Source organism: Bacillus sp. PS196 (genome assembly GCF_037963555.1).
GTDB classification, from domain to species: Bacteria; Bacillota; Bacilli; order Bacillales; family Bacillaceae; genus Bacillus; species Bacillus subtilis.
This window is the reverse complement of record NZ_CP150159.1, coordinates 3,566,811-3,624,481: the sequence shown is the minus strand read 5'-3', so window position 1 is coordinate 3,624,481 and position 57,671 is coordinate 3,566,811. Positions and strand designations below refer to the sequence as shown.

The 57,671-nt window shown below is 39.9% G+C and carries 45 protein-coding genes (2 of these 45 cut by a window edge); 26 read left to right on the top strand and 19 right to left on the bottom strand.

Going from position 1 to position 57,671, the window contains the following annotated elements:
* The 6 genes in view from rbsB to NST79_RS18730 are tightly spaced (at most 15 nt apart) and all read right to left on the bottom strand, a layout consistent with a single transcriptional unit that may run on beyond the window.
* A protein-coding gene (rbsB, locus tag NST79_RS18755) for a ribose ABC transporter substrate-binding protein RbsB (RefSeq protein WP_032727000.1) crosses the window boundary here: on the bottom strand, nt 1–576 show its 5' portion. Its footprint begins 342 nt before the window's first position; 576 of the gene's 918 nt are visible here — the first part of the coding sequence; it begins with the start codon at nt 574–576; its stop codon lies beyond the left edge, outside the window.
* A 12-nt stretch (nt 577–588) separates the two neighbouring features.
* Nucleotides 589–1,557, bottom strand: a complete 969-nt coding sequence (gene rbsC / locus NST79_RS18750) for a ribose ABC transporter permease RbsC (protein WP_017696600.1) — start codon at nt 1,555–1,557, stop codon at nt 589–591.
* A gap of 1 nt (nt 1,558) precedes the next feature.
* The gene (gene rbsA / locus NST79_RS18745) at nt 1,559–3,040 is read right to left on the bottom strand and encodes a ribose ABC transporter ATP-binding protein RbsA (protein ID WP_014478164.1); all 1,482 of its coding nucleotides are present in this window, start codon (nt 3,038–3,040) and stop codon (nt 1,559–1,561) included.
* Between the two features lie 15 nt (nt 3,041–3,055).
* Nucleotides 3,056–3,451 (bottom strand): D-ribose pyranase, encoded by a 396-nt coding sequence (rbsD, locus tag NST79_RS18740; RefSeq protein ID WP_029318753.1) that lies wholly within the window; start codon nt 3,449–3,451, stop codon nt 3,056–3,058.
* Nucleotides 3,448–4,329 carry a ribokinase gene (rbsK, locus tag NST79_RS18735; RefSeq protein WP_029318754.1) on the bottom strand — a complete coding sequence of 294 codons (882 nt, stop codon included), beginning with the start codon at nt 4,327–4,329 and terminating at the stop codon, nt 3,448–3,450. The genes rbsD and rbsK overlap by 4 nt, the downstream gene beginning before the upstream one ends.
* Before the next feature lies 1 nt (nt 4,330).
* A complete protein-coding gene (locus NST79_RS18730; RefSeq protein WP_015714821.1) occupies nt 4,331–5,311 on the bottom strand; it encodes a LacI family DNA-binding transcriptional regulator in 981 nt (326 codons plus the stop codon).
* 783 nt (nt 5,312–6,094) lie between these two features.
* Here NST79_RS18730 and pgsB point away from each other — a divergent pair.
* The 5 genes from pgsB (at nt 6,095) to pgdS (ending at nt 10,465) form a co-directional block, all read left to right on the top strand.
* Nucleotides 6,095–7,276 carry a poly-gamma-glutamate synthase PgsB gene (pgsB, locus tag NST79_RS18725; RefSeq protein WP_003227883.1) on the top strand — a complete coding sequence of 394 codons (1,182 nt, stop codon included), beginning with the start codon at nt 6,095–6,097 and terminating at the stop codon, nt 7,274–7,276.
* Between the two features lie 14 nt (nt 7,277–7,290).
* A complete protein-coding gene (gene pgsC / locus NST79_RS18720) occupies nt 7,291–7,740 on the top strand; it encodes a poly-gamma-glutamate biosynthesis protein PgsC (protein ID WP_003227889.1) in 450 nt (149 codons plus the stop codon).
* 18 nt (nt 7,741–7,758) lie between these two features.
* Entirely contained in the window at nt 7,759–8,901 is a 1,143-nt protein-coding gene (gene pgsA / locus NST79_RS18715; protein WP_003243306.1) for a capsular polyglutamate synthetase PgsA, read from the top strand.
* A gap of 14 nt (nt 8,902–8,915) precedes the next feature.
* A complete protein-coding gene (gene edmS / locus NST79_RS18710) occupies nt 8,916–9,083 on the top strand; it encodes an extrachromosomal elements maintenance protein EdmS (protein WP_212060634.1) in 168 nt (55 codons plus the stop codon).
* Between the two features lie 140 nt (nt 9,084–9,223).
* The gene (gene pgdS, locus NST79_RS18705) at nt 9,224–10,465 is read left to right on the top strand and encodes a gamma-DL-glutamyl hydrolase (RefSeq protein WP_212060640.1); all 1,242 of its coding nucleotides are present in this window, start codon (nt 9,224–9,226) and stop codon (nt 10,463–10,465) included.
* 33 nt (nt 10,466–10,498) lie between these two features.
* Here the strand turns inward: pgdS and ywtE are convergent, their stop codons facing one another.
* Both ywtE and tagT read right to left on the bottom strand, forming a co-directional pair.
* A complete protein-coding gene (ywtE, locus tag NST79_RS18700) occupies nt 10,499–11,359 on the bottom strand; it encodes a Cof-type HAD-IIB family hydrolase (protein WP_212060642.1) in 861 nt (286 codons plus the stop codon).
* Between the two features lie 155 nt (nt 11,360–11,514).
* Entirely contained in the window at nt 11,515–12,483 is a 969-nt protein-coding gene (gene tagT, locus NST79_RS18695; RefSeq protein ID WP_032722634.1) for a polyisoprenyl-teichoic acid--peptidoglycan teichoic acid transferase TagT, read from the bottom strand.
* A 332-nt stretch (nt 12,484–12,815) separates the two neighbouring features.
* On the opposite strand from tagT, the gene NST79_RS18690 reads away from it, so the two are divergent.
* On the top strand, nt 12,816–14,189 hold the full coding sequence (locus NST79_RS18690) for a sugar porter family MFS transporter (RefSeq protein ID WP_029318758.1): 1,374 nt from the start codon (nt 12,816–12,818) through the stop codon (nt 14,187–14,189).
* A gap of 36 nt (nt 14,190–14,225) precedes the next feature.
* On the opposite strand, the gene gerBC is transcribed toward NST79_RS18690, so the two are convergent.
* Genes gerBC through gerBA form a run of 3 tightly spaced genes read right to left on the bottom strand, consistent with a single transcriptional unit; the run spans nt 14,226 to nt 17,910 of the window.
* Nucleotides 14,226–15,350, bottom strand: a complete 1,125-nt coding sequence (gene gerBC / locus NST79_RS18685) for a Ger(x)C family spore germination protein (protein WP_212060644.1) — start codon at nt 15,348–15,350, stop codon at nt 14,226–14,228.
* Nucleotides 15,347–16,453 (bottom strand): spore germination protein GerBB, encoded by a 1,107-nt coding sequence (gene gerBB, locus NST79_RS18680; RefSeq protein WP_003244581.1) that lies wholly within the window; start codon nt 16,451–16,453, stop codon nt 15,347–15,349. The genes gerBC and gerBB overlap by 4 nt, the downstream gene beginning before the upstream one ends.
* Before the next feature lie 5 nt (nt 16,454–16,458).
* On the bottom strand, nt 16,459–17,910 hold the full coding sequence (gene gerBA / locus NST79_RS18675) for a spore germination protein GerBA (RefSeq protein WP_003243291.1): 1,452 nt from the start codon (nt 17,908–17,910) through the stop codon (nt 16,459–16,461).
* Nucleotides 17,911–18,174: 264 nt separating this feature from the next.
* Here gerBA and manA point away from each other — a divergent pair, with 264 nt between their 5' ends.
* Both manA and lytD read left to right on the top strand, forming a co-directional pair.
* Complete coding sequence (gene manA, locus NST79_RS18670; protein ID WP_167560538.1) at nt 18,175–19,125, top strand: mannose-6-phosphate isomerase, class I; 951 nt, start codon at nt 18,175–18,177, stop codon at nt 19,123–19,125.
* Nucleotides 19,126–19,253: 128 nt separating this feature from the next.
* Nucleotides 19,254–21,896 (top strand): SPOR domain-containing protein, encoded by a 2,643-nt coding sequence (gene lytD, locus NST79_RS18665; protein ID WP_212060646.1) that lies wholly within the window; start codon nt 19,254–19,256, stop codon nt 21,894–21,896.
* Between the two features lie 38 nt (nt 21,897–21,934).
* On the opposite strand, the gene NST79_RS18660 is transcribed toward lytD, so the two are convergent.
* The 6 genes from NST79_RS18660 to NST79_RS18635 form a co-directional block, all read right to left on the bottom strand.
* Nucleotides 21,935–23,794: a CDP-glycerol glycerophosphotransferase family protein gene (locus tag NST79_RS18660; protein WP_015384814.1), complete on the bottom strand. Its 1,860-nt coding sequence runs from the start codon at nt 23,792–23,794 to the stop codon at nt 21,935–21,937.
* 18 nt (nt 23,795–23,812) lie between these two features.
* The gene (locus NST79_RS18655) at nt 23,813–24,982 is read right to left on the bottom strand and encodes a CDP-glycerol glycerophosphotransferase family protein (RefSeq protein ID WP_024571914.1); all 1,170 of its coding nucleotides are present in this window, start codon (nt 24,980–24,982) and stop codon (nt 23,813–23,815) included.
* Nucleotides 24,983–24,985: 3 nt separating this feature from the next.
* On the bottom strand, nt 24,986–26,011 hold the full coding sequence (locus NST79_RS18650; RefSeq protein WP_003235523.1) for a ribitol-5-phosphate dehydrogenase: 1,026 nt from the start codon (nt 26,009–26,011) through the stop codon (nt 24,986–24,988).
* The gene (locus NST79_RS18645) at nt 26,008–26,721 is read right to left on the bottom strand and encodes a 2-C-methyl-D-erythritol 4-phosphate cytidylyltransferase (protein ID WP_003235520.1); all 714 of its coding nucleotides are present in this window, start codon (nt 26,719–26,721) and stop codon (nt 26,008–26,010) included. Before NST79_RS18645 ends, NST79_RS18650 begins: the two co-directional genes overlap by 4 nt.
* Before the next feature lie 88 nt (nt 26,722–26,809).
* The gene (locus tag NST79_RS18640) at nt 26,810–27,961 is read right to left on the bottom strand and encodes a CDP-glycerol glycerophosphotransferase family protein (RefSeq protein ID WP_212060648.1); all 1,152 of its coding nucleotides are present in this window, start codon (nt 27,959–27,961) and stop codon (nt 26,810–26,812) included.
* A gap of 95 nt (nt 27,962–28,056) precedes the next feature.
* On the bottom strand, nt 28,057–28,830 hold the full coding sequence (locus tag NST79_RS18635) for a WecB/TagA/CpsF family glycosyltransferase (RefSeq protein ID WP_029318765.1): 774 nt from the start codon (nt 28,828–28,830) through the stop codon (nt 28,057–28,059).
* A gap of 507 nt (nt 28,831–29,337) precedes the next feature.
* Between NST79_RS18635 and tagD the strand changes: the two genes are divergently transcribed.
* From tagD to tagH, 8 genes are all read left to right on the top strand, one after another.
* Nucleotides 29,338–29,727: a glycerol-3-phosphate cytidylyltransferase gene (tagD, locus tag NST79_RS18630; RefSeq protein WP_029318766.1), complete on the top strand. Its 390-nt coding sequence runs from the start codon at nt 29,338–29,340 to the stop codon at nt 29,725–29,727.
* A 98-nt stretch (nt 29,728–29,825) separates the two neighbouring features.
* Complete coding sequence (locus tag NST79_RS18625; protein WP_029726008.1) at nt 29,826–31,010, top strand: CDP-glycerol glycerophosphotransferase family protein; 1,185 nt, start codon at nt 29,826–29,828, stop codon at nt 31,008–31,010.
* Nucleotides 31,011–31,039: 29 nt separating this feature from the next.
* A complete protein-coding gene (locus tag NST79_RS18620) occupies nt 31,040–32,383 on the top strand; it encodes a glycosyltransferase family A protein (RefSeq protein ID WP_029726007.1) in 1,344 nt (447 codons plus the stop codon).
* 40 nt (nt 32,384–32,423) lie between these two features.
* The gene (locus NST79_RS18615; RefSeq protein ID WP_029726006.1) at nt 32,424–35,108 is read left to right on the top strand and encodes a CDP-glycerol glycerophosphotransferase family protein; all 2,685 of its coding nucleotides are present in this window, start codon (nt 32,424–32,426) and stop codon (nt 35,106–35,108) included.
* Nucleotides 35,105–35,884, top strand: a complete 780-nt coding sequence (locus NST79_RS18610; protein WP_029726005.1) for a DUF6270 domain-containing protein — start codon at nt 35,105–35,107, stop codon at nt 35,882–35,884. The genes NST79_RS18615 and NST79_RS18610 overlap by 4 nt, the downstream gene beginning before the upstream one ends.
* A 21-nt stretch (nt 35,885–35,905) precedes the next feature.
* On the top strand, nt 35,906–37,936 hold the full coding sequence (locus NST79_RS18605; protein ID WP_029726004.1) for a DUF6270 domain-containing protein: 2,031 nt from the start codon (nt 35,906–35,908) through the stop codon (nt 37,934–37,936).
* 217 nt (nt 37,937–38,153) lie between these two features.
* Nucleotides 38,154–38,981 (top strand): teichoic acids export ABC transporter permease subunit TagG, encoded by an 828-nt coding sequence (tagG, locus tag NST79_RS18600; RefSeq protein ID WP_014665585.1) that lies wholly within the window; start codon nt 38,154–38,156, stop codon nt 38,979–38,981.
* Between the two features lie 19 nt (nt 38,982–39,000).
* Nucleotides 39,001–40,584: a teichoic acids export ABC transporter ATP-binding subunit TagH gene (tagH, locus tag NST79_RS18595; protein WP_212059534.1), complete on the top strand. Its 1,584-nt coding sequence runs from the start codon at nt 39,001–39,003 to the stop codon at nt 40,582–40,584.
* Between the two features lie 38 nt (nt 40,585–40,622).
* Here tagH and galU read toward each other — a convergent pair whose 3' ends face one another.
* Complete coding sequence (gene galU, locus NST79_RS18590; RefSeq protein WP_003227944.1) at nt 40,623–41,501, bottom strand: UTP--glucose-1-phosphate uridylyltransferase GalU; 879 nt, start codon at nt 41,499–41,501, stop codon at nt 40,623–40,625.
* A 340-nt stretch (nt 41,502–41,841) separates the two neighbouring features.
* On the opposite strand from galU, the gene NST79_RS18585 reads away from it, so the two are divergent.
* The 4 genes from NST79_RS18585 to wecB all read left to right on the top strand — a co-directional run bounded on the left by NST79_RS18585 (nt 41,842) and on the right by wecB (nt 47,915).
* Nucleotides 41,842–43,209, top strand: a complete 1,368-nt coding sequence (locus NST79_RS18585) for an alpha-glucosyltransferase N-terminal domain-containing protein (RefSeq protein ID WP_212059530.1) — start codon at nt 41,842–41,844, stop codon at nt 43,207–43,209.
* A gap of 34 nt (nt 43,210–43,243) precedes the next feature.
* A complete protein-coding gene (locus NST79_RS18580) occupies nt 43,244–44,764 on the top strand; it encodes a glycosyltransferase (protein ID WP_029318774.1) in 1,521 nt (506 codons plus the stop codon).
* Between the two features lie 75 nt (nt 44,765–44,839).
* Entirely contained in the window at nt 44,840–46,750 is a 1,911-nt protein-coding gene (locus NST79_RS18575) for a glycosyltransferase (RefSeq protein WP_015251102.1), read from the top strand.
* A 22-nt stretch (nt 46,751–46,772) separates the two neighbouring features.
* Nucleotides 46,773–47,915: a UDP-N-acetylglucosamine 2-epimerase (non-hydrolyzing) gene (gene wecB / locus NST79_RS18570; protein WP_021480729.1), complete on the top strand. Its 1,143-nt coding sequence runs from the start codon at nt 46,773–46,775 to the stop codon at nt 47,913–47,915.
* Nucleotides 47,916–47,955: 40 nt separating this feature from the next.
* Here wecB and lytR read toward each other — a convergent pair whose 3' ends face one another.
* Nucleotides 47,956–48,876 carry a LytR family transcriptional regulator gene (gene lytR / locus NST79_RS18565; RefSeq protein WP_212059528.1) on the bottom strand — a complete coding sequence of 307 codons (921 nt, stop codon included), beginning with the start codon at nt 48,874–48,876 and terminating at the stop codon, nt 47,956–47,958.
* A gap of 212 nt (nt 48,877–49,088) precedes the next feature.
* Here lytR and NST79_RS18560 point away from each other — a divergent pair, with 212 nt between their 5' ends.
* The 6 genes from NST79_RS18560 to NST79_RS18535 form a co-directional block, all read left to right on the top strand.
* A complete protein-coding gene (locus NST79_RS18560) occupies nt 49,089–49,412 on the top strand; it encodes a hypothetical protein (protein ID WP_015384797.1) in 324 nt (107 codons plus the stop codon).
* Nucleotides 49,413–49,439: 27 nt separating this feature from the next.
* Nucleotides 49,440–51,593, top strand: coding sequence for a SpoIID/LytB domain-containing protein (locus NST79_RS18555; RefSeq protein WP_212059526.1), 2,154 nt, complete (start codon nt 49,440–49,442; stop codon nt 51,591–51,593).
* Nucleotides 51,594–51,680: 87 nt separating this feature from the next.
* The gene (locus NST79_RS18550) at nt 51,681–53,168 is read left to right on the top strand and encodes an N-acetylmuramoyl-L-alanine amidase (RefSeq protein ID WP_029318779.1); all 1,488 of its coding nucleotides are present in this window, start codon (nt 51,681–51,683) and stop codon (nt 53,166–53,168) included.
* Between the two features lie 219 nt (nt 53,169–53,387).
* Nucleotides 53,388–55,292, top strand: coding sequence for a (poly)ribitol-phosphate teichoic acid beta-D-glucosyltransferase TarQ (gene tarQ, locus NST79_RS18545; RefSeq protein ID WP_024573117.1), 1,905 nt, complete (start codon nt 53,388–53,390; stop codon nt 55,290–55,292).
* 234 nt (nt 55,293–55,526) lie between these two features.
* The gene (locus tag NST79_RS18540) at nt 55,527–56,186 is read left to right on the top strand and encodes a sugar transferase (RefSeq protein ID WP_003242561.1); all 660 of its coding nucleotides are present in this window, start codon (nt 55,527–55,529) and stop codon (nt 56,184–56,186) included.
* Between the two features lie 55 nt (nt 56,187–56,241).
* Nucleotides 56,242–57,671: the 5' portion of an MOP flippase family protein gene (locus tag NST79_RS18535; RefSeq protein WP_151262540.1), read on the top strand. The gene runs 22 nt beyond the window's last position; only the first 1,430 of its 1,452 coding nucleotides appear in the window; the start codon lies at nt 56,242–56,244; its stop codon lies off the right edge, out of view.

Below are 57,671 nucleotides of genomic sequence, written 5' to 3'. Positions count from 1 at the left end.
GACAACTTGGAGTTTTTGGTCTGCGATGTTATGGAATCCTGAGCCGCGTTCCCGTGTGGCAGATGCGCCGGGGACGCCTTCAAGCTCTGCCACCTTTGCTCCTTTTCCAAGTTTGTCGGCAATAAACGCCGCGGCCATTTCACCACCTTTTACATTATCGGAAGCAACGAGGGTTTCAACTTTTCCTTGTTCGGCAGATCGATCGATTGTTACGACGGGCACACCGACTGCGTTTGCAGATTCTACTGCCGTTGAGATCGCCGAAGAATCAGTCGGGTTGATTAATAATGCATCAACACCTTGCTGAATTAAATCTTCCACGTCACTCGTCTGTTTCGATGAATCATTTTGTGCATCAACAATGATGACTTTCATTCCCCGTTTTTTAGCTTCTTTTTCGATACCCTTTTTTAATGAGACAAAAAAAGGATTATTAAGTGTTGAGACGGACAAGCCAATGGTGAATTCCTTTTTGTTCCCCGAGTTTGACGGCTTTGCCCATTGGGGAGGCTCAAGCGAACAGGCGGTTAACAAAAATAATGATAACGTTAAAATGACGGATACAGCCTTTTTCATGTGAAAACCCTCCTAAGCTGACTTCTTGCGGTCTAATAATACCGCAATTAAGATAACAATCCCTTTGACAACCAGCTGATAAAATGATGAAACGCCAAGCAGATTAAGCCCGTTATTAAGTGTGCCGATGATCAGGACCCCGATCAAAGTGCCGACAATGCGTCCGCGGCCGCCAGAAAGACTTGTCCCTCCTAAGACGACTGCCGCGATAGCATCAAGTTCGTACGATTCTCCCGCAGTCGGCTGGGCCGAATGCAGGCGGGAAGTCAATATGGCACCTCCAAGAGCGGATAAAAGCCCGGCTAAAGAATAGATCATCACTTTCACGCGCGTCACTTTGATGCCTGAAATGAGCGCGGCTTTTTCGTTGCCGCCGATAGCGTACGTTCGGCGTCCGAATGGTGTTTTATGAAGAAGCACCCAAAGGATGACAAAGGCAAGAACCATCGTAATTGCCGGTACAGGAATGCCTAAAAAGTAACCGCGTCCGAACATCTGAAAAGCGTAGTTTGTGCCAAGTCCGGTAATCGGATTTCCATCTGTATACACTAGCGTCAGTCCGCGAAACACAGTCATGGTCGCAAGCGTGGCGATAAAGGGCGCCATTTTTCCTTTAGTAATCAATAATCCGTTGATCATGCCTAGTACGGCACCAATGATACAGCCAAGGATGATCGCGAGAACCGGATCGACACCGGACACAATCATCCCCGCAACTAAAGCACTGGACAGGGCAAGAATAGCGCCAACAGAAAGATCAATGCCGCCTGTCAAAATGACAAAGGTCATCCCGAACGCGATTAATCCGTTAATGGCGACCTGGCGAAGCAGGTTTAAAATATTCAGCGGTTCAAGAAAGCTGGGATTTAAAATAGATACAATGATAACGAGAATAAATAAACCAAGAAACGGGCCGAGTTTTTGCATGACTCCGTCGAAGTGAATCCGTTTTTGTTCTGTTTGCAGTTGTTCCGTTTTCATATTACCGCCCTCCCGTGGCAAGTGTCATAATTCGTTCTTGTGTTGCTTCTCGCGCATGGATTTCTCCGCTGATTCTGCCTTCATGGACAACGATAATCCGATCGCTCATTCCCAGAATTTCAGGCAGCTCTGATGACACCATGATGATAGCGACGCCGCGTTCGGTCAGCTCATTCATCAGCGTATAAATCTCTCGTTTGGCGCCAACATCCACACCTCTGGTTGGCTCATCCAAGATAAGCACTTTCGGTCCGATGCCGATCCACTTGGCTATCACCACTTTTTGCTGGTTTCCTCCTGATAAATGGCGTGCGTGCGTTTCCGGTGATGCTGTTTTGATAGTGAGGCGTTTGATTAACAGATCGACAAATTCAGCCTCCCGCTTATGATCAATGAGACCCTTTGGTGAGAAGCTGGACAGATTGGGCAGGGCAATATTTTCGCGGATCGAGGTGTCGAGCAGGAGCCCTTCATCCTTGCGATTCTCTGTAATAAAGCCGAGACCTTTTTTCACGGCTTCCTGCGGGTTCTTAATAGCCGTTTTTTTCCCAGCGATCCATATCTCACCCGTGTCCAGCCTGTCAACGCCGAACAGCGCTCTCATCATTTCTGTCCGGCCGGCTCCCATCAATCCTGAAACACCGACGATTTCACCGGAACGAACATAAAAGCTGACGTCCTCAAAACTCCCTTTTACGGAAGCATTTTTCACCTCGAATACTTTGTCACCGAGAGAAGGAGTGCGTTTTGGATATCGTTCAGTCAGCTCCCGGCCGACCATTTTTTTGACGACTTCATCAAAATCAGTTTCTGAGATGTTTGTTGTATCTACCGTTTTTCCGTCACGCATGATGGTAATTCTGTCGCAAATCGCAAAAATTTCTTCCATGCGATGCGAAATATAGACAATGGAGACGCCGTTCTTTTTTAACGCTGTAATGACCTCGAAGAGCTTGCTGATTTCACGTTCAGTCAACGCTGCGGTCGGTTCATCCATAATGATGACCTCGGCATTTGTCATAAGCGCTTTTGCGATTTCGATCATTTGCTGCTGTCCGACGGAACATTCGCCGGCTTCTTGATCAAGAGAAAGAGAGACGGAGAGTTTGTCAAATTGCTCTTTTGCTAGCGCTTTCATTTTTCTTGTTTGTAAGACGCCCAGCTTGGAGGATATCTCTTTACCGATAAATAGATTCTCAAGAACGGTCATTTCCGGCCAGATATTCAATTCCTGATGGATAAAGGCTATTCCATGCTGTTCCGCTTCTTTTGGATTGGAAAAATACGTTTCGTTTCCGTTTATGCTGATTTGACCTTTATCTGCTTTGTGCAGGCCTGTCAAAATGTTCATAAGCGTGGACTTGCCGGCGCCGTTTTCTCCCATTAATGCGTGAACCTCGCCAGGCATGAGCTGAAAGGAAACACCTGACAGCACCTGGTTTTTTCCAAATGCTTTATGAATGTCTTTCATTTCAATCTGCATGTTTCATCCTCCTTTCTAGAAAAGCACACCCGCCTGCAGAATGCAGTTGGCATATGGTGTGAATTCTCCTGTTCTTATGACTGCCTTTGCTTCTTTTGTCAGCAGCTTAAACTCCTCGTGAGAAAGGTATTCAATCTCTTGTTCAGAGAAAAGATTTTCTAGAAATTTCGCATTCTCCTGATTGGATGCTTTTATGTCAGCTGCAGCAATGACTTTTTCGACCGCCATTTCCTCAGCCAGTACTGCCGCTGTATCTTGGAAAGCCGGAAGGCCCGGCTTCAGTGAAAGATCAATTTTCAAAACGCCGTCGGGAACCGGCAGTCCGGCATCCGCGATGACAATTTTATCAGTGTGGCCAAGGTCTGCTAAAATCTTGGCAAGATGGCTGTTCAGTATACCGTGTTTTTTCATGACAGCAGCTCCTCTACTTCATTTCTTGTCGGCATTCCGCCTTGGGCCCCGAAGGAACAGACAGAAAGGGAAGCGGCACGATTGGCAAACCGCAATGCGGCTTCAATATCTTTTCCCTCAGCCAGGGCCACGGCAAAGGCTGCGTTAAACGTATCACCGGCTCCGGTTGTATCAACGGGCTCTACAGGGAAGGACGGGATGAGCACTTCTTTGCTGCCAGCCGAATAGCGGACGCCTTGTTTTCCTTCCGTAATAAAGAGCTTTGCCGGATAAAGCGCCAAAGCTTCAGAAATGGTAAGCTCAGGGAATAAAATCGAAGCCTCGTGTTCATTCGGCGTCAGATAGGTGGCGTGATCAATTGTTTCCTGCTTGAGCGGGCGGGCCGGTGCCGGGTTTAGCATGATCGGAATATCGTGAGAATGGCAGTATTTGCACACCTCATCAACCGTTTCTTCTGGGATTTCCTGCTGAATCAGCACCATATCGACCTTTTCAATCTGTTCGAGCGCGTTTAACGCATACGCTGGGGTGATGTCATCGTTCGCGCCTTTGACAACGACAATGCTGTTGTCGCCTTCAGCAAGCACAATATGAGCGGTTCCGCTTTCTGTATGTGTAACCGGTTCCATATAGTTAGTGCAAACGCCGTTAGCTTTGAGATTATTCAAAATAGCTGTTCCATAATGATCGTCTCCGACCTTGCCGACCATAAACACTTGAGCCCCAAGTCTGGCTGCGGCAACGGCCTGATTTGCTCCTTTGCCGCCCGGCACAGTCTGAAATGACGTGCCAAGAACCGTTTCACCGGCTTTTGGGCGTTTGTCCGAGGTGACCACTAAATCCATAGAACAGCTACCAATCACACAAATATTACGCATCTTAATCTTCCTTTCTTGTCGTCTTTCTTCCTATATAGGTGACAGGCATTTGAATTGCCGTTTCTGCCAGAGGCTGTTTTTTGATGATACCCAAAAGCAGTTTGGCAGCTTCTCTCCCCATATCATATGCGGGCTGTTTAATTGTAGAAAGTGGCGGGAACAGAAGTCCGCTTTGCGGAATGTCATCATAGCCGATAATTTGAATGTCCTCCGGTACGTTTTTTCCGCGCCGCAATGCTTCATGTAAAACGGCAGCGGCTTGAATATCATTACTCGCGATCACACCATCTGTCGCTGGATAAGCGGCAAACAGCTCCTTCGCCATTGATTGTGCATCTTTAATTGAAAATGAAGCCGTCTCAATGACCTGAAAATCAACTTCAGCCTGCTTTAAGATTTCCAAAGCGCCGTTAAAGCGGTCTTGAGCGGTCGGCAGGTGAGCGGGTCCTCTCAAGAGCGTAATGCGCTGGCTTTTTCCGTGAATGATAGCCTGGGCGGCTAACTTTCCTCCTGTATAGCCGTCACTGGACACAGAAGGAGCCCCTTCAAGTGTTCTGTCCAGAAAAACAACTGGATAATTCATGCCGCTGTATTCCTCGAGATCCGGGTAATTCGTTGCGGCAATAATGCCTGCGACATGATTTTGCTTAAAGGTTTGAAGGTATTCAAGTTCTTTTTTCAATTCCTCGTCACTGTTGCCGAAAATAAGGCGATAGCCTTCCCGGTTCAATTCATCCTCCGCACCGCGGGCAAGCTGAGGGAAGAAAGGGTTTGTGATATCCGGGAGCAAAAGTCCGATCAGTCGGGATTCTCTTTTATAAAGAGATCTGGCGACTTCATTCGGGTAATAGTTCAGCTTCGCCATCGCCGCTATGACACGCGTTCGCGTTTCTTCGTGTACATAGCCGTTATCATTCAGGACGCGGGAAACCGTCGCAACTGAAACGCCCGCCGCTCCGGCGACATCTTTAATTGTAGCCAAAACAGCTCCTCCTTGTTTATGTAACCGTTTACATAGATAGATTATCATGAACAATCCGAAGTTAGCAATAAAAATATCAAAAGAAATCTAATTGTAAATTGTATATATAATTGAAAAATTTAAGGTTTTCACTCTTTTTTTGACAAAGTCTTCACAAATATGGATGAAGATTTCTTGAACAAATATTAAGTTTTATTAAAATTGTTTCAAAGTCATGCGTTTAGACCTGTAAATGGTGAGAAACAGAAAAGACTATCATCCCAGAAAATGTTTAATTATGTTAGAGAATTCGGACTCATATGTTTAGCGTTTTCATCTCGAACCTCCTTAGTCATTTTGGAATGGGCCTCATATTGCTTATTCCATGCAGAAAGGATGACATTATGACCTTGTCCTTAAGAAACAGGATAAAACTATTTTGTGTTCATAAGAACCGGAAACACGCATGATCGCAGGAGATGCTTGATAACACAGGCTGAAAAAAAGATTGATTTGAAATGCATATTAAACACAAACAGCAAGGTGTGACTATACGTCCAGAAGGATATCAGGGGAGAAATGAAAGCGCATTCTCTTCGATTTTTTAAAAAAGTGATAAGGTATAAGTCCTGCTGTTTTCCAAAAATAGAAAACAGTTTGTAGGTATAAAATCTCTTTCAAAAGAGAAGTTTGGCTTAGTCGATTAGGGAAGATTATGTTACATAATGCCGATTGAGAATTCATAGTGATTCTATATACTGATGAATGAATTTACAACAATATAGAAGGAGATGTCGAAAAGCAATGTGGTTACTCATTATAGCCTGTGCTGTCATACTGGTCATCGGAATATTAGAAAAACGACGACATCAGAAAAACATTGATGCCCTCCCTGTTCGGGTGAATATTAACGGCATCCGCGGAAAATCGACTGTGACAAGGCTGACAACCGGAATATTAATAGAAGCCGGTTACAAGACTGTTGGAAAAACAACAGGAACAGATGCAAGAATGATTTACTGGGACACACCGGAGGAAAAGCCGATTAAACGGAAACCTCAGGGGCCGAATATCGGAGAGCAAAAAGAAGTCATGAGAGAAACAGTAGAAAGAGGGGCTAACGCGATTGTCAGTGAATGCATGGCTGTTAACCCAGATTATCAAATCATCTTTCAGGAAGAACTTCTGCAGGCCAATATCGGCGTCATTGTGAATGTTTTAGAAGACCATATGGATGTCATGGGGCCGACGCTTGATGAAATTGCAGAAGCGTTTACCGCTACAATTCCTTATAATGGCCATCTTGTCATTACAGATAGTGAATATACCGAGTTCTTTAAACAAAAAGCAAAAGAACGAAACACAAAAGTCATCATTGCTGATAACTCAAAAATTACAGATGAGTATTTACGTAAATTTGAATACATGGTATTCCCTGATAACGCTTCTCTGGCGCTGGGTGTGGCTCAAGCACTCGGCATTGACGAAGAAACAGCATTTAAGGGAATGCTGAATGCGCCGCCAGATCCGGGAGCAATGAGAATTCTTCCGCTGATCAGTCCGAGCGAGCCTGGGCACTTTGTTAATGGGTTTGCCGCAAACGACGCTTCTTCTACTTTGAATATATGGAAACGTGTAAAAGAAATCGGTTACCCGACCGATGATCCGATCATCATCATGAACTGCCGCGCAGACCGTGTCGATCGGACACAGCAATTCGCAAATGACGTATTGCCTTATATTGAAGCAAGTGAACTGATCTTAATCGGTGAAACAACAGAACCGATCGTAAAAGCCTACGAAGAAGGCAAAATTCCTGCAGACAAACTGCATGATCTAGAGTATAAGTCAACAGATGAAATTATGGAGTTGTTAAAGAAAAGAATGCACAACCGTGTCATATATGGCGTCGGCAATATTCATGGTGCCGCAGAGCCTTTAATTGAAAAAATCCACGAATACAAGGTTAAGCAGCTCGTAAGCTAGGGGGAAATGCAAACATGTTCGGATCAGATTTATACATCGCACTAATTTTAGGTGTACTACTCAGTTTAATTTTTGCGGAAAAAACAGGGATCGTGCCGGCAGGACTTGTTGTACCGGGATATTTAGGACTTGTGTTTAATCAGCCGGTCTTTATTTTACTTGTTTTGCTAGTGAGCTTGCTCACTTATGTTATTGTGAAATACGGTTTATCCAAATTTATGATTTTGTACGGACGCAGAAAATTCGCTGCCATGCTGATAACAGGGATCGTCCTAAAAATCGCGTTTGATTTTCTATACCCGATTGTACCATTTGAAATCGCAGAATTTCGAGGAATCGGCATCATCGTGCCAGGTTTAATTGCCAATACCATTCAGAAACAAGGTTTAACCATTACGTTCGGAAGCACGCTGCTATTGAGCGGAGCGACCTTTGCTATCATGTTTGTTTACTACTTAATTTAATGTAAGGTGTGTCAAACGATGAAAAAAGAACTGAGCTTTCATGAAAAGCTGCTAAAGCTGACAAAACAGCAAAAAAAGAAAACCAATAAGCACGTATTTATTGCCATTCCGATCGTTTTTGTCCTTATGTTCGCTTTCATGTGGGCGGGAAAAGCGGAAACGCCGAAGGTCAAAACGTATTCTGATGACGTACTCTCAGCCTCATTTGTAGGCGATATTATGATGGGACGCTATGTTGAAAAAGTAACGGAGCAAAAAGGGGCAGACAGTATTTTTCAATATGTTGAACCGATCTTTAGAGCCTCGGATTATGTAGCAGGAAACTTTGAAAACCCGGTAACCTATCAAAAGAATTATAAACAAGCAGATAAAGAGATTCATCTGCAGACGAATAAGGAATCAGTAAAAGTCTTGAAGGACATGAATTTCACAGTTCTCAACAGCGCCAACAACCACGCAATGGATTACGGCGTTCAGGGCATGAAAGATACGCTTGGAGAATTTGCGAAGCAAAATCTTGATATCGTTGGAGCGGGATACAGCTTAAGTGATGCGAAAAAGAAAATTTCGTACCAGAAAGTCAACGGGGTAACGATTGCGACGCTTGGCTTTACCGATGTGTCCGGGAAAGGTTTCGCGGCTAAAAAGAATACGCCGGGCGTGCTGCCCGCAGATCCTGAAATCTTCATCCCTATGATTTCAGAAGCGAAAAAACATGCGGACATCGTTGTTGTACAGTCACACTGGGGCCAAGAGTATGACAATGATCCAAACGACCGCCAGCGCCAGCTTGCAAGAGCCATGTCTGATGCGGGAGCTGACATCATCGTCGGCCATCACCCGCACGTCTTAGAACCGATTGAAGTATATAACGGAACCGTCATTTTCTACAGCCTCGGCAACTTTGTCTTTGACCAAGGCTGGACGAGAACAAGAGACAGTGCACTGGTTCAGTATCACCTGAAGAAAAATGGAACAGGACGCTTTGAAGTGACACCGATCGATATCCATGAAGCGACACCTGCGCCTGTGAAAAAAGACAGCCTTAAACAGAAAACCATTATTCGCGAACTGACGAAAGACTCTAATTTCGCTTGGAAAGTAGAAGACGGAAAACTGACGTTTGATATTGATCATAGTGACAAACTAAAATCTAAATAAACGGAGTGATAAAGATGAAATTTGTCAAAGCCTTCTGGCCGTTTGTTGCCGTAGCTATCGTGTTCATGTTTATGTCAGCTTTTAAATTCAATGATCAGCTGACAGATCAGGAAAAACAGAAGATTGATATGGAAATGAATAAAATCCAGCAGCAGGAAGAACCGGTAAACGCCAATAAATAATTCAAAAAAGAGAGTGTCTGATGAGACACTCTCTTTTTATTTGCCCAGCATATTCATTCTGTAAAAATATTAAAAAGTCTCTTAACATATTCAAAAAAATACCGATGTTAAAACTGCAAAAAGAGGAGGAGATAATAAAAGTGAACACACTGGCAAACTGGAAGAAGTTTTTGCTTGTGGCGGTTATCATTTGTTTTTTGGTTCCAATTATGACAAAAGCGGAGATTGCGGAAGCTGATACATCATCAGAATTGATTGTCAGCGAAGCAAAAAACCTGCTTGGATATCAGTATAAATATGGCGGGGAAACGCCGAAAGAGGGTTTCGATCCATCAGGATTGATACAATATGTGTTCAGTAAGGCTGATATTCATCTGCCGAGATCTGTAAACGACCAGTATAAAATCGGAACAGCTGTAAAGCCGGAAAACCTGAAGCCGGGTGATATTTTGTTTTTCAAGAAAGAGGGAAGCACCGGCACTGTTCCGACACATGACGCCCTTTATATCGGAGACGGCCAAATGGTTCACAGTACACAGTCAAAAGGGGTTATCATCACCAATTACAAACAAAGCAGCTATTGGAGCGGAACTTATATCGGGGCGAGACGAATCGCTGCCGATCCGGCAACGGCTGATGTTCCTGTCGTTCAGGAGGCCGAAAAATATATCGGTGTCCCATATGTGTTTGGCGGAAGCACGCCGTCAGAGGGCTTTGATTGCTCGGGGCTTGTGCAATATGTGTTTCAACAGGCACTTGGCATTTATCTGCCGCGATCAGCCGAACAGCAGTGGGCAGTGGGCGAGAAGGTAGCCCCTCAGAACATAAAGCCTGGTGATGTCGTCTATTTCAGCAATACGTATAAAACGGGAATTTCACATGCAGGCATTTATGCAGGCGCAGGCAGGTTCATTCAGGCAAGCCGGTCAGAAAAAGTAACCATTTCCTATTTGTCAGAGGATTACTGGAAATCGAAGATGACGGGTATTCGCCGATTTGACAACCTGACAATCCCGAAAGAAAATCCGATTGTTTCCGAAGCGACGCTTTATGTCGGAGAAGTGCCTTACAAACAGGGCGGAGTAACACCTGAGACAGGATTTGATACAGCTGGATTTGTCCAATATGTCTACCAGAAAGCAGCTGGTATTTCACTGCCTCGATACGCAACAAGCCAGTACAATGCCGGAACTAAGATTGAGAAGGCGGACCTGAAGCCGGGAGACATTGTGTTCTTTCAATCAACAAGCTTAAATCCCTCCATCTATATCGGAAACGGACAAGTTGTTCATGTCACATTATCAAACGGCGTGACCGTCACCAATATGAACACGAGCACATATTGGAAGGATAAATACGCAGGAAGTATACGGGTGCAATAAAAGAAAAAGACTCCAATCTCTGGAGTCTTTTCTTTATGTATATTGTCCTGAAAGAAGCTGGTCTATAAAGTAGGCCACACCATTTTCATCATTGCTTTTTGTGACAAAGGTGCTTTTTTCTTTTAATTCATCAATCGCATTTTCCATGGCGATACGGTGCCCGGCGACTTCAAACATGGACAAATCGTTTGGACTATCGCCGATCGCATAGATATCCTGTGTTTCAATTCCGTATATGTCAGCGAGCTTTGTTAACGCGCGTCCTTTTCCTGACGAGGCCGGCAGGATTTCGATAATATGTTTTCCTGAAGAGGTTTGCGCCAGTTTTTTATGATGCTTCAGTTCTTCCTTCGCTTGTTTCAGCTTGTCCATATCAAAGGAGAAGCAAAGAAGCTTATAAATGTTTTCACCGCCGTCAAAAACCGATTCGATATGAGGGATTGGTTTAATGCCAAACTGTTTGAATTGAGTCATGGCTCCTTGCCACAAGTCATCCGTCTGCTCGTTTGGGTTTGCGCTCTTTAGAATGTCAAGCTCCGCGTGCAGCTTAGCTTCGCCGTCAAAAGGAGAAAGCAGATGGTCATCTGTATATACCTCAAAGTAAATGTTTTTTGAAAGTAAGTAATCAGCAATCGCTTTACCGGCTTCCTGATCCATTAATGTCCGGCTGATCAAACGGTAACCCGTGTCATGGATCGTGCCGCCATTAGCTGCAATGATAGGGATGTCCAAGTCATCCAGCAGCGCTTTTACATCAAATGTCGCTCTTCCCGTGCAAATGGTGACGAGGATGCCGGCATCAACGGCCCGCTTGATCGCCTCTCTGTTTTCCGCAGAAATGACGCTTTCTTTATTCAGTAATGTTCCGTCTAGATCAATCGCAATACATTTCATATGTAGGGGAACCTCCTTAAAAATGAAGCTGCTTCGTGTAGTATGTTCAGCTTGCCTGTGAAACATAATCCATATAAATTAAGGCTAAACGTTACTTTGATAATTTTCAACAAGGAAATATGTAAAACGGGATGGCGTAATCGCCATCCCGTTCATTATACACCTAAATCGTTTTGCAGCTCTTTTTTAACTTCCTGCAGCTTTTGCTGATTCAATTTGAAATAATAGACTCCGGCAGGTTCATAATCATAACCCGTCAGCTGAATAGACTCAACTGATTTCAATGAAGTGATGAACGGGAACAGGCCGATGGCATCTTTAAGAGATAAGTTCATTTTTAAATTTTGCCCCATCGTATCCACAATATCATCATAAGCCGGAATTGAGCTCAATGATTTTGATTTATCTATAATGGCGCTCAGCACTTCCATTTGTCTTTGCCCGCGTAAAAGGTCACTGTCCGCTTTACGTGTTCTTACGTAAGCGAGCGCTTCTTCCCCATCAAGCGTATGTGTTCCTTTTTGAAGAACGACTTTACCTTTTGTATCTTTTTTGATTTGCTGAATGACTTTATCGCTTTTTACAGTTACTTTGACGCCATTTAACTCGTTTACGACGTCTTCAAAAGCCGTGAAATTGCTTTCTACGACATAATCGACGGGAATATCCAGCATTTCTTCAACTGTTTTCACAGTCAAGTCAACGCCGCCGTAAGCGTGAGCATGTGTGAATTTATCATACCCGTGGCCTGGGATGTTTACATAGGCGTCACGCGGAATGCTCAGCATTTTAGCTGTTTTTTCTTTCCGATTAAATGTAACCAGCACATTCGCGTCACTTCTTGCCTGATCGACGGTCTCGCCGTTTTTCTCCCTGGCATCAATTCCTAAGAGCAATACAGAAAAAGAATCTTTTCCAGGATCAAATTCTTTGATCCGTTTTACAGATTGTTCTCCGCGTGCAAGGCTGACGTGAGCTTCCTTAGAAGCATTGTTCAGCTTTACAAAAGCATAGGCGCCGACAGAGCCTGCCGCAATGATTAAAAAAGCCATTAATCCGGCAACAACTTTCACCCATTTTTTTAGTTTTCTTTTTTTCTTTCTGCGCTGTGATCGTTCTTCCATATATCAATACCTCACGTTTCTTTAATATTTGAAGCGTACCATTCTATTTGCCATGGGGCAACTACTCGAAAGACATTTTTCGATAAATATTCCTATATTTATAAGTTCTTGTTTTTGAAAATTGATAACGATGATGTAATGAATCACCTTATATTGGACGCCGCAGCAGGTAAAATGTTTCGGCGACATTGAAAAAAATACAAGTAAATGATTGGAAAACTTATGATCAGCAAAATAAAAAGGTTTAATGGCCGGAAAAAGAGGCTAAAAGATTTCTAAAAAAATCCCACAGACAATGTCATTGCAGCTGATGGAGAAAGGGAGTCATCTTTATGAAAAAGCAGTCAAATATATGGCTTTATTTTTTCGGAGCTCTTGGAGGCGCGTTATATGGCTATGATACCGGAGTGATTTCCGGAGCTATTTTATTTATGAAAAAGGAGTTAGGCTTAAACGCGTTTACAGAAGGTCTTGTTGTCAGCTCCTTGCTGGTTGGGGCGATATTGGGCTCAGGAGCGGCCGGCAAGCTGACTGACCGTTTCGGAAGAAAAAAAGCAATTATGGCAGCCGCGCTGCTGTTTTGTATAGGCGGTCTTGGTGTGGCACTGGCCCCAAATACAGGAGTCATGGTGCTGTTTCGCATCATTTTGGGACTTGCAGTCGGAACATCGACGACAATCGTGCCCCTTTATTTATCTGAACTGGCGCCAAAACATAAACGCGGGGCGCTGTCATCACTGAATCAGCTGATGATCACGGTCGGCATCCTTCTTTCTTACATTGTCAATTACATATTTGCCGATGCCGAAGCGTGGCGCTGGATGCTTGGATTGGCTGCTGTGCCGTCATTGCTCTTGCTTATTGGCATTTTGTTTATGCCGGAGAGCCCGCGCTGGCTGTTCACGAATGGCGAAGAAAGCAAAGCGAAGAAAATTCTTGAAAAATTGCGTGGCACAAAAGATATTGATCAGGAAATACATGATATAAAAGAAGCGGAAAAGCAGGATGAAGGCGGTCTGAAGGAGCTGTTCGATCCATGGGTGCGCCCAGCGCTTATTGCAGGTTTGGGACTCGCTTTTTTGCAGCAATTTATCGGAACGAATACGATCATCTACTATGCGCCAAAGACCTTTACAAACGTCGGATTCGGAAACTCCGCTTCGATTTTAGGCACGGTCGGAATCGGCACAGTCAATGTTCTCATGACATTAGTAGCGATTAAAATTATCGACAAGATTGGAAGAAAGCCGTTACTGCTATTCGGGAATGCGGGCATGGTGATCAGCTTGATCGTTCTCGCTTTAGTAAATCTCTTTTTCGATAACACTCCGGCTGCCTCATGGACGACCGTCATTTGTTTAGGCGTGTTTATCGTTGTCTTTGCGGTCAGCTGGGGACCGGTTGTGTGGGTGATGCTTCCTGAATTGTTCCCGCTTCACGTCAGAGGAATCGGGACCGGTGTTTCGACCTTAATGTTGCACGTTGGGACACTGATTGTTTCATTAACCTATCCAATATTAATGGAAGCGATCGGAATCAGTTATTTATTCCTGATTTATGCCGCGATCGGTATCATGGCGTTCTTATTTGTCCGATTTAAAGTGACAGAGACAAAGGGAAAAAGCCTTGAAGAAATTGAGCAGGATTTACGGGACAAAAACGGACAGGGAGGAGCGGCCGGAAAACAGCAGACTGTCGGAACATAAAAAAGGGTGCGCGATCATGCGCACCCTTTTGATTGCTTACTTTCCCACCGTGCCAAAGTTAATGATTTTAAAAGAAATATCGTACTTAAAATCAGCCTCAGAAAATATTTCATCCCAATGCCCTTTTACTTTATTCCAGTAGTCAGGGTGTTGAATCCTTATGTGGTCTGATAAAAAGACCGGATCGGTTTTATACTCGTGCTGCAGTTTATCCATCACCTGCTTTACATCTCGTTCAAGCTTTTTTTCAAAAATGTTTTCCAGCCTGTGCAAATAACTTTTGCTAAAGGAGTTTTCATTCGGGTTTTGGTCTTCTGTCAGGATGCCCTTCGTTTTAACAGAAATATGAAAGACAGGCTTTCCGTTTTCAATGATAGGCTTAATTTTGGTTTTCGACTTTTTGATTTCAAACGTAATCGGATGTCCTTTATCTGTCGTCGGCATGACACCGCCTTGGATCGTCCCCATGACCCATGACAGTGTTTGGGTTTCATCAGCTGAAAGAAACCCAACGAGTTTATTGCTGCCCCTTTTGATAATGCCTGCTCCGTCATACTTGGCTTTTCCCTTTTCGTTTTTCACGGCTTGAATAAGATAACTGTACCCGTTCTGAGAGTAGACAGAAGCTCTTCCGATGCGCAGCGGTATCATAATCTTACCGTTATATCCGCTGTGAGTTGTCAAATCAATCAGTTTTTCGGAGGGCATCGGCTGCTGCTGATTGGGGTTTCCTTTTGTGAAAACATCAGCTGCATTCCCTCTGGCTGCCATCAAATAGCTGCTTCGCCGCAGCTCATCATCCCGGATAAAGTGGTTGAGGACTTGGTCTACATTTTGATTCCTCATCAGTTTTTCTCCCAGAAGGATCACTTTTAAATGATCGCTATAAACAGGAGGGTCCTTGATGGATACATCACTGACTGCTTCCAGAATCGTTTTCCCGTGGGACGTTACATTAACAAATTCGGGTTTTCCGGATGCTTGGCTGTCTTCGCTTTGGGGAAGAAGGTTTTGATACGTCAGTTTGTACTGGTGATCATTTGTCTCATCGATCGCCAGCCCTCTGGCGAAGGATAGTTGCTCGATATCTTTGACATCCCAGCAGCCGCAGAGGGCCAGCAGCATAAAAAACATGACGGAGAATTTTGATGCTGTTTTCATTGCAGCTGCCCCCTCCCTATTTTTTTCTGTATCCAGCTTAAAAACCAGACGAAGAATGGAATTGTAATCACAATTAAGAAAGCATATCCAAGAAGCGTCCCGTAATAAAACACGTCATTCAAGTCCTTGGGATACATCGTTATGAAAAACGTCGCAGCCAGCATTGCAGTCAGCAGCCATGCATTGTTTTTATTTTTTAGATGAAAGATTTCCGTTAACCCGATATGGGCGCCTTTAAAGGATCCGAGCATACAGGCAAATTGCTGGGCTGTCCAGGTCAGCTGTAAGAACAAATCAAATCGTTCAATAAAAATACCCGGAACCTCTAATGCGTGAATAAGGGAAATGGTCGGCCATGTCACCGTTTTTGCCTCAGCCACAGTCATACAGCCAATCACAATGAGCAAAGTAATGCTGTAGAACAATGTGGAAGTCGCGATGCCCAGAGCAACAGCCTTTTTCACTTGCTTTGGATCTCTCATAAAGGGGACCAGGTAAAAAATGATTTCAAATCCGGAGAAATATAATAATGTTTTTGGGAATAAAGAGAAAAAGCTTTGATAGCCTCCTTCAAATACCGGCCGGATAAAATCAAGCTGGAACAAGCGAAAGCTGAACATCAGAAGCATCATAAAAATAATAAGGGTTATAGGAAAAATATAAGCGTATACTTTTGCAATTGAATAAACGCCTCCGCCTACATGATAGATGGCAACTGCAAGAAATATAAACACCACAACTGCCATTGGCGTATTTTTCAACAAAAAGAATCCGACAACCTCTCCCAAAATCCGAGCTTGAAAGCAAACAATCCCAATGAAATATAGACAGATATATAAATTCAATAGAAAGCCGATGAATTTTCCAGCTACAATGCTGTTGAGCTTAAAAAGAGTTTTTCCGCTGTTTTTTTGAAGAAAAGGCAAAAAAAGCAGAACGATGATAATAAAAATAACGCCCTGGAGCAGTATCATTAGCCATCCGCTCGGACTGCCGGTTTCGGCGGCTGAGCGGGGAAGGGTCAGCACCCCGGCACCAATCAATGTGCTGCTGATCATAATGAGCGTCTGCATAAATGTCAGTTTATGCTCTGATTTCCTCATAGCCATCACCTTTGTCTGATGTTATCTTCGGGATCGTTTCGTGTCGGTCTTCTTTTTAAAAACATCGTGGGAATACGGATGACTGTGTCTTTCAAATCCTGTCCAGGCTGCGCCATGATCGGGATAATGTAATCCTGTCCAAAGCTTTTCAGGCGCATGAGATGGCCGATCACAAACAGATAAACCATTATAACGCCATACATGCCAAGCGCTGTTGCACTTATCATAACCCCGATCCGAATGATCCGCAGCGGAAAGTTATAGGCGTATGAAGGAACGGTAAAGGATGCCAGTGCTGTGACAGAAACGACAATGACCATAAGCGCACTGACAATTTGCGCCTGAACAGCTGCCTGTCCGATGACAACGCCGCCGATAAGGCCAATTGTCTGTCCAATCGGCTTAGGCAGCCTTAATCCGGCTTCTCGAATCAATTCGATCGTAAAGATCATGATAAAGGCCTCTACAAAAGGCGGGAATGGTACGTTAAGCCTGCTGCCTGCAATGGAAATGGCCATTCTAGTCGGCAATAGCCCGGTGTGAAAAGAAACGAGAGAAATATACAGACCGGGCAAATAAATGGTGATCAGGATGCTGGAATAACGAAGAAGGCGTACAAGTGACATTGGGATCCAGCGCTGGCTGTAATCATCGGGCGAATGAATAAATTCGTCAACCGTAGCCGGTACAATCAAAGCAAACGGCGTACCATCCACTAATATGGACACTCGCCCTTCTAATAGAGAACTTTCGACCCGGTCCGGTCGTTCTGTGCTTAATATTGTGGGGAAAATTGAAAATGGTTCGTCTTCAATCAGCTGTTCAAGCGTCCCCGATTCCGGCAAATTATCTATATTGACTGATTTCAGCCTTTTAAACACTTCTTTGACGACATAATCTGGGGCGATATCCTGAATATAAGCGACAGCGATTTTCTTTTTGGTCCTTTTTCCGAGTGTCATTTCTTTGATGACGAGATTAGGATCACTCGTCCGTTCACGCAAAAGCGCCGTGTTTGTCCGCAGCTTTTCAATAAATCCTATTTTAGGGCCGCGTTCCACGACTTCGGAGGAGGGTTCATCAAGACTGCGTGTTGCGACTGACTTTGTGTCGAAAGCTAATCCTCCGCGATAGCCATCAGCGAGCAAAATGGCTTGCCCTGAAAAAACGAGCTGCTCTATTTCTTTCATTGTAGAAACAACGCTGTGGTGAAAGCCGAAAAAAAAGGCGGATAAGTCTTCAATCGAGCATTCCTTATGGGCCAACGCCTCTTTTTGTAAAGGAGAAATGACGTATTGCGCCAGCATTTTATTCTCTGTCAGACCGTCAATATACAGTAAACACGCCTTTTGTCTGCTATCTCCGAAAGCAAATGTATAAAACATCATATCGTCGTTTTGTCCCAATGTTTTTTTCAGTGTGTCTAAATTGTTCTGGAGATCAGAGTCGATTTGCATAGTTTCTCTCCTTCGTAAACAGATTGACGGTTTTTATTAATTTGTATCAAAAAAGGAGAATTATTCTTATCGAGGAAAAGGCTGAAACAAAGCTTCTTTTCGACGTGATATAATAGATAGGAAGCGTTTTCTTTGAAGGGGTAATGAAAAGATGATGCTTTGTACATATGTTGTCATCGGAAAAAGGCAGCTTATACGGGCGTTTGTAAGAGGGGCGCACCGGGAAAATGATGATCAGTTATTTACAGGGGAGGGGTACGGATCATGACGCAATCACCGATTTTTCTAACGCCTGTGTTTAAAGAAAAAATCTGGGGCGGAACCGCTTTACGAGATAGATTTGGATACAGTATTCCTTCAGAATCAACGGGGGAATGCTGGGTCATTTCCGCTCATCCAAAAGGACCGAGCACTGTTGCAAATGGCCCGTATAAAGGAAAGACATTGATCGAGCTTTGGGAAGAGCACCGTGAAGTATTCGGCGGCGTAGAGGGGGATCGGTTTCCGCTTCTGACAAAGCTGCTGGATGTGAAGGAAGATACGTCAATTAAAGTTCACCCTGATGATTACTATGCCGGAGAAAACGAAGAGGGAGAACTCGGCAAGACGGAATGCTGGTACATTATCGACTGTAAGGAAAACGCAGAAATCATTTACGGGCATACGGCCCGCTCAAAAACCGAACTTGTCACAATGATCAACAGCGGTGACTGGGAGGGCCTGCTGCGAAGAATCAAAATTAAACCGGGTGATTTCTATTATGTGCCGAGCGGAACGCTGCACGCATTGTGCAAGGGGGCCCTTGTTTTAGAGACTCAGCAAAATTCAGATGCCACATACCGGGTGTACGATTATGACCGTCTTGATAGCAACGGAAGTCCGAGAGAGCTTCATTTTGCCAAAGCGGTCAATGCCGCCACGGTTCCCCATGTGGACGGGTATATAGATGAATCGACCGAATCAAGAAAAGGCATAACCATTAAAACGTTTGTTCAAGGGGAATATTTTTCGGTGTATAAATGGGACATCAATGGCGAAGCTGAAATGACTCAGGATGAATCCTTTCTGATTTGCAGCGTGATAGAAGGAAGCGGTTTGCTCAAGTATGAGGACAAAACATGTCCGCTCAAAAAAGGTGATCACTTTATTTTGCCGGCTCAAATGCCCGATTTTACGATAAAAGGAACTTGTACCCTTATCGTGTCTCATATTTAAACTTAATCTCACTTCGAGGTTAAGTTTTTTTATTAGAAAATGGAAGTGATTCACCTATAAATGAAGCATGCGCGTGCCGATAAATAAACTAGTTTTATATACTCATAGAATAAGAAAGAGGAGAAGGAATGAAAAAGAGACTAATCGCACCTATGCTTCTATCCGCCGCGTCCCTTGCCTTTTTTGCCATGTCTGGTTCTGCCCAGGCAGCCGCGTATACCGACTACTCACTATATCAAGTAGAGCCGTCGAATACGTTCAGTACAGAAAGCCAAGCCTCACAAGCAGTCGCCAAACTGGAAAAAGATACTGGCTGGGATGCATCCTATCAGGCTTCAGGCACAACAACGACCTACCAAATTTCCGCCTCAGGCATTCATAGCGAATCAGAAGCGAAAGCAATACTGAGCGGACTCGCCAAACAGACATCAATTACAGGAACGTCAAGTCCTGTTGGAAGCAAACAGCCATATGTCACCATCTCGTCAGGTGCCATCTCCGGAGAAAAACAGGCCAACACTATGCTAGCAAAGCTGAAACAGGAGACGGGAGTGGCTGGTGCTGTAAAAGCTTACGGAGCAGCTCAGCCCTATATGAACGTCATGACATCAGACATTGCTGATGAGACAAAAGTCAAGGCGCTTATCCAGAGCCTGGCCAAGCAAACGGGGATTAAAAGCTCGTATCAGCCCATCACACACACGGTGTCTGTCACAACCATTCAGTCTGGCACAATCGTGGGAGACAGCAGAGCTGCGCAGATCAAAAATGCCTTCCAAAAGGAATCCGGGCTGCATGCATCATTAAAGGAAACGGTGAAAGGACAAGCCTATTATACGTTCACAACTGCCGCTATTTCAGGTGAAGCGAATGCCAAAACTCTATTGCAGCAGCTGAAACAGAGCACTGGCATCACAGGCAGCTACAAGTCCATCAATCAAAAAACAACCGTTGAGTCATACAATGTCCAATCAGCTTATTTCAAAGGGCTGAATACAGTAAAGGACGCCATCAGCCAAATCAAGAAAAACACTGGCGTATCCGGCAGTTATCAACAGGTTGGAAAAAGCACATCATATACCGTGAATATGAAGGGTATAACAAAACAGCAGCTCCAAAAAATAGACACTTTCTTTAAAAAGAAAAAATGGCATTACACGTCATCCAGCGTCAAAAAAACGACAACGTCTGCAGCTTATCAAATCACGACGGCAAAGATTTTAGGCGAGCAGCAAGCAAACAAAGCAGCAGCCTTCTTTGCTCAGAAAAAAGTAAAAGCTGCAAAAACAGCAGCTGGATCAACAGCAGAAAATCAATATCAGTTCATCTCAGAAGAAACATCAGATCAAGCAAAAGTCACAAAGGGTTTGAACATATTAAAGAAAAATCAGCTAAGTGCTTCTGCGAAATCCGTCAAAAAACAAATAGCTGACACGTTTAAAATCACAACCGAATCTCTGCTTGATCAAACGAAAGTCAATCAGGCACTCACGTTTTTCAAATCGAATCATATATCAGTAGCAAGCCAGAAAACCGGTCAGACAGCTGCGAGCAGCTATCAAATCACAACTGAAGCTATCATCAGCCAAGAAGAGATTGACCGCGTTTTAACATTTTTCAAACAAAATCATATCGCAGTCACAACATCAAAAACAGGCCAGACTGCATATACACAATACAAAATCGTGACAACACAGCTTAGCAGCAAAACCGCATTGAACAATGGGTTAACCTATCTTAAATCGAAAAGTGTAACCCCGAGCTATACAACGAAAAGCAATACGCTTTATAAAATCAGCGTAAATGAGCAGTTCACAGGCAATGATACAGCTGCTGCGGCATCAACGAAGCTAAAACAATTATACGGATGGACATCATCTATCGTGAAGATCAAAAACGGCCCGCAAATCATGAAAACAAACTACAATCTCTCGCTTCGTGATATGGTCCAAAAACAAATGACAGTAAGTCCGCAAACAGACGGAGCGGCTTACGTATCGCTCACGTACATTAATACAGCAACATCAACTGTTACGGCTGATGTACTAAATATCCGGTCAACGCCGGAAGTCAGCCCGACAAACGTGATCGGCCAGTTTAAAAAAGGCGATAAAGTGAAAGTCATCGGACAGATAAACGGCTGGGCTAAGATCAATTTGGGCTGGCGAAACGCAAGCAGTGATGAAGTAGTTCAATACGTGGATCCGAATAACTTTTCCAGAGACAGCAAATACTACTTCCAATTTCTCAAGCTGTCACAGACAGCGGGTCTCAGCGTTACTGAGGTCAATCAGAAAGTGCTTGCGGGTAAAGGCATCCTGACAGGGAGAGCAAAGGCATTTATCGATGCCGCCAATCAATATAGCATCAACGAACTGTATTTAATCTCACACGCTCTTCTTGAAACAGGAAACGGGACATCCGCCTTAGCCAATGGATTAACCTATAACGGAAAAACCGTATACAACATGTATGGAATTGGAGCATACGACAGCAATCCGAATTACTACGGAGCCAAATATGCGTACGAGCAGGGCTGGTTCACACCTGAAGCGGCCATTATCGGCGGAGCTAAATTCATAGGCTCATCGTATATCCACAACACAGCTTACAATCAAGATACACTGTACAAAATGAGATGGTCAGCTACAGCGACACATCAATACGCAACAGACATCGGCTGGGCGTACAAACAAGTAAACCGCATGTACAGCCTGTATTCATTGCTGGACGGTTATACACTTTACTTTGATGTTCCGGAATATCAATAAAAAAAACACCTTTTGCGGCTGCAAAAGGTGTTTTTGATTTATCTTTTAAGAACTTTATCCTCTGATGGCTCTTCTTCCTGAGGGAAAACAATTTGATCGACGACTCGCTCACTTGCTTTTCCATCAAGATCATCGAAGAAATAATGAACAAATGAATCAATTTGCTCAAAGTTATACTTCTCTTCTTTAATGATCGAAATCATTTGCTCAGACGTTTTCGCAAGAGGGCCAGGAATAAAGTCAAAGTAATCGTAATAGAAATCACGTTTGCGAATATAATCATCTACATCATAGCTGAAGAAGATCATTGGTTTATTTAATAAAGCATACTCAAAGCAGACAGAAGAGTAATCCGTTATCAGAATATCTGTTACGAGCAATAGCTCGTTAATTTCCCTGAACGAAGAGAAATCATAAAAGAAATCGCTGTACTGATAAGGTATATTGGCATCGTTTCGTACGAATGGATGAATTTTGAATAAGAAGATATATTCATCCTTTAACTCTCGATACAGACGGTCAAAATCAAGCACTTCAAAAGGATAATGAGCTGATTGCTGACCGTTTCCGCGGAAGGTTGGAGCAAAAAGAATGACCTTTTTGTCCTTTAGAAACGGATATTCCGTGTAAAGGCGTTCTTTTACAAATGCCTTCTTCGCTTCATCAAAGAAAAAGTCTGTTCGCGGTACGCCCGTAGCAATGACGTTCTCAATGTCTACCCCAAAGCCCTCTGCGTAGTGCTTCCGTATATTTTCAGAGCTGACAATAACCTTCGTGTAGTTTCTATGGTTTTTCGAATGCGGTGACGGTCCTCCTGGCAGACCGATTCGGCTGTAGCCGAATGTCTTAAAGGCACCGACAGCATGCCACAGCTGGACAAGGTCCGCATTTTTACGGATTTTTAACGGATAAATAATCGGATAAAAATCATCTATAAAAATGATTTTGCTTGTCGCAAAATGATAAGCCATCGACATCAGTTCAGACAGGCTTTTTCTATCTCGAATACTGCTCTTTAAGAAAAATTTGAAATCAAAATTTTCTTCACGTTTCAGCAGCTCTTCATAAACAAATTCGAAGTTTCCTGTCATATCAAGCCGGCTGTCAGAAGCAAAGACAATTTTATTAGACTTAATTGGAAGCAGGCGGAATACATCATAAGCAAAATGGAATAAGCTTGTATTCAGCTTGCGCAAAAAGCGGTTTGCCTCTTTTCCAGTATCCAGCTCCAAAAGGCTCGGATCAATTTCCTGCAGTTTGTTGCAAGACAAATTAATCGTCTTTTCGCCCTCATCATAATTAACGATCAAATTGAACTTCATCAGCTTTTTAGCAGAATGAAATTCCATTTTTGTGGCATACACATCATTAGAAAGGAAATTACTTACATTTCCGACTGTATGCACTTCCTGATGTTTTACATTTTGGTCATCTACAGCTTCAATCTCGAGAAACAGCTTATACTCGCCCTGCGGAAGAGGTTTGTCATTCATCAGCTTAGAAAAGTTAATCTGCTGTGAAAATCCTGCCCACTTATAGGCTCCAGGCACATTTGAAGTATCAATTGACAGCTTATCTACCGGAACATCCCGCAGTGAAACAGCTGTAAATAAAACACCGTTGTTCACCAATAATAAACGTTTTCGAACCTGATCCTCTTTTTGAAGCGGCAGGCCCTTGATATACATATAACCCGCAATTTTTAGAATTGACCCATTCCAAGAAAACTCAGAAATCTTTCTGACAGGGACTTGCTGGTTTTCTTCAATTCGCTTCGTTTTATCAAATAGAGAAAAAACCCTGTTATCAGCTGGATGGACAATGACAGCTGCATTTTCTTTTTGCGTTTTCTTTTTTGATCTGAAAAGTCTGTTCTTAATCTTTCTTGCCAGCTTCACTTTGTACCTCACTTTCTCCTAATCGGCACCAGATGTTAAAAATGATGAAATAAAATCGGCCACCCGCTCTGAAGATTTGCCGTCCTGATGGGTGATAAATGCCTGTGAAAAATCTTCAATACGTTTCGTATCAGCCTCGTGATCACTCTCGATATCGTGTACAAGCGATGGAACGTCTTTCGAAATCGGCCCGGGTACAAACGATTCAAACGGGTAGTAGAAATCACGTTCTTCCAAGTAGTCTTCTAAATCCGGACAGTAAAAATACATCGGACGTTTCAGCAGGCTGTACTCGAAAATAACTGAAGAATAATCGGTTATCAGCCCATCAGAGATTGCCATCAAATCGTACAAAGAGTACGAATCAGTTAAATCCAGCACAAAATCATCCTCTTCCGTGTGCGCATGTTTGCGCATATACGGATGAAGATGGAGGATCACGACATAATCTTTATGGTTTAGCGCCGATTTTAATTGTAGCAGATCAAGCGGTATAGCGTCACCCTCTTGATGATGTCCGCTGCCTCGAAAAGTAGGAGCATACAAAAGCTTTTTTTTATGCTTCAGTTCAGGATAAACCCGATGAAACTCATCCAGTACAGTGCGAATATGTTCCTTATGATAAAAATAATCCGTTCTTGGAATGCCGAGCGGCAAAATCTGCTTTTGCTCCATTTGAAAGGCTTCGGCGAAATGCGGAACGGCAGCGGGTGCACTGACAATGGCATAATCATAGTTTGAATGCACGGGAACAATCTTCAAATAATCAGAAGAAGGGCCGAACGGCTTGTTCACAATGCTGTAGCCAAATTTTTTAAACGCGCCGCAAGCATGCCAAAGCTGGATGGCAACAGTTTCCTTTCGTTTTGGCACAACATACAAAGGAAAATAATAATCATCCAACAAAAGCACGCGGCATGTTGCAAGGTGATATAACGAGCTGAAAAGGTGAAGCAAATATGCAGCTCGTCCAATCAGCCCCTTATCCATCTTGCGGAACAGCAGGGTGATGCGAAGAGACGGATCTTGCTTCAGCTTTTCATAGACACCTTTAAAATTATCACTTAAATGATCCTCACGATAGGAAGCTATGACAATTTTGTTGTGCTGTACTGGTAATAAAGCGCTCAATAGTTTATAAGCAGTGCCGAATACTCCTTTTACAATTCGTGTAAGGAATGTTTTCACTGTTTAAATTTCCCATTCAATAACAGTTTTTCCCCAAGATGAAGTCAAATCTGCTTCAAACGCGTTTGTAATTTCCTCAATACTGCGTACCGGGAAGCGTCCGCCAACTAATGTTTCTAAATAATCAACGACTTCAGGGTATTGAGCTAAAAAGTCTACAGTACGGGCAAAATCCTCGCGTCCGCTGCGGCTGCTGCCGATCAGCGTAATCCCTTTTTCAAGCACCATTCTTGTTTCAATTTCAACAGGGTATTCAGACACGCCTAGGAGCGCTACACACGCTTCAGGATGGACATGGGCAATGATTTGCTCAATTGCGCTTTCGCTGCCGCGTCCGCCCACGCATTCAAAGGCATGATCAATTCTGACATCTTCAGGAATGTCGTTAATTTGATAAGCTGCATCAACAAAAGAAAAATGATCAAGCTTGTAAGGTGTTTTTCCGAAAATAAACACCTTGCTGTCTGGATATTTTTTCTTCAGTAGAAGCGTCATGATAAATCCGAGATTTCCGTCCCCCCAGACACCGAATGTATCACGCTTCTTATGCGCCATGCGCTCAAAGCGGGAAAGCGCGTGAACTGCAATTGTAATAAGCTCAGTGAAGGCTGCGACATGCGGATTAATGCTGTCTGGAAGCTCAACAAGCCGATCAGGCGCCATGAACATATAATCCTGCATAAATCCATCATAACCGCTTGAACGGAATCTGCTGGAACGCAGGTAATTCTCTGCGATGACTTCATGCTCTTCAACCGGTGTATTTGGCACCATAACAACCCGGGTTCCGACTTTAAATGTGCCTGTTGGATCAAACATGACTTTTCCGATCCCTTCATGGATCAGAGCCATCGGCAGTTTTTTGTCCATCGCTTCTTTGCCGCGTGAGCCAGTATAATAACGCTGGTCTGCAGCACAGATGGATAAATGGGTAGGACGGACGACGACCTTATCTGAATGGACAACTTTATCTTTATATGTCACTTCAAATTGTCGGGCAGAAACTAAACGATATGTTTGATTAATCATTGTGAAATTCGCTCCTGTAAAATGGCATTAGCCACTTTTAAGTCATATGGTGTCGTTACTTTAATGTTAAAGACTTCACCGCGGACCAGCTTCACTTTTTCACCCGCTAACGAGCAGATCTTGCAAGCGTCAGTAAGGACAGCTTTTTGCTCATCGGACAGTTTATTATAAAGCTCGACCAATTTGCTGATCCGGAAGCTTTGCGGTGTTTGCCCCTGATACATGTTATCGCGGACAGGGATATCAGAAATAAATTCCTGGTCTTCTGAAGCAATAATTGTATCAATGGCTGAGATAACAGTATCAACCGCGCCGTATTGAAGAACAGCATCAATGTTTTCATCGATAATGCGATGAGTGAGAAACGGACGCACAGAATCGTGAGTGATGATCACGTCATCATCCTGAATACCGAATTCTTTTTCAATATAGCGGATGCCGCTCATAATAGATTCATTACGGTCGCTGCCGCCTTCAACGACAATCAGGCGATCATCCTGCCCGATGAATTTCTTTAAAATGTCTTTTGTATGGTTAATCCACTCTTTAGGGGAGACGATTAAAATCTTATCGAAACGGTCATTTAATAAAAACTTTTCAACCGTATGAATGATAATTGGGCGTTTATTTAACGGCAAAAACTGTTTTGGCATATTAACGTTCCCCATGCGGGAACCTTTTCCACCGGCTAGAATCTCAGCATAAATCATAAAATGACTCCTTCCTTACTACAACTCATAATGTTTTATAAAAGGTTTTCATATTATTTGCAATACCGATCTCTATTATATATAAAGATCAGTTTAATTTCTCATTTACATAGCTTAAAAGCAGCTTGCTGGCATTCCCTCTCGAGTACAGATTCCATTCACGTGAAAAGCGCTCCACTTCAGATTGAAGCCTGTTCATATCTTTCAGCTGGTCCAAGAGCATTCCTGAATCATGGCAAGGAACCCCAGGGATTACATCTGTATAATGGCGGATTAAACCGCGGGTTCTGTTGTAAGCCTCCATATCATACGTATAAAACAAAATGGGTTTGTCCAGCAAAGCAAATTCAAAAGGGACAGAAGAATAATCTGATATTAACAGATCACTCATTTTTAAAAGGTCTGCAAGAGGGAGATCTGATACGTCTTTTATCCACGCACTATCCCCATGCAATTGAGCAGATTGCTTCATAACAGGATGAAGTTTTACTGCAAGTAAATATTCTCCTTTTAAATCATGCTGCAGCTGTTTTTCTGAAAACGGCAGCGAAAAGCTTTCAAACTGATGATCCCTAAAGGTTGGCGCATACAGGATGATTTTTTTCTCTGCTGGCAGGTGATATTTGCTTTTAAGGTCATTGCTGTTTTCTTTCACCTCATAGTAAGCATCGGTTAAAGGCACGCCAAACCGAAGAAATTTATCACCTTTTATATCGAAGAATTCCTTGAATATGTCAGCCATATGTTCAGAACCGACGACAATCCGGTCAAATGAAGCATACACTTTGCGAAAGCGTCTCACGTCAGCCCGCGAACGATTCTGTGTGTTGATATCCTTTAACCCAAATCGTTTAAACGCTCCATTCGCATGCCAAACTTGGATACACTCGATATCAGGTCTGCAGGTCAAAACGGTTGTCAAAACAAAATAGTTATCAACAATCACAGCTTTACTGCTCAGCATAGAAAAGACCGCTTTATATATATGAAGCGGGTGTTTTTCGTTAATAACTGAAACAGTAAGCTCAGGAAATTCTGTTTCCAGCGATTTGGCATGCTGGGTCAGAAGTACATGAATGGGAAATGAGTAGTGTCCCATCTGATATTCCTTTAATATTGCCCGGGCATTATCAGGAAAGGAAACAAGAAGGGTCACTTGACTTCCCGGTTTGACCCAAAACAGCAATGCGCCGATGACTTTGATGAACAAATAGTAAAAAAACGCAAACCAGGATTTCAATCTGTCATCAGCTCAAAACGGCTGCCGCGGATTGTCGGCAGGCACAGCGAAAGATTCATGCATTTCATTACATACCATAGCTCCTTTAAGGCCCATTACAGATGGCGTGATTGATCTTTGACCTGTCCCGTATATTGCGGCTTTGCTGAAGTTCGTTCATGTTTCAGCACGGCTGTAACATACTTAGGAATGCTAAGCATTCTTCTCCAGCGCGCAGGGTTTGTGATCAGCCTGTACATCCATTCAAGGTGAAAACGGATAAAAAATGAGGGCGCTCTTTTGACATTGCCGCTGAACACATCAAAGCTTCCGCCCAGCCCTACAGAAACAGCCTGAGGGAATAGATGTCGGTATTTATGGATAAAGAACTCCTGATTAGGATAACCTAAAGCAACAAATACCATGTCAGGATTTGAGGCTGCGATCTTGTCTGCCACCTCATGTTGATTCTTCACATAGCCGTCAGAATATCCGGCAATTTCAATCCCAGGATAATCACGTTCGACTCGCTCGATTGTCTGAGCAATCACATGCTTAGCTGCACCGTAAAAGAAAACCCGTTTTTTCTTTTGATCAGCCTTCTCAAGCAAAGACGTAAACAAATCATAACCGGCGATTCTGGATTGAAGCGGCTTACCAATTAGCTTGGAAACCAACACAACACCAATGCCATCCGGCAAAATAAAATCAGCAGATGAAAGAACCGCTTCATAACGCGGATTTTGCATCGCTTCAAATCCGATTTCAGGATTCGCTGTTACGATGAACGCACCTTTATTCTGGTCCAAAAATGACGTTTCTAAATGTGATACAAATGAAGTCAGTTCACCGTCTACAAAATCTAATTGATTAATGGGTTTCGTTTGCATCGTATCAACCCTCCTTTTCATCTATATGTCTATAAAAAACACGTGTCATTCGTATAGTTTGATTAAAGACTCTTTGTCTGAAAACATTTTACTCTATCTTACCACAAAAATCTTTAGGAACTTTTAACATTCACATTACAATTCCTTCACGTTTTGACGATGAATTAATATGAGGAGGGCGTACAAAATAAATGACGCAGCAGAAAGAAAATCGTTTCACTTAAAAACGCGACAAAAGATTCGATTTTTTCGAAAAAGAAAACTTGTTATAATGGGTATAGATAAGGCATTAGACCTGTAAAAATTATACATCAATACAACGATGATACCAAAAAATGCTGGTGATTGACATTTTTAAAGAGCCTTAACTTTTATAGGAACTTATGCTATTATTGTTCAATATTAATGGTACGTAAAAAATGTGTCGAAATTATAAACAATCTGTTAAGGTTTGTGGTTTTTTTCTGGTACTCTCAGTTGAAAACGGTTGGAAGGTGATGTTATCTGATGAAGAAAGTGATAACGTACGGAACATTTGATTTATTTCATTATGGACACATGAAGCTGCTGCAAAGAGCAAAAAATCTGGGTGATTACTTAATCGTGGGATTATCTACAGATGAATTTAATCTTCAAAAACAAAAAAAATCGCATCATTCCTATGAACATCGAAAATTCATTTTAGAAACAATTGATTTTGTGGATGAAGTGATTCCCGAAAAAAACTGGGAACAAAAAATCTCAGATATTCAAAAGTACGATATAGATACATTTGTGATCGGCGATGATTGGAAAGGGAAATTTGACTTCTTAAAGGAATATTGTGAGGTCATTTACCTTCCGAGAACAGAAGGCATTTCAACTACCCAAATCAAAAAAGACATGGCTAGTTTATAGAAGCACTAACTTAAAGAGGCTTGAAGTAATTCAGTTGCTTCTTTTTTTCTTGTTTGCTGAGATAAGTATTTAATTGTTCGACATTTAAGGAGTCTAAAATGAAATCAAAGATTTTAATGAAATATAGAAGTCTATTGGTCAGAGTATACTCAATTGCTTTTAGAACAATTGGGCTTTTGCCCAGGAATGAAAAATTAATCATCTTCGAAAGCTATTCCGGCAAACAATTCAGCTGTAATCCACGAGCAATTTTTGAGTATCTTGAGGAAAATAAAGATAAATATGATTACCGATTAATCTGGAGTATAGATAAAAGAAACAAAGATTTATTTGATAATTTAGATGTGAAATATTTAAAAAGATTCTCTCTCAAATGGCTATGGTATATGGCTACAGCGAAATATTGGATAACAAACAGCCGCTTGCCGTTATGGATCCCAAAACCGAGAAAAACCACATATGTGCAGACTTGGCACGGAACTCCCCTAAAAAAACTTGCAAATGACATGGACGAAGTACATATGCCCGGCACGACGACTGAACAATATAAAAAAAACTTCCTGAAAGAAGCTAGTAAATGGGATTATCTCATTTCCCCTAATGCATACTCTACGGAGATTTTTAGAAGTGCTTTTCAGTTTAAAAGAACCTTTATTGAATCTGGCTATCCGAGGAATGACTTTTTACATAAAGAAAATAAATATGAAGAAATGCTAAAAATAAAAGACAGATTAGGTATTGATAGAGATAAGAAAATTATTTTGTATGCCCCAACTTGGAGAGACAACTCATTTTATGCTAAAGGTAAATATAAATTTAATATGGTTTTAGATTTAGAAAGTCTTAAAGACCAATTAAGTGATGAATATATTCTTATTTTAAGGATGCACTATCTTGTATCTGAGAATATTAACTTAACTGCGTACAAGGGTTTTGCTTATGATTTTTCAAATCATAATGATATTAGAGAGCTATATTTAATATCAGATATATTAATAACAGATTATTCTTCGGTGTTTTTTGATTTTGCCGGTTTAAAAAGGCCGATCCTTTTTTATGTTCCTGATATTGAATTTTATAGAGATAAACTAAGAGGCTTTTACTATGATTTTGAAAAATGTGCTCCGGGACCTCTTCTTAAAACAACAGAAAAAGTAATTGAAGCCATACACAAAACAAAGCACTATAAGCAGGATGAAAACCTTACTTCGTTTTATGATCAATTTTGTTATTTGGAAAAAGGTGATTCATCTAAAAAAGTTGTTGAAGAAATACTTGGATAAAAACATTTTCTTTTAAAGGAGTACTTGAAATGTTGTTTTCAATTGTAATGCCTGTTTATAATTCGGGGTTATATCTAAGTGAAGCCATTGACAGTATCATTGATCAAACTTTTAATTTTGAAGAAAACATCGAAATTATATTAATTGAAAATAATAGTATCGACAATTCGAAAAACATATGTGAAAAATATGCAACAGCATTTCCGAATAATATAAAAATTATTTATCAAGATACACCAAATGTCAGTTTAGCAAGAAATAATGGATTAAAATTTTGTGAAAATAGTGAATTTATAGGCTTTATTGATTCAGACGACAAAATTTCACCAAATGCTATTGCAGAAGTATTAAAGTTTTTTAAAAAACATACCGATATTAATTTAGCGGTGCTGCCGCTATTTTTCTTTGACAATAAAAATGGAGAGCATTCACTTAATTATAGATTTAAAAGTAATAAAAACATTGTAAACATAACTGATAATTACTCTTCTGTTCACTATCACATTGGTGGAACATTTTTTCGGAAAAAAGCAATAGATCGTTTAGGAATTTCTTTTAATGAACAGATGGATTTTTGGGAAGATGTTTTATTTATTAATACTTTTTTAATTAAAGAACAAAAATATGGTCTTATTCCTGATGCTAAGTATTTCTATAGAAAAAGAAAAGAGGAAAATTCTCTCGTAGACACTTCATGGTATAAAAAAAATAGGTATACTTTTTTACTTAAAAATGGTTATGAGGAAATGATCAAAAGATCATTAGAGGAATACGGTGAGGTAATACCTTATATTCAATGCTTAATTCTAAATCATGTAAAGTTATTTATTATTCAAAAAAACAATAACTTGATTTATGAAGTACTAGATGAGACAGAACAACTGGAATTCTTCAGAGAATTATATAAAATTTTAAAATATATGGATGAAAAGTTAATTATCAATCAAAAAATGAAAACATACTTAAAAGAATATCTGATTTCATTTAAACGATGGGGTTATCCTGTTAATAAACTTATTCAAATAGGAAAAATTGAAAACGAAAAAGTTGTAATTACTTCATGGAGAGTCAATAAATTTTCTATTGAGCTAATTGTGAGTTTGAGTAATGAAGAATCTGCAATTAAAGATGAAAATAATGTTTACATCTCTTATGGAAAAAAATTCATAAGGGCCAAGTTAAACGAACAAACACAAAAGAATATTGTTATTTGGAAAACTACTGTTAGAGATAGAAAATATTCTTCTTACCAATTAAAAATTCCTTTAGGAGTTATTTTTTTTAGGTTTATAGTTGAAAAAGATAATCATTATGTTTATCTCCAAAAAGTCAATGTTTTAAATAAATTATTTAAGAGGTTAATACGAATCTAATTCTTTTCTATAAAACAAAATTCAAAAGGAGAATGAAAACTTGGAACAAAAGAATTTTTTCTTTTCTATTATAATGGCAATTTACAATGTTGAAGAATTTTTAGATGAAGCAATAACAAGCATAATTGATCAGGCACTTGATTTTGAGCATCATATACAGTTGATTTTAGTCAACGATGGAAGTGTTGATGCATCAGGGGAAATTTGCTTAAAGTATAAAGAAGCGTATCCAGAAAATATAGTCTTTATCGATAAGGAGAATGGCGGAGCAAGTAGTGCGCGTAATGAGGGTTTAAAATATGCCAAAGGTAAATATATTAATTTCTTAGATCCTGATGATACATTGTCCCCTTCGACCCTTTTAAAAGTATATGATTTCTTTGAAAAGAATTATTCTAAAGTCGATGTAGTTTCTATTCCAATGATGATGTTTGGTAAAACAAGTGGTCCACACTTATTAAATTATAAATTTGATAAAACTAGGCTAGTTCATATCTTGAAAGAACATACAGGAATTCAATTATCAGCACCAAGTTCATTCGTGAAAAAAGAAGCTGTTAAAAATCACTTTTTTAATGAAGATATGGCCTACGCTGAAGATAGTGAATGGCTGACTAAAATTATAATGAAGCGCCAAGTATACGGTATTGTGTCAGAAGGACAATATAATTATCGACGAAGAGAAGATGCGTCATCTGCAACTCAAACAGGTAAAAATGATAAAAAATGGTATGTAGATTATTTGAAGAATTTCTCTCGAGAATTAATTAATCATAGTATTACAACATTAGGATACGTTCCAAGATACATTCAGTATATGATTGCCTATGACTTGCAGTGGAGAATAAATATAGAAGACAGAACTGATGTTTTGACGGATAACGAAGTTGAAGAGTTTTTTGACTTGCTAGAAAGAATACTTGCATTTATAGATGACGACATAATCTTTGAACAAAAATCTCTAAACTTGCACAGAAAATATTTTTTAATCAAATTGAAATATCGAAATAAAAAAAATGTATTTAAAAAGATCTTTTTGAATCGTAATGTGAATTTATATTTTAAAGAGAAATTAATTAATTCTATGAGATATGAAGCTATAACAATGGAGCTATTAAGCATTGAAAAGGGGATTTTAACCCTTGAAGGTAATTTTGGTTCATTATTTGATGCCGCAGAATTAGAAGTGAAAGCATGTGTCAATGACAAAATATATCATGCCGAAAAAATTGATAGAACAGTACACAACTTATATTGCTTAAATAAGCCAGTTAAAGAGTACCTGGGCTTTAAGGTTGATATCCCAGTTGGTGAGCTTGCAAATAACTCGAATATTGAAATGATGATTTCATCAAATGGAAAACTAATAAAAGTAAAAATTAACTTTGGACGATTATTCCCGCTGGATAAACATATAGTTGATTTCTATACCAAAAATGGTATAGGGATTTATTTCGATCATAAACTTAATAATTTAGTAGTTCTAAAAGATAAAAATCAGATTATTAGAGCAAAAGAAAAGCGGGCTCAAAGACGTTTTAAGACCTTTAATAAAATAGGTGCTGAGAAAGCATCAAATGTAAGAAAGATTATGGAACACCTCTATAAAATAAAGAAAAATAAAAGAGTATGGCTTTTTATGGATAGAATCAACAAGGCCGATGATAATGCTGAAGCATTATTTGAATATGCAATGCAGCAGAATGACGGCATCAAAAAATATTTTATTATCAGTAAAGATAGTCCAGATTATAACAGGCTGAAAAAAATAGGACCAGTTGTTGCATACGGGTCACCTAAGCACAAATTCTTACATTTACTTGCCGATGAAATTATCTCTTCACATGCAGATGATTATGTAGTCAACCCGTTTGTGAATATGAGGAAATATTATAAGGACTTATTTAAATTTAACTTTGTTTTTCTTCAACATGGAATTACGAAAGATGATATTTCGGGATGGCTTAATAAGTATAAGAAAAATATTAGACTATTTATAACAGCCGCTCAACCTGAGTATGAGTCTATAATTAATGGTCATTATAATTATTCAAAAAGAGAAGTAATTCTAACTGGATTTCCTAGATTTGATAAGCTTGTTAATCATAATCATAAAAAGATATTAATTATGCCAACATGGAGAAATCATTTAGTAGGAAAAATAAATCCGCAAACAGGGAAAAGAGATTATTCACCACTCTTTAAAAACTCAGTTTATTTTAATGAACTTAATAATTTATTAAATGATGCTAAACTTATTAATGAGGCTAATGAAAAAGGATACGAGATCGTATTCTTCCCGCATCCAAATATTGTTCAGCAGTTGAAAGATTTCAACAAAAATAGTTCAGTGAGGATTGCGGACATTAATGAAAGTTATCGAGATCATTTCAATAATAGTGCGATTTTAGTTACAGATTATTCATCCGTTGCATTTGACTTTGCTTATCTTAAAAAACCTGTTTTTTACTTCCAATACGAAAAAAATCACTTGGAAAAAGGGTATTTTGATTACAATTCAATGGGGTTTGGAGAAGTAATTGCTGATAAAGATGCTTTAGTTGATAAGCTGATAAATTGTATGGAAAACGATTGTATAATGGATGCCAAATATATTGATAGAGTAAATCAATTTTATAAGTATACGGATAAAGAAAACTGTAAACGTGTTTATCAACAAATTATTAGTCTAGGAACTAATATTAAAGAGGGAATAAAGAAATGAAAAAAGTAGCGGTTTACGGTAGTTGTGTTACACGGGATAATTTTAACTCTCAATTTAATGCTGATTATAAAAATTTTTTTGATTGTGTATTGACCCAAAACCAATCGTCCATTATTTCAACAATGAGTAAACCTAACTACATTGTTATTGATAATGAGAACATGTCTAATCATGAAAAAAACACTTTAAAGACGGATTTTGAGAATAGCTTTCTAACCGAGATTAAATCTATTCAGCCAGATATATTAATTTTAGATTTTTTTGCAGATGTGCATTTTGGTTACGTGGAAATTTCTAGCAATCAGTATATTACAAATAACAGGTGGACACTTCCTAAAACAAATTATTATAAACTTTCAATTCAAAATAAAAAGCAAAGCTTTAATATTGAAGATCATTTTGAAAAATATTTTTCACTATGGAAACAAAAGTTTAATCTTTTTTATAACTATGTGAAATTAAATTGTCCCGATATCAAAATTATCTTAAATAGTGCAAGAAATGTTCATCATTTTTTTGATAAAGAAGATAAGAAAAAGTTGCTTATTAATGGAGGAAACATCAAGATAATTGATGTTGATTATTATAATAGTGTTTGGAGCAAATTTGATGCGTACGTGTTAGACAGCTTCAGTGATGTAGAGGCAATAAGTTTATTCGAAAATAAAAAATATAATTCATATGAAAACCATCCATGGGGCAAATTTTATGTTCATTATACAATGGATTACTATACCAATTTTTTGGACCAGTTAAAAAACTCAGTCTTTAAATAAATAGTATACGGAGGATTCATCGTGAAAATTGAGATAATGAACATTTCTGTAAATCTTAAAAATGATGGGTGGATAATCTTTGGTCATACACACAGAATCGAGGAATTTGAGGGCCTGGCTTTAAAATTAAAGACTAATAACATAGCCTTTGAGCAGCCTATTCAGATAAAGCTTCCTTATTCTTATATGCATAAGGAAGGTTATTTCTTATGTGAAGTGAAATTTGCTCATATAATAAAGTCGAAAAAACTCGCCTTCTCTAATGAGTGGGAATTGACAGTATTAAACCAAAATGCCCAATTACTAATTAGCTGTCTCGATGGTCAACACAAACTAGAAATAAAGCAACCAGATTCTTTGTATTTTGGGGCCTGCTCATTAGTGAATAATAAATTAGTCATTACAGTACAGCCTGACAATGCAAAATTCAGTATATTTAGTATTGAAGAGGGTAATTCACCTGACAAGCTTCATTTAAAACTTCAAATAAAGGGAGAGAAGCATAAATTATTTGAAAACAACGATTTACTATTCGTTCTTTCACGTAGGCCACATGGAACCCTTTATCAATTTCATGAAGAACAAATAGAACTTGGAAAACTGTCTCAAGCTGATGACCACTTTGAGGTTGACCTTGATTTATATAATCTTCCGGATAATATTATTGTTGACGATTCAAACATTTGGGATTTTTATATCAAATTAGACAATAATTCTGAATCTATTTTGCTTTCTTGTTTAGTTGATAAAGAATTGCCAAGTTCTCTTGATAAATTAAGTGCACTGAGAAGCCACCCATTTCATTATGTCAAATTAAACAAAACAGGAAGCAACTCATTATCTCTGCACACATATCGAAAAGATACAAATATTGCTCAATTAACCTCATTTGAAGAAAATGACAAGATTGTAAGGCTTTATATTAAGATAAATACTAAGATAAATTCACAATGTAAAGTAGTTTTTAGAAAAAGAGAGAAAAAAGGAAATGGTTTCGAATATTATTTTTCTCAAGAATACAGTCTTCTAAATAACGGTGATCGATTTTTTTGTGAGATAGACAAAGGAAATTTGTTAAAATTGCTAAGAAAAGATCATGCGAGTGTATGGGACGTGTTCATTTTAATTGATAGTAAAGACTATGTTTATATTAGCTGTAATGAAAATATTGAGACTGATTATTTTAATATAGCTGATGGATATAAAGTGAAGTTCTTTAAAAATGGTGGAAATCGATTATCTTTGTATATGCTTTTTGACTCAAATAAAGATGCAGATACACTTAATATAGCTGTTTTAGGTACTTGTTTTAGCAGAAATGCATTCAATTCGTCATCATTTTTTAACCCTGATTACAAAAAATTTTATAAATGTTGTTATACACAATTCCATTCATCAGTCATCAGTTTGATGTCTGATCCTGTAGATATAGATTTTAATCAATTTAATGATGTTAAAGAAAGTGATCGGCCATGGGTAGAAACGGATTTTAAAAAAGACTTCTTTGTAAAGTTGAAAGAAGCAAACCCTGATTACATTATTATTGATTTTTATTGCGACGCGAGTAAGCCGGTCATTAGAACTCAGGAAAATAATTATGTGACTTGTAACTATTTTATTGAAGTAAGTAAGTTCTTATCAAATTGGGATAACATACACATCATAAATCATCATGAAAATCAGAGGTATTTTGAGCTTTGGAAGAAAAATATTGGTAAATTTCTCGATAAGTTAAAAACCATTATTCCTGAAGATAAAATTATATTGAATAAGGGCAGATTTACCGAAACATATTATGGAATGGATAGTAAAATAAAAACATTTGATGATATTCCAATGATAAGGAGAAATAATTACTTTTGGGATAAATTAGATAATTATTTCCTGTCTATTGCCCCTTCAGCAAAGGTAATAGATTTGTCTGATACAAAGTTTATAGGAGATGAAAGATATCCTTATGGTTTATCTTATTCTCATTATGAATCAGATTACTACAGAGAATTTTTTAACAGATTATTGAAAATCACATCAGAAGACCAAATGAAAAATTAATTACATGAATAGTTCTAAAATAAGGTTGTTGTTATCTTATCTTTTTTTAGAACTATTCTTTTTATATTAGTTGTATATTGGATTTTTAAATTAACAAGTGGGTCTGTCGACTATTACATGAAAAATGAATGAATATCTGTTACAATATTCACCGGTGCTTTCAAATTTCTTTAACCGAAAGATCCAAAAAATCATTTAAGTCTAAGGAAGATAAACAATGAATGCATTAGTAAGAATCGTAAAAGAGCAAGTGACATCGTTTCCTTTAATTTTGCGCTTAGCTTCGTATGAGACAAAGTCTCAGTATCAGATGAATTATCTTGGCGTATTATGGCAGTTTCTCAATCCTCTCATTCAAATGCTGGCGTATTGGTTTGTATTTGGTATGGGGATTCGTAACAGCAAGCCAGTCATAACAGGTATTGGAGAAGTTCCTTTTATTGTTTGGATGTTGGCTGGTTTGATCCCGTGGTTTTTTATTAGCCCGACGATTTTGGATGGATCAAACAGTGTATTTAAACGGATCAATATGGTTGCGAAAATGAATTTTCCGATTAGTTCACTGCCTTCTGTAGTGATTGCTTCAAATTTATTTAGTTATTTTGTAATGATGGGTGTTTATGTCATTGTCCTTTTAGCAAGCGGTGTTTACCCTAGCTTGCATTGGATACAATATATTTACTATTTAATCTGCATGATTGTGTTTATGTTTTCATTTAGCTTGTTTAACTCTACAATCAGTGTGCTTGTCAGAGATTATCAATTTCTGCTGCAGGCCGTAACCAGATTATTGTTCTTTTTACTTCCGATTTTTTGGAATATCTCAGAGCAGCTCGGGAAAAATCACCCGAATCTTCTGCCTGTGCTTAAGCTGAATCCGATTTTTTATCTGATAGAAGGATTTAGGAACAGCTTCTTAGACGGAAAATGGTTTTTCCAAGACATGAAGTACACGCTGTATTTCTGGCTGTTCACATTCCTTTTATTGTTAGTGGGTTCTATTCTGCATATGAAATTCAGAGACAAGTTTGTTGACTTTCTTTAATACGTAAGGAGATTGTACGATGAAACTAAAAGTTTCGTTTCGAAATGTTTCAAAGCAATATCATTTGTATAAAAAACAATCGGACAAGATAAAAGGATTGTTTTTTCCGGCTAAGGATAATGGTTTTTTTGCTGTGCGGAATGTCTCCTTTGACGTGTATGAGGGAGAGACAATCGGCTTTGTAGGGATAAATGGATCAGGGAAATCAACCATGTCTAACCTGCTGGCTAAAATTATTCCACCGACCAGCGGTGAAATTGAAATGAACGGCCAGCCGTCGCTGATTGCGATTGCTGCCGGTTTAAATAACCAATTAACGGGCCGGGACAATGTCCGGCTCAAGTGTTTGATGATGGGGTTAACCAATAAAGAAATTGATGATATGTATGACAGCATCGTTGAATTTGCTGAGATTGGCGATTTTATTAATCAGCCGGTTAAAAACTATTCCAGCGGGATGAAATCGCGTCTCGGTTTTGCGATTTCCGTGCATATTGACCCTGACATTTTAATTATTGACGAAGCGCTTTCTGTGGGGGACCAAACGTTTTATCAGAAGTGTGTAGACAGAATAAATGAGTTTAAAAAGCAAGGAAAAACGATTTTCTTTGTCAGCCACTCAATCGGCCAGATTGAAAAGATGTGTGACCGCGTCGCTTGGATGCACTATGGCGAGCTTCGTATGTTTGATGAAACAAAAACGGTTGTCAAAGAGTATAAAGCGTTTATTGACTGGTTTAATAAGCTGTCGAAAAAAGAAAAAGAGACATATAAAAAAGAGCAAACGGAAGAGCGGAAGAAAGAAGATCCTGAAGCGTTTGCCCGTTTCCGCAAAAAGAAGAAAAAGCCGAAATCACTGGCTAATGCCATTCAAATTGCTATTTTGTCTATTCTGACTGTCTTCATGGCGGGAACGATGTTCTTTAATGCCCCGCTTCGTACAATTGCTTCGTTTGGCGCTATTCCGCAAAATGAAGTGAAGAACCATCATGGCGATGCAAAGGGCAAGTCAGAGGAACGCTTAACCGCAGTCAATAAGCAAGGGTTTATAGCAAATGAAAAAGCGGCTGCTTATAAGGATCAGGGTTTGAAACAGAAGGCTGACGTTACACTGCCATTCGGTACAAAAGTAACGGTAGCTGCAAAAGGCAAACAAGCAGCGAAAATAAAGTTTGACGAGCACTCTTATTATGTGAAACAGAGCGCTGTTGCAACTAACATGAAACACGCTGAATTGCATGCCGCTGCATTTACGTCTTATGTCTCGCAAAACGCAGCATCTTCCTATGAATACTTTCTGAAATTCCTAGGAGACAGCAGCACCAGCATTCAATCGAAATTGAATGGTTATACTGAAGGAAATACGGCTGACGGCAGAAAAACGCTGAATTTTGATTATGAAAAAATCAGCTATGTGCTGGAGAATGATAAAGCAACAGAGCTTATTTTTCATAACATTTCTCCTATCAACCCGGCGTCACTATCCTTAAGTGATAGCGATGTATTGTATGACAGCAGCAAGAAGCGTTTTCTAGTGAATACAGATGATCAGGTTTTTGCAGTTGATAATGAAGAGCATACACTGACTTTGATGTTGAAATAAAAAAAGGCTATTGGATGAATGTCCAATAGCCTTTTTGTTTAGATTTCTTCTTTGTTTAGTAAACCTTCCATAAATGGAACGAGCTGATCGCGAAGCTCTTTATCCTGCATCGCAAATTCTAGAGTTGTTGTGATAAAGCCGAGCTTTTCACCAACATCATAACGCTTGCCTTCAAAGTCGTAAGCAAACACTCTTTGAATTTCATTCAGTTTTTGAATGGCGTCTGTGAGCTGAATTTCTCCGCCGGCGCCAACCTGCTGCTCTTCTAAATACATGAAGATCTCAGGCGTGAATACGTAACGGCCTAAGATGGCAAGATTAGAAGGTGCTGTGCCTTTAGGCGGTTTTTCAACGAAGTTTTTCACCTGATAACGGCGGCCTTCACTTGTCAGCGGGTCAATAATGCCGTAGCGGTGTGTTTCTTCTTCAGGCACCTGCTGAACACCGATAATAGAAGAAAGTGTTTTTTCATATTCATCCATTAATTGGCGCAACCCTGGTGTTTCAGCCTGAACAATATCGTCTCCAAGCAGTACCGCAAACGGCTCATCGCCGATAAAGTTGCGCGCGCACCAGACAGCATGTCCGAGACCTTTAGGTTCTTTTTGGCGGATATAGTGAATGTCAGCCAGGTTAGAAGCCTTTTTCACTTTTTCAAGCAGCTCAGTTTTTCCTTTTTCTTCTAGGTTTCTTTCAAGCTCAGGAGAGTAATCAAAATGATCCTCAATCGCACGCTTGCTTTTTCCTGTTACGATAATAATATCTTCAATACCGGCTTCAACAGCTTCTTCAATTATGTATTGAATGGTAGGTTTATCAACGATAGGAAGCATTTCTTTCGGCATTGCTTTCGTAGCCGGCAAGAATCTCGTTCCGAGACCTGCGGCAGGGATTATGGCTTTACGTACTTTTTTCAATTTCAAAGCACCTTCCTTAAGAACAGATTTAGGGTCACTCTTTTGAATGCAGAGTATTTAAAATGTTTGAGTTTCTTTTCTCATCAATACCCTATTTTCATTCTGTTAAACACATTTAATCATATAAGAAAAACCAATATTAAACAAGAGTCAATTCAGTGACTTTGGGGTTGAAGAAATACAAAAAAATATCATTAATTGATAGATAAAACAGTTTCACCTGATCCGGTATTTCAAGAAATATAACAGCTTCTTCATCTCTAGAGCCTGCTCAGCAAAAGTGATATAATGTAGTTCTGAAAATGTGACTGTACGAATTTATTCGAAAGGTAATAAATAGATGATGACGATTAAGGTTTCTACTCCAAAATTAGCATTTGTTTGTCAAGAGCTGAATGCTGCAAAAAAGTTTAGTATCAATACGATCGATTGGAATTATCCAATGGAAATTGTCACTTTACATCATGAGCCCAATGGGCCTTCTTCTTTTAAAGATACTGCTGTTATTAATATGTACAGCTACTTTAAAGGTTCTGAACCTCAGAAAGATAAAATCAAGCATCCGATTGAACAAGAAGGTTTAACATATATTCAAGAACCAAATAAGCCAATTTATCGTTATTACAATAATGGACGTTATATCAAATATCAAAGGTTTACAGCATCAGGAGAACTTGCTGTTATTGATTACTTTAATGAAAGCAGGCAAAGATTTAAAAGGGAAGAATATGATTTGTCTGGATATGTACATAGCTTAATGTACATGGATCTGGACACTAACAAACCGAAGCAGCATCTTTATTTAAGGGCAGATGGCACTTGTTATATGACAAAATGGTATAAGAATGATGGAACAACTGAAAAAATTGTCATTTTTGACGAAAAAGAGAATATAGTCAGTGTATTGTATTCAGAAAATGAACTTGCCCGTTATTTTCTGAGCCGCTTGATAAAGGAAGCGGATTATTTATTTATGATTTCTGAAGTTGAGTTATATACTACATTAAAATCTCTTTCAGTTGAATATTCTTCCATGTATCTAGGTTTTATAGAGACGAATGAGATGTTGGAAAACCCTGAAAAGGAAATAGGCCACCTTGATGCTTTTGTGGTTCCTTCCTTGAAGAGATATCATGACATAATTAAAAATACGGGGCCTCGCACAAATATTTATTACGTTTCTGAAGAGCCGTTTACCCGCAAGCGTTTTGTGGACAAACTAATAGATCAGGTGCCATTTAATAATCAATTGAAGGATATGAATGTTGAGCTGTTAATGGCAGAATGGCAATCAAAATCCGATTTATATCTGTCAGCCAAGGTTGAATTTAAAGGCTGCATTCCTCCCCATTCTGTTGGCCGCCATAAAATGTATTGGAAATTAAAAAATAAAAAGAGCGGCACTGAAAGCACGTTTAACGCAAAAGTAAACAGCGAGGAAGAACTAATATTTACCGTAAGCGGTACACTTCGTGTTCACTCTGTATTAGATCAGTTGTCCACCATTGAATTGTATCTCTGTTCCGAGTGGGATAATAGCTTCTTTGCATCAGGTGTGCGAATAACCGATTCAAAGGAAATTCCATTATCAAAACAAAGTATTTCAGGCTGGCAAGTTACTTTAGAAAAAGAAAATAATTATTTGCGTGTTCAGACTGCCGAGGGATTTCGGAGAAAATTAATGAAACGGCTGTTTGTGAAAAAATAGCAGACAAGGTTTTACCAGAAGAAGGAGCTTGAAGATGAGAAGGATCTTTTCACTAATATATGAAATAGACATTGAAAAAGGCGGCATTACAAGCTCTATGATGTCAAGATCTTTTACATTTGCGGAGCGCGGCCATAAAATCGATTTGGTTACACTTGATTATAAAGACAATTATGATCAGATTGAGCAAGTGCTGAAGAGCGCTGGAAGGCTGCATGCTGATGTAAATATCCTCAATATTTATGATGACTATAAAAATCAGCATAAGCATATAAAAATTGGGGAAGTGCAACAAAGTTACTATGATCAAAATCGTAATCGCTTTGAAGAACCATATGCTGCGTATCATAATGAGGAAAAATTAGAAACGGAATACTTCAAGAATGGCTTATATATTAAAAAGAAAAAATGGGATGAGTCGGATAATCTTTTATATGTAGATCATTTCAATGAAAATATGCAAATGACAAAGCGAGAATTCTTTCATGGCGGTTATGTAAATAAAACTGTGATATTCGATACAAGAAGCGGAAAAATCAATCAAATTCACTACACAGCACCCGACGGTTTCTGTTATTTAACAGAATGGTACCATTTTAAAACAGGAGCCAGTCAAGGAGTTATGCTGTTTGGCCGTGATGAAAAGGAAGCTGTATTTTTCAAAAACAAGCACCAGTTTCATACACATTGGCTTGAAACGTTATGTGAGAAAGAAAAGGACCCTATTATCATCTGTGATGGAGTCGGAAGTGCTTCAAAAGTAAATGAAATGCGTGCAGGATTGGCAAAACGATTTTACTGTGTTCACTCAAATCATTTAGATTATCCTTATACGTTAGGCAGCAAAGTTCGAACCAATCATCAATATGCGATGGAGCATATTAAGGATTATGACGGGCTGATCGTATTAACGAATGAACAAAAAGAAGATATCATGAAGGATTTTGAGTCGAACAATAATATTTTTGTTATTCCTCATGCACCAAGAAGGCTTGAAAAATTACAAACGTATGAAAAGAAGAAAAACGAATTTGTCATGGTGGCCAGATATCATGAGGAAAAAGGGATCGATAAGGTCATAAAAGCAATGGGAATCGTAAAAAAATCCCGGCCGGATATTGTCCTGAATATATATGGCAGCGGTCCCGGCCATGAGGAATACCAGCAATTGATCGATGATCTTAAGTTAGATAATGTACATTTAAAAGGATATGTCGCAAATCCCGCTCCATTTTATCAGCAGGCGCTTGCCACATTATTAACATCAAAATTTGAGGGGTTTAGTCTCGCGATTTGTGAATCGTTTTCGTGCGCAACCCCTGTTATCAGTTTTGATGTGAAATACAGCCCGAGGGAGCTCATAAAAGAACACGAAACGGGAATGCTTGTAGAACCTGATAATATTGACATGCTTGCTGAAAGTATCATTTATTTGTACGACAACCCTGAGAGAGCCATTCAATATGGAAAAAACGCAAAGAACTTAATGGATACTGAATATAGTGAAGCCCGATTATTTGAAAGATGGGAAGAAGTATTTGAAATAACGAAATAGTACGTTTTTGCACCATTTTTGTTCATTATATGAGCTTTTGCGAATGAAATAGAAGCGGATAAGGATAGAGGTGTCATGGTGAAAATCACTGCAGCAGTACCCACATACAACTCAGAACATTTTATCTCCCGCTGCCTGGATAGTCTGGTTCAACAAACCATGCCGAATAATGAGTACGAAATTATTTGTGTAGATGATTGTTCACAGGATGGCACGGTTTCAATATTAAAAAAGTACAGTGAACAGTATTCTAATATAACGGTTATAGAACGAGAAAAAAATTCGGGAGGGCCGGGGGAGCCGCGAAACCAAGCGATACGTGCTGCGAACGGTGAATACATTTTTTTTATTGATTCCGATGATTATGTAGGGATCGAAGCGTTCGAGAGAATGTATCAATTTGCAAAACAGCATGATTCAGATATTGTGCTTGGGAAAATGGTCGGTGTAAACGGCAGATCGGTCCCGCAAGCTATTTTTAAGGAAACGAAACCTGAGGCGGATCTTGTAAAATCTCCGCTTGTTTACTCAATAGGACCGACAAAACTTTTTAAAGTCTCACTGCTTAGAATGCATGACATATATTTCCCCTCTAATATACAGGCTACAGAGGATCAGGTATTTGTCATGCAGGCTTATTTAGAAGCGGACAAAATTTCTGTCTTGGCCGATTATGATTATTACTATGCTGTACAGCATGATGGCGAGCATATGACGTTTGCATACGTTGCGCCTCAAAGCTACTATGGCGCAATGAAGGTAATCATAGATATGATTCGTAATAGCCGTCTTTCACATAATCGCAAAATGAAGTTTATGGCGAAGTTTTTAAATCGTCATTTTGATTTTTCCAGAACAACGGACTTTACCGTAACAATCGAGGACGAACGGGAGCAGCAAACATGGATGACAGAGCTGCATCATTTTGTTGAACAAAATATACCACGGGAAATTGATAAGCTTGTTCATTCTCATACGCGGTTAAAATTACACTTTGTACGCCATAATGACCTAAAGGGCTTAAAGCAGTTTGAATCTGATAAAGAAAATATGGCCCAATATACGTCAGTTAAAAATGGTCATATCATAGCAAACTATCCCAGCCTTATCTCATATCATTTGGCAGAGAATGAACGGATTGTTGATGACAGAAACAAAATCAGTCATTACGTGAGCGAATTTCAAATGAAGGACAACACTTTCACATTAAGAGGGTCGGTTACCCACACGGCTTTACAACCAGAGCATCAAGCTATGCAAACTTTATACGGCATTTGGGTGCACCGTGATAGAAAAACTGAAAAAATCATTTCTCCAGTGTATTCCAAGGACGGAGAATTTGAATTTCTCACGAAGTTTACTGATTTGGCTATTCATGAAGAAGATATTGGTGTTTGGGATTTCTTTATTGAATCGGGGATAGACGGCTATAAAAAACGCGTCCGAATTGGCAGCAGCAGAGAACCGTATCCTTATTCAAAACATGCTAAATATATTGGGAATAACGGGGAATATGCTTTCAGCGCACGGCCGTACTTTACTAAAACCTATGATAATTTGTCGGTGGATATCAGAAAGCAGGAAGTTCTGAAAGTCGAATTCAGAGATAATGATTCGGACCAGCATTTAACGTTCGTATTTCCTGGAAGCCAATTGTTTTTTCCGAAGCAATCTTTATTATTGCTCGAATGCAATAACCAAGAGTTTTTAATACCAATAAAAAATCAAATCAGTTCAGCTGATGGGACAGTGATACAGGTTGATCGGAATCTCGTTCAGCAAAAGTTTGCTCCGGCTTATTTACAAAACACCAATATTGTTTTATCCATTAATTCTTATAAAACCACATTGGTTCCGAAAAAGGATGTCAGTGTGTACTTTTGCAGTAAAAATATTGAAAAAAAGCTATGGTGTTTTAAAATAAAGAAGAAAGTAGATCTTTTTATACAATCGGACCAATCGAAGTTCTATCTAACAGCCCGTTAAACAAAGAAACCAGGTGACAAATATGAAAAAACTAAAAGTTATGACCGTTTTCGGGACCAGGCCTGAAGCGATCAAGATGGCACCGCTTGTGCTTGAATTGAAAAAATATCCTGAAATAGATTCCTATGTAACGGTAACTGCACAGCACAGACAGATGCTCGATCAGGTGTTAGATGCGTTTCACATCAAGCCTGACTTCGATTTGAACATTATGAAGGAGCGGCAGACACTGGCAGAGATTACGTCTAACGCACTTGTAAAATTGGATGAGTTGTTTAAAGATATCAAACCCGATATTGTGCTTGTCCATGGTGATACGACGACGACGTTTGCCGGAAGCCTAGCCGCTTTTTACCATCAAATTGCTGTCGGTCATGTGGAGGCGGGGCTCCGTACAGGGAATAAGTATTCCCCGTTTCCGGAAGAGCTCAATCGACAGATGACAGGGGCGATTGCTGATTTGCATTTTGCTCCGACAGGCCAGGCGAAAGACAATTTATTAAAAGAAAACAAAAAGGCCGACTCTATTTTTGTAACGGGCAATACAGCGATTGACGCACTCAACACAACGGTTAGGGATGGTTACTCACATCCTGTTCTCGATCAGGTGGGTGAGGATAAAATGATTCTCTTGACCGCTCACCGCCGGGAGAATTTGGGCGAGCCAATGGAAAATATGTTCAAGGCCATCCGCAGAATTGTAGGGGAATTTGAAGATGTACAAGTCGTTTACCCTGTGCACCTGAATCCAGTTGTCCGGGAAGCGGCTCAGAAGCATTTTGGTGATTCTGACAGAGTGCATCTGATTGAACCTTTAGAGGTGATTGATTTCCATAACTTTGCAGCGAAATCGCATTTTATATTGACAGATTCGGGCGGCGTGCAGGAGGAAGCCCCATCTCTCGGGAAACCAGTGCTTGTTCTGCGTGATACGACGGAACGGCCTGAAGGAGTGGAAGCGGGAACGCTGAAACTTGCAGGTACGGATGAGGAAAACATTTATCAGTTGGCAAAACAGCTGTTAACTGATCATGATGAGTACAAGAAAATGTCCCAGGCTTCTAATCCGTATGGAGATGGAGAGGCTTCCCGCCGGATTGTGGAAGAATTGCTGTTTCATTACGGGTATCGGAAAGAACAACCGGATTCATTTACAGGCAAATAAAAAAGAAGCTTTGCACATTGTGCGAAGCTTCTTTTTTGTTTTACTTTTCGAGGCTTTCCTTCAGCTCTTTTGTAATATCGGAAAGGGCGCTTTCATCAGCTTGGTAGTAGTAAATTCCATTGATTTTCGTGCCTGTACCTTTTAGTTCGTGCTGTTTAATATGTTTCCGCGCACCTTTGTAATCGGACTGGATATCCCACATGTTATCGAAGGTCAAGTTCGTTTTCACATTATCTTCAACAACTTTAAACATATCTCCGAATTTCGTGATGGAAGAAATATTAGCGCCTTTATTAATAATACCTTGGATAACTTGGCGCTGGCGGTCCTGGCGTCCGAAGTCGCCTCTCGGATCTTCTTTTCTCATCCGGGTATAAGCGAGCGCTTCTTTTCCGATCAGCGTGATTTCTCCTTTGCCGAACGAATAACCGTCATAACTAAACGCGAATGTGCTGTTAACTGTAATGCCGCCAAGTGTATCAACAACGTCTCTAAAGCTTTCCATGTTCACTTTCACAAAATAATCAACCGGAACATCAAGGAAGTTCTCAACAGTGTCTACCGTCATCTGCGTGCCGCCGAAAGCGTATGAATGGTTGATTTTATCCATTGTGCCTTTTCCGATAATTTTTGTATACGTGTCACGCGGAATACTGACCATGTCGGTTGTATTCGTTTTTGGGTTAACGGTCATATAAATGAGCGTATCGGCACGGCCCTTATCGCCGTCGCGTTCATCCACACCCATGATTAAGACGGAAAAAGGATCTTTTTTATTGATACTGACCTCTTTATCCCTCTTTTTCGATTTATCAATGCTTTCATGAATACTTGCCACGGTTGATGCTGCTTTATGCCATAAGTAGTATGCATAGCCGCCAGTTCCGAGTACAAATACGGCCACAATGGCTAAAATGACAAGTAATGCCTTTCTTTTTTTCTTTCTTTTTTCAGCTCTCATAATAAAGTCCTCGCTTTTTTGTAATCTAGTACGATTATAAGTTTCTTAATATTTGAAAACAACTAAAATTTGTCTGATTCTTTACAATAGACGGCTCCTTGTAACAAATGTTTCGGTATTTTAAGAAAATCCGCAAAAATTTTTCGTTGTTTTGAAAGAAATCTTAAAATAAGCTTAAAATTGTCGATAAAAAGTGGAGAGGTGATATAGGAATGAAAAAAATTGCTATTTTAATGTTCTCAATGCTGCTTCTTTTGTCTGCGTGCGGCACAGCTCAGAACTCATCAGGAGCAGAAACAAATTCAGACAGCCAGGATGCAGCTGCAGAAGAGACAGTAACGAAGGAAGGCACTTTTGCCGGTTTGGCAGACAGCCATACAATTGCAGTCACTATTGATGATAAAGAGACGTCGATTCAGGTTGGTTCAGACCTTCAGGACAAAATGAACAGCATTTCAGAAGGGCAAAAAGTTGTTGTCAAATATACAAAAGATTCAAATGGCGCTTTAATGCTTAAGGATCTTGAGACAAAGTAATAAAAAACTCTTAGGGGGTTCCATGTTTTGAAAAAAATGAAGCTCTTGCTTCTATCGTCAGTCACTGCGGCGGCTGTAGCATGTCCGGCGTTTATGCAGACTGCGAAAGCCGCTGATAAAACCATTTCGGTTAAGCTGAGTAATTATGTAGGCAGCAAATCAAGTTTGGATGTCGATATCACAGGCGGATATGAAATTCCCGGCTCAAGAATTGCGGATACGGAGCGATATGGAGGAGCAACCCGTTTTGATGTTGCCAATAATGTCGCCTCTGCCGGATGGACAAATCCAACGACTGTGGTCATTGTGAATCGGGATGCTTTTGCCGATGCGCTCTCAGCAACCCCGCTTGCCAAAAAGTACGATGCACCGATTTTATTAACAGACGCAGATTCGCTAACACCAAAAACAGAAAGCGAAATTGCAAAATTAAATCCTGACAATATTCTCATCATTGGCGGGACAATCAGTGTTTCTAAAAATGTAGAAAATACATTAAAAAAATATGGTTCTATCGATCGGATTGGCGGAGCAACCCGTTACGAGGTTTCTAAAAACATAGCCGATCGGATGGGGAATTACAGCCAGGCAGTAGTGGCCACAGGCATGGTCTTTACGGATGCCCTGTCAATCGCGCCATATGCTGCAATGAACGGTTATCCGATTTTACTTGCGGGAGACAATAACATCCGCAGTGATTACAAAATTCCAAGCAAGGTTACAATTGTCGGCGGTCCGTTGAGTGTCAGCACTGGTGTGGAAGCTGCATTAAAAAAGAAGGCAACTGTGAAACGGATTGGCGGCGTTTCACGATATGAGGTATCTGCCAATATCGTTAAAGAATTAAATATGAAAGCAACAAAGGTATTTATGTCAAACGGCCAAACATTCGCGGATGCATTAACGGGATCTGTGCTTGCAGCAAAGCAGGGAAGCCCTTTACTGCTGGTTGAATCAGGCAGCCTGCCGTCACCAGTCGCTGATGTAGTAGCGTCAAAAGGAACTCAGTCATTTGCGCTGCTTGGAGGAAGCATTTCCATCAGTGATACGCTAAAGAACAAACTGGCAGATACTTTTGCAGGAACTGGATATACAGTCAAGTTAACCGGCGGAAACCTAGTGCTTTATAAAAGCAGTACTGCAATCAAGACGCTTGGAACGTCTTTTACAGCACAGCCTAAAAAATATGCAACTACAAATTCTATCAGTCTGAACGGAACGCCATATCTCGGAAACATGAAATTTACAATAGAGTCAGGCAAATATGTTCGGCCAATCAATGTGAATATCCCCTTTGAAGATTATTTAAAGGGTGTTGTTCCTCATGAAATGCCGGCCAGCTGGCAGAAAGAAGCGCTTAAAGCCCAAGCTGTCGCAGCGAGAACTTATTCCATCAGTTCGGCCGGAAAAGAAGTACAAGACACCACCGCTTTTCAGGTATATGGCGGATATGACTGGAATTCAAAAACTTCAGAAGTGGTCGAAGCTACAAAAGGAAAAGTTTTGAAATACAATGGGAATTTGATTTCTGCTACGTATTCCTCAAGCAACGGCGGCTACACAGAAGCGAGCGGTGAGGTGTGGAGCAGCCAGCTTCCTTATTTAATCGCCAAAAAAGATACGTACGACCCGCAAATCAGCTGGTCTCTGTCTTTAAATAAAACCCAGCTTGATAAGAGCAGTCTGAATCTGAAAAGCCCGGGTTCATGGTGGAGCTCTAAAAATGAAACAAACTCATCATATTTGAGCGGTTTGAAAAGCTGGTTTATTAAAAATAAATACAGCAATGCCGAGTCTATCAAAATCACGAAAATATCCAGTGTGAAATTCAGCACGGAGAAAACTGCCGGTCAGCGGCCGGAAACAGCAAGCGTCACATTCTCATATTTCGTGAAAGAAAAATCAAATGGCTATATCCTGTCAAATGGAAGCCTCAGTGAAAAAACAGCAACAATTACTGTACCTGCAACAGAGCTGAGAACGATGCTTGGCGCTTCCAATATGAAGAGTACATATGCTTCTGTCTCAAGCAATACAAACGCCTTTCTCATTAGCGGTAAAGGATACGGACACGGCATAGGCATGAGTCAGTACGGAGCCAATGCCAGAGCAGCTGCCGGACAATCTTATACAACAATTTTAAGTTTTTACTATCCGGGAACAACTCTATCAAGCTATTAAAAGATTGTTAGAGTCAAAGGAGGCGAGATGCCTCCTTTGTTCGTTATTTGATTTATGAATCATTATGAATCTTTGGAGGGACTATCTTTGCGGATCTTTCTTAAAAGCATACCTATGCTGATACTAGGAGTCGTGTTATTTGTACCAAATGCGTTTGCGGCAAACTCTGTTACAAGGCTGGATGGAGCAAGCAGATATGAGGTTGCTGTGAATGTTTCAAAACAAGGGTGGAGCAGTGCGAGCACGGTTGTTGTGGCAAACGGAACAGCGTATGCAGATGTATTAACTGCTGCTCCTTTGGCTTATAAATACAATGCCCCGATTTTATTGACGGAATCATCTAAACTGACTGCACCGACGAAAGACAGAATCAGCCAGCTTAAACCGAGCAAGGTCATCGTCATTGGCGGAACGATCAGTGTTTCTAACAACGTTGTAAGCGACATTAAAAAATTGGGTATTTCCAATGTGGAACGGATCGGCGGAAGAAGCCGCTATGAAGTTGCTCAAAATATTTCTAAAAAATTGTCTTCAAATTCAAAAGCAGTAATCGCAAATGGAACGGCATATGCTGACAGTCTGGCAATCGGTTCTTATGCTGCCCGTAACGGTATTCCAATTCTTCTGACGACTGCAAGCTCTATTCCCGAACCAACGAAAAATGCGATGAACAGCAAAGGAACAACATCGACTATTGTGGTCGGGGGAGAAATCAGTGTCTCAAAAAGCGTTTACAGCCAGTTGCCATCACCAACAAGAATCGGCGGGAACAGCCGTTTTGAAGTGGCTGCCAACATAGCGAAAAAGTATTATTCTTCATCAAAAGCTGCATTTGTCAGCAATGGCTATCAATATGCAGATGCTTTAGCGGGTTCTGTGCTGGCGGCGAAGCAAAATCGCCCAATGCTATTTACTGACGCCGGTTCATTGCCGACTGCGACAAGAACAGTCATCGGATCAAATAGCAAGAATACCTTCACAGTTCTTGGGGGAACTATTTCAGTGACAACAAATGTCGTGAACCAGCTTAAAAATGTAATTGTAGGCAAAAAGGTATTTGTGGATGCAGGACACGGTGGTTATGACAGCGGCGCGGTAGGTAATGGTTTAAAAGAGAAAGATGTTAACCTTGCCGTTGCTAAGCTTGTAAACAGCAAACTTTCCAATGGTGGAGCCATTCCGATTATGGCCAGATCTACAGATGTTTTCTTAGAGCTTTCAGAGCGGGTTGCAAAAGCAAAAAGCAATAATGCAAACCTGTTTGTGAGTATTCACGCCAATTCAGCAACTCCTGCTGCAACAGGTACTGAAACCTACTATTATACAAAGTATGAGTCAGCGAATAGCAAACGGCTTGCGACAGAAATACAAAACAGACTCTATAAAGCACTCAATACTCAAAACCGCGGCGTGAAAATCGGGAATTTCCATGTCATCAGAGAATCAACGATGCCGAGCAGCTTAGCGGAGCTGGCGTTCATTTCAAATGCGAACGACGCAAGTAAGTTAAAGAGTGCTTTGTATCAAGAAAAAGCAGCTCAAGCAATATATGAAGGAATCATTGGATATTATTAGGGGATTAAATTAGTAGACATCAATAGCGGCTTGCCGGCAGAACCCATCAGGAATTGCCGGCAAGCTTTTTTATACGATAAAATGAGAAAAATTTTAAACCACATATGCTATGTAAAAGTTTAACAAAATTTAAGGTTAGGCCTATTCTTATTGACAGATGTTTTTGATATAATTATCAGGCAAAAATATAACCGATCCATTAGGGTAGTGAGGTAATCGATGAAAATAAGCATTGTTATCCCTGTATATAATTCAGAAGATCTTATTTCCGAATGTCTTGATAGCTTAGTTAACCAAACGATGCCAAAAGAGGATTATGAGATTATATGTGTCGATGATAAATCTACGGATTCATCTTTAGACATTTTGAATCGATATAAAAAGAAATATGACAATATTGTTGTTGTTGAAAGAACCGTAAATTCAGGCGGTCCAGGTGCACCGCGGAATGATGCAATAAAAATTGCCAAAGGTGAATACATCCTGTTTGTTGATTCCGATGACTATCTAGGCAATGAAGCATTGTTAAGATGGTACAATTTCTCAAAAGAGAATGATTCAGATATTACTTTAGGTAAGTTAAAAGGGATAAACGGCCGAGGTGTTCCCAAATCAATGTTTAAGGAAACAAACCCAGATGTTGATTTGGTTGATTCCAAAATTGTTTTCACATTGGGACCCCAAAAACTGTTTAAAGCCTCACTTTTAAAAGAAAATCAAATCATCTTCCCTACTCACATAAAAGCAGCGGAAGATCAAGTCTTCACAATGAACGCTTATTTAAAAGCAAAGAAGATTTCTGTTTCAGCTGACTATGATTATTACTATCTGGTCAAAAGAGACGGTGAACATATGAGTGTTGCTTATGTTCCCCCAGAGAACTTTTATGGAGCAATGGAAGATATTATCTCTGCTATCAAGGCTAGTGATCTGGAAGAAGCAAGAAAAACGAAACTGATGGCAGTATTTTTAAACAGGCATTTCGATTTTTCGCGGACAAAAAATGTCACAATAAAAATGAAGACAGATGAAGAAAGAGCTGAATGGTTTAAATATTTGTCCTCATTTATTCATGCAGTACCTGAAGAGGCTGACCAATTTGTCCTTCCGCATATCAAATTGCGGCTGCTGTTTATTCGGAATAATGATTTGCAGGGGTTAACCCAGTATGAGCGTGAAGAACAAGACATTAAAAAGTTCTGTGTTGTAAATAACGGGGATTTAATTGCACGTTATCCGAGCTTAGAACGCTATCCAATTTCTGAAGAGTTATTAAAAGTAAATTATAAAAATAAGCTTGAACATTATCTGCAGAATATTGAATTTAGCGATCACAGCCTCAGCATTCAAGGAACCATTAAACACAAATTGTTGGATGATGAAACGAATCAAAATCAATCTCTGACAGGAGTATTTGTTCATCGCGATACAAAGGCGGAAAAATACATTGCGCCGGCTAAGTATGAAAATTCAACATTTACATTTGAGTGCAAGTTTGATGAACTGGCATCTGCAGAAGAAGATTTAGGCGTTTGGGATTTCTTTATTGAATCGTCAATAGATGGCTATAAATTAAGGGCGAGAATCGGAAACAAGCGTGCTGCGTATAAGTATTCAACAAACACGATGTATTTAGGGCATAATGCGTTGTTTGTCTTCAGTGCAAGACCATATTTCACAATGAACTACGATAATCTTTCGATTGATATAAAGAAACATGCCTATACAGAAGCAGAACTTTCATATGAAACTGAATCAAAAGATTTATCATTTATTTTTAAAGATAAGCAAATCTGTTTGCCAAATCATTCAAAAATGATTGTGAATACCGGACAGTCTGAAATCTCATTACCGGTAAAACGTATAGAGTTAGAGCCTAATTGCACAAAATTGACGGTAAACGTGCAGAGTTTGCTTGAACAGCTAGCTCATGTAAAGAAAGAGCGATTAATTGAATTTGCGATAAACACTTCTCAAAATAAAATCAGTGCAAAAGTGGATAACCAAGCAATTGTCCTGGACACAAGGAATGTGGAACGAAAATCCATGTTATTCTTTAGTAAAATGGTTGAGGTTCAATACAAGCTGTTAACCTCTAAATCAAAGTTTTATTTTCAATATTAAATGCTTCACAACGAAAAGAGACAAATCAGTAAAATGATTTGTCTCTTTTTTTAAACAATATGCTTAATTTTAAAAAAAAGTGTCTAAAACAATAAAAAGTTTACGAATAAATGTCAGAAAAAATAACAAATTCACACTTCTTAACATACCATTTACATCCAATTAACATCCGTCTGCTAAACTGACTGGCATAGGTCATCATAACATCCCAAACAAATCGTGAGGTGTGTGTCAGTGAGTGCAGAGAAAAGCATGAATGTGAGTCGTGAATTCTCAGTTCAGCAAATACATTCTTTTACATTATCTGAAAAGACGGCTCGTTATTTGGCAATAAAGCGCGTAATGGATATTTGGTTTGCGCTCATTGGGTTGGCGATTGCGCTGCCAATGATTGCGGTATTTTCAATTTTGATTTGTTTGGAGACGCCGGGGCCTGCCATTTATACGCAGGAACGCGTAGGGAAAGGCGGGAAGCCATTTAAGCTTTATAAGCTTCGTTCCATGAAAATAGATGCCGAGAAGTCTGGGGCGGTTTGGGCACAGAAGCAAGATCCGCGGGTGACAAGGATCGGAGCTTTTATCAGAAGAACGAGAATTGACGAGCTTCCTCAGCTGTTTAATGTGCTGAAAGGCGATATGAGTATGATTGGCCCTCGTCCGGAACGGCCCGTATTTACGGAAAAATTCCAGAATGAGATTCCAGGCTTTACACAGCGTCTGGCTGTTAAACCAGGATTGAGCGGCTGGGCTCAGGTGAACGGCGGTTACGATATGACGCCGAAGGAAAAGCTGATATTTGATTTATATTACATTCGCAATCTGACTTTCACTTTAGAATTAAAAATTATGTTAAAAACTTGTAAAGTAGTTTGGACGGGTGATGGTGCAAGATAAAACGGAATGCCATTATTCACCATCAATCTGAGCTTAAAAAGAAGTAGGGAATATGATGTCAAGTATTACAAAACAAATCATGAGCGGTGCAAAGTGGACAAGTATTTCAACCATGTGTATTACAATCATACAAATTGTTCAGTTTGCCCTGCTTGGAAATATGATGACCTTAACAGAATTTGGGCTTGTCGGCATGATCACAACGGTTACAGTTTTCGCCCAGATTGTGCTCGATATGGGTTTTGGCGCAGCATTAATTCAGAGAGACGACGCGACGGAGCGCCAGCTGTCAACATTGTATTGGCTTAACATTATGACGGGCGTTTTGCTGTTTGTTCTTTTATATGTGAGCAGTCCTGTCATTGCGGGATTTTATCAAAGAGAAGAGCTGGTGTTTCTGGTTCGGATTCTGGCGATTATGTTTTTGATCGCGCCAATTGGACAGCAATATCAGTATATGCTGCAAAAGCAGCTGCATTTTAATACGTTAAGCAAAATAGAGATTTTTTCAAATGTATTGTCATTCGGATATTTAGCGATAGCGGTTTTTATGATGGATGCGATTTTGGCGTACGTGATTTCTCAAGTCCTGCTGCAGTCCAGTAAAGGGATTTTATATTGGGCTGTATACCGAAAAAAGTGGCATCCTGCTTTTGTTTTTGATTTGAGAGGCATGAAGGATTTCTTTTCTTTTGGAGCCTTTCAGCTTTCATCCCGTCTTGTGAACAGGCTGGGAGCAAATATCGACATGATTTTGATCGGCCGGTTTATTGGTGCTGAAGCATTGGGGATTTATAACCTCGCTTATCAGATTGTCACTATTCCGGTTTTGAAGATCAATCCGATTGTCACACGGGTGGCATTCCCTGTTTTCGCAAAAAACAAATATGAAAACAGCGCGATCAGAGAAGGCTTTCTGAATATGACAAAAATGCTGGCGCTTGTTTCGTTTCCGCTGTTAATCGGGCTCGTGTCTGTGTCAGACGCCTTTATCACAGCGGTTTTCGGAGAAAAGTGGCTTGCTGCTGTTCCGATCCTAAATGTTCTGGCGATTGTCGGAATACTAAGAGTGCTTATGAATCCAAATGGATCTGTGTTGCTGGCTAAAGGAAGAGCTGACTTAGCGTTTTATTGGGATTCCGGCGTGCTGCTGCTGTACGGATTATCACTGTTTGCAGCTGTACAGACGGGAAACCTGCTGACAGTCGCATGGGTGTATGCCATTATCAGCGTTGTTAATTTCCTGATCGGGCGCTGGCTTTTGGCATATGTCATCAAGCTTAACCTTTCAGCTTATTTCCAGTCGATTATGAAGCCATTTCTGATTACTGCGGCGATGGGCATCATCGCGTTTGGTGTAAGCCTCAGTACCGAACACTTCAGTATGCAGGCAGAAATGCGGCTGGCCATTTCAGTTGCGGCTGGGGCGCTGTGCTATCTCTTTCTTTTGGTAAAAGCGTACCCTCAAACGAAAAGCAAACTACT

Excerpts from the sequence above, each read along its gene's own strand:
- NST79_RS18620 (WP_029726007.1), top strand. The coding sequence starts at position 31,040 with ATGTTGTTTTCAATTGTAATGCCTGTTTATAATTCGGGGTTATATCTA.
- NST79_RS18635 (WP_029318765.1), bottom strand. The coding sequence starts at position 28,830 with ATGCAAACGAAACCCATTAATCAATTAGATTTTGTAGACGGTGAACTG.
- NST79_RS18585 (WP_212059530.1), top strand. The coding sequence starts at position 41,842 with ATGATGACGATTAAGGTTTCTACTCCAAAATTAGCATTTGTTTGTCAA.
- rbsD (WP_029318753.1), bottom strand. The coding sequence starts at position 3,451 with ATGAAAAAACACGGTATACTGAACAGCCATCTTGCCAAGATTTTAGCA.
- pgsB (WP_003227883.1), top strand. The coding sequence starts at position 6,095 with ATGTGGTTACTCATTATAGCCTGTGCTGTCATACTGGTCATCGGAATA.
- NST79_RS18560 (WP_015384797.1), top strand. The coding sequence starts at position 49,089 with ATGAAAAAAATTGCTATTTTAATGTTCTCAATGCTGCTTCTTTTGTCT.
- edmS (WP_212060634.1), top strand. The coding sequence starts at position 8,916 with ATGAAATTTGTCAAAGCCTTCTGGCCGTTTGTTGCCGTAGCTATCGTG.
- tagT (WP_032722634.1), bottom strand. The coding sequence starts at position 12,483 with ATGGAAGAACGATCACAGCGCAGAAAGAAAAAAAGAAAACTAAAAAAA.
- pgsA (WP_003243306.1), top strand. The coding sequence starts at position 7,759 with ATGAAAAAAGAACTGAGCTTTCATGAAAAGCTGCTAAAGCTGACAAAA.
- rbsA (WP_014478164.1), bottom strand. The coding sequence starts at position 3,040 with ATGCAGATTGAAATGAAAGACATTCATAAAGCATTTGGAAAAAACCAG.
- rbsC (WP_017696600.1), bottom strand. The coding sequence starts at position 1,557 with ATGAAAACGGAACAACTGCAAACAGAACAAAAACGGATTCACTTCGAC.
- NST79_RS18580 (WP_029318774.1), top strand. The coding sequence starts at position 43,244 with ATGAGAAGGATCTTTTCACTAATATATGAAATAGACATTGAAAAAGGC.
- NST79_RS18610 (WP_029726005.1), top strand. The coding sequence starts at position 35,105 with ATGAAAAAAGTAGCGGTTTACGGTAGTTGTGTTACACGGGATAATTTT.
- pgsC (WP_003227889.1), top strand. The coding sequence starts at position 7,291 with ATGTTCGGATCAGATTTATACATCGCACTAATTTTAGGTGTACTACTC.
- tarQ (WP_024573117.1), top strand. The coding sequence starts at position 53,388 with ATGAAAATAAGCATTGTTATCCCTGTATATAATTCAGAAGATCTTATT.
- ywtE (WP_212060642.1), bottom strand. The coding sequence starts at position 11,359 with ATGAAATGTATTGCGATTGATCTAGACGGAACATTACTGAATAAAGAA.
- NST79_RS18645 (WP_003235520.1), bottom strand. The coding sequence starts at position 26,721 with ATGATTTATGCTGAGATTCTAGCCGGTGGAAAAGGTTCCCGCATGGGG.
- gerBB (WP_003244581.1), bottom strand. The coding sequence starts at position 16,453 with ATGAGGAAATCAGAGCATAAACTGACATTTATGCAGACGCTCATTATG.
- NST79_RS18690 (WP_029318758.1), top strand. The coding sequence starts at position 12,816 with ATGAAAAAGCAGTCAAATATATGGCTTTATTTTTTCGGAGCTCTTGGA.
- gerBA (WP_003243291.1), bottom strand. The coding sequence starts at position 17,910 with ATGCAAATCGACTCTGATCTCCAGAACAATTTAGACACACTGAAAAAA.
- lytR (WP_212059528.1), bottom strand. The coding sequence starts at position 48,876 with ATGAGAGCTGAAAAAAGAAAGAAAAAAAGAAAGGCATTACTTGTCATT.
- tagH (WP_212059534.1), top strand. The coding sequence starts at position 39,001 with ATGAAACTAAAAGTTTCGTTTCGAAATGTTTCAAAGCAATATCATTTG.
- gerBC (WP_212060644.1), bottom strand. The coding sequence starts at position 15,350 with ATGAAAACAGCATCAAAATTCTCCGTCATGTTTTTTATGCTGCTGGCC.
- manA (WP_167560538.1), top strand. The coding sequence starts at position 18,175 with ATGACGCAATCACCGATTTTTCTAACGCCTGTGTTTAAAGAAAAAATC.
- tagG (WP_014665585.1), top strand. The coding sequence starts at position 38,154 with ATGAATGCATTAGTAAGAATCGTAAAAGAGCAAGTGACATCGTTTCCT.
- lytD (WP_212060646.1), top strand. The coding sequence starts at position 19,254 with ATGAAAAAGAGACTAATCGCACCTATGCTTCTATCCGCCGCGTCCCTT.
- tagD (WP_029318766.1), top strand. The coding sequence starts at position 29,338 with ATGAAGAAAGTGATAACGTACGGAACATTTGATTTATTTCATTATGGA.
- NST79_RS18575 (WP_015251102.1), top strand. The coding sequence starts at position 44,840 with ATGGTGAAAATCACTGCAGCAGTACCCACATACAACTCAGAACATTTT.
- NST79_RS18650 (WP_003235523.1), bottom strand. The coding sequence starts at position 26,011 with ATGATTAATCAAACATATCGTTTAGTTTCTGCCCGACAATTTGAAGTG.
- rbsK (WP_029318754.1), bottom strand. The coding sequence starts at position 4,329 with ATGCGTAATATTTGTGTGATTGGTAGCTGTTCTATGGATTTAGTGGTC.
- wecB (WP_021480729.1), top strand. The coding sequence starts at position 46,773 with ATGAAAAAACTAAAAGTTATGACCGTTTTCGGGACCAGGCCTGAAGCG.
- NST79_RS18625 (WP_029726008.1), top strand. The coding sequence starts at position 29,826 with ATGAAATCAAAGATTTTAATGAAATATAGAAGTCTATTGGTCAGAGTA.